The organism is Cruoricaptor ignavus (assembly GCF_900141665.1).
Classification (GTDB): domain Bacteria; phylum Bacteroidota; class Bacteroidia; order Flavobacteriales; family Weeksellaceae; genus Cruoricaptor; species Cruoricaptor ignavus.
The window spans coordinates 1-56,633 of the sequence record NZ_FQYI01000002.1 but is presented as its reverse complement, the minus strand read 5'-3'; the positions used below and the strand labels follow the sequence as shown (position 1 = coordinate 56,633).

Genomic DNA, 56,633 nt, shown 5'->3' with positions numbered 1-56,633 from the left:
GATAGGCAGAAATATATGCCTGCAGTACCTTGCCCGGGGTCTCAAACGGGTTTCCAAGTTCGTAGCCTAGTTTCGCATACTGCTCGTGGGCAAGCTGCTTCACTTTAGCATCATAGCTCATCTGATACGCAGAGCGGAAGGCGGATAGCGCTTCCTGCTTACGGCCGGTTTGCAGGTAGGCATTCCCCAGCTGATAGTAGGCATTCTGCGCCGATGCAGACTGCTCATTCAGCAGGCGGTTATAGTAATGTACCGCCTCTTCGTAGTTTTGCATTTTTGCTGCCAGGAAGCCCATTTCGTAAAGGTCGGACGAGGTAGGGTTCTGCTGCTGCTCCAGATAGTTTTTAAGGTAAGGGTAGGCATCAGAATATTTTCCCTGCCGGAAATAGCTTTCACCTATAATTTTCTGAACTTCAGATTTGTAAGTGGGAGAGAGATCACCGTCCAAAAGGTTCTTCCCTTCGGAAATTGCCCTGCTATAATCGCCCGTGTTGTAATACATCTGCACATAGTACGGCTTTACCATCCCGGCAAATTTCTCATCATCCTTTATTTCATCGAAATATTTGAAAGCCGCCTCGCTGTCTCCTCCCGAGTAGCTCAGGTGCCCCAGCATATAGGAAATCTCCTTTCTGGACTCGCCCTCCGCAGAGTTGTACGCCTCCTGCAATGCTTCCACAGCTCCCGCCTTATCTCCAGTCATAAATTTTGCATAGCCCAATTTCAAGACATATTGTGAATTCTCCTCACGAGAAAGCTGCAACTGGTTTACCTTCATGAGCATTTCCAGAGCCCTTTCATAGTCCTTTTTATTCAGATAATAATCTGCAAGGGGGAGGCTCGCTGCAGACAAAAATGCCGAATTGGGATTTTCTTCCAAGAAAGCCTGTAGACCGAGCTCTGCGCCGTCCTTCTGCAAAAGTGTGCCAATCAGATTATCGAAAAACCGTGCTGCCTCTTTTTGTGAATTGTTCAGGTCTCCGTAAAAATATTCACTTGCAAACTCGTACTGGGATGCATTGTAAACTTTACCCTGAAACAGATTTTCTGCCAGGCCAAAGTGATAATCTGAGGCTTGCGTAAAGTATTTCGTCTGCTGTGCGCCGCTCAGGCTGAAAAAAAGGACCGCGGCACCTATTGATAGCGTGCGATTTCGCATTTTAATAGCAAAAAAAGTTAGTAACAAATTATCAACGAAAATAGGCAAAACTTATTGCCCGAGCAAGTTTTCTGTTAATGTCAATTTGTGGATAATTTTAATATAAAACATTTTTTAGCTCCCACCGACCAATCATCATTTTTCAAACTAATGTTTACTTTTGCCGGATGAATCAAATTTTCAGAAAGAAAACTTATAGCGGCACCCCAGGCGGGTACGGCCTGCAGCGCGTGCTGGGCGTCTGGGACATTGTTTTTTTCGGCATAGCGGCGATCATCGGCGCAGGCAGTTTCAGCAGCCTTGGGGAGGCGGTGTACAAGGGCGGCCCGGGCGTTATACTTCTTTATCTGATTTGCGGCGTGGCTTGTACCTTCACCGCGCTTTGCTATGCAGAATTCGCCAGCCGTATTCCCGTAGCGGGCTCCGCCTACACCTATGCCTACGCCAGTTTTGGAGAGCTGGCAGCCTGGGTGATAGGCTGGGCGCTCATTATGGAATATTCTTTCGGGAATATTTATGTGGCATTTTCCTGGAGCGATTATTTCACAAGTATGCTGGATAGGATTGGAATTCACATCCCGGATTATTTCACCTGCAGCTACCCCGAAGCTAAAAAGGCTTTTTTGGGACATTCCAAAAACCAGCAGCTCGTCCGCGCGTGGGACACCGCGCCAGAGATCGGGGGGCTAAAGATTATTGCCGATCTGCCCGCACTCCTCATCAATGGCCTCATCACCGCGCTTTGCTACATCGGCGTGCGGGAGAGTAAAAATTTCAACAACCTTCTGGTCATCCTCAAGCTCGCCGTGATTTTGCTGATCATCATTGTCGGCAGCAGATTTATAGACACCTCTAACTGGACGCCTGTGAGCAAAATTACCGGTGAGCCGTCCTTCCTGCCCAACGGCATAGCCGGGGTAATGAGCGCGGTCTCGGGCGTGTTTTTCGCCTATATGGGCTTCGATGCGCTCAGCACGCTGTCGGAAGAAACAAAAGATCCCCAGCGCACACTCCCGAAGGGTATGCTGATCTCGCTGGCGCTGTGCACGCTCATCTACATCATCCTCACCCTGGTAGTCACCGGTATGGTAGATTACCGCAAGTTCGATGGCGTGGGAGATCCGCTGTCGTTCATTTTTCAGCCTGAAAATGTAGACCTTCCGTGGATGGAGTTCACGGTTTCCGCCATCGCTATCGTGGCGATCACCACGGTGCTCCTCGTTTTCCAGATGGGGCAGCCCAGAATCTGGTATGCGATGAGCCGAGACGGCCTGATGCCGGGTAGATTTCAGGAGGTGCACCCGAAATTCAAAACTCCCTCCTTCGCTACGATAATAACGGGGATTATCGTTGGAATTCCTATACTTTTTACAGACAAAACTTTCATCCTTGATTTTACCAGCATCGGGACTATTTTCGCCTTCGTGCTCGTGTGCGGCGGCGTGCTGATGCTGCCACCACGGGATAAAGCGGACGGCTTCCGCCTGCCGTACATCAGCGGCCAATGGATTTTCCCCCTATTGTTCCTCACCGGTCTTGGTCTCTTCTGCCTTTTCGATGCAGATTTTTTCCGGAATCTTTTTCAATTCGAAAGCGCGGTGGAACGGGAATTTAAAATCTCGGTAATGATCTACCTCATCATCCTGGCGGTGCTCAGCGTTTTCGCCTTCACCAGAAAACTTTCCCTTATCCCCCTGCTCGGGCTAGCCTCCTGCCTCTACCTACTCACAGGTATGAGCCACGAAAACTGGCTCTGGTTCGGGCTTTGGTTTGGCATAGGTCTCGTGGTTTATTTTTGGTACGGAAGGAAGCACTCAGCGCTGGCAGGCGGGGAGTAAATATTTTGGTTAAATTTTTGATGAAAATTAATTTAAATAAATTTTGCAAAGATGGAAAAGAAGGAAATTCAAGAAACCACAGTGGGGCAGGATACCACTACCAACAACCTTACCAACACCAGCACCACACAGCCGGAGCGCAGGAATATAACCACCGGCGACATCCCCGGTGAGCAGGAAAAAGATGCCTCCGACGCCATTACGGAAGCGGCAAAAGAGGGGGACAGCAATTTCCGTAGCGGGAATTAATAATTTTAGGGCGGGCAAGTTCCCGCTTTTTTTATTTCAGAAAACTATGACAGAAAAGCTACTTCACGCTGCGGGATTTTATGAAATAAAAAATCTCCGAAGAATCTCAGGAGGCGATATCAATGAGGCTTTTGCGTTTTTCTCCAAAGAGCAAGAATATTTTGTTAAAATAAATCAGCTTCAGGATTTTCCCGATTTATTTGAAAAAGAGGCATCCGGGCTGCAGCATCTTTCGGAATGGAAGAAAATTTCAGTTTTATAAAAGGGGGGTAATTTAGTTTTGATGTAATGTAACTTTTACTACTTAAATGCGGTGTTAATTCTGTACTGCAAACCGAAGTAAAAAACTCTTTGTTGATAGAAATTATAAAATCTTGAAGCATAGTTAGTATTATAGTATTGAGACATTTCATTTTTGTTGTTTAGAATGTTATTTATCGACAAAAAAGTTATAAGCGAATTAGAATTTCCAGTTCTGAAAACCTTGTTTACTGAAAAATCAATTTTATTATAATTATTAAGTTCAAATCCATTTATATTGTCAAATTCAGGTTGGAATACCTGCAGTGTGGGTACCCATATCGCATTACTTACAGAGGTAATAAAATTCCCAGGTCTTTTTATAAGGGATAATGAGACTGTTACATATTTGGGATTATTATATACAATCTGTGCCTTGATAAAATATTTAAGATTGTTTGAAGTATTGAATTTTGTGTTATTTGCGTATGCGTATTGATTCATATAGGTGTTTGCTAGGCTGAAAGATAAATTTTTGGAAAAGTCATAATTAGTTGATATTTCTATACCGAATGTGTTGATTTTACTATAGGAATCAGGGTTTTCAAATATGAAATCTCCGGAATCTTTTTTGTAATAGATTGCTGAAGAAATATTTAACTTTTTTTCCTGGTGATAATAATCCAACGCAATCTGTTGACTTTTTAGCAAAAAAATATTATGATTAAAGTAATTTGGGGTAGAATAACTATGATATTGCCCCATAGAGAAGATGAAACGGTTTTTAGGGCTAATATTATAATGTCCTGAAACCTGAGCACTCAGAAAATCTGAGGTTTGATTTTTAGGTAAGATATTCTTTCTAAACGCAACTGATATGTTCGATTTTTTAGAAGGAGCGTAGTCTGCATAAGTATATATTTCAGAATAATTAAAATCAATGTTATCAATTTGCTTATACTGAGGAAATTCTTTCTGGAGTGCAAAAAAATATAAGGGTTTTATTTCATTAAATGAATATGCAGTATTAAAAAAGTCGAATCCGTACTGAAGCGTAAACTTTTTAGAAAGCCTATATTTATGGCTAAATGAAAGCATAAATTGGACATTTGAGGATTTTGAATCTATACTTCCAAAATTAAAATTTTTATTACCCACATCAAAAACCGTCGATATTCTAAATTTAGATTTTGAATAAAGGTAATCTGCATTATTAATAGTGAAAAATCTTTCTTGAGCAGCTGCTGCCGAACCTGTATAGTTGTAAAGATTATTTATGGAGGCATATTTTTCATTAATAAAATAATTAAAAGAATTTACAGAGAAACGATCAGAAAAGTTATTCCTTATATTGAGTCCAAAATCGTTTGATGAAAATTCTTTGAGATTAGGAAGATTGCCACTATTTAAAAACAATAGCGCATCGGAAAACTGGTAATTCCCGTAAGTTTGTAGAAATGCTTTTTCTGATAGCCATTTGTTAATCATCATTCCGAAATTTGACAAGGCAGCGGAAACTAAAATATTTTCTTGACTTAAATTTTTATTGGTTTCTATTTCTATAATGCCAGCGCTCGAATTACTATATGATAGGGGTGGATTCGACGCATATACATATTGCTTGCCAATAATTTCAGTATTTAATAAAGAGAAATTACCAAGTCCATTGGTCTGCGAATTACGAACAGGATTTAAAACCGGGGCACCATTTATGAATACTCTAGTCCTGTCTGCTGTGCCCCCTCTAAGCACAGGATTTGCGGTTTCATCTGTATTGGTGGATGCTGGAAGTATGCTGATAGCGTGCAAAGGATCCCCCTTTGATACAGGATTAAAATAAATGTCCAGTTTTTCAATTTTTACAACTGAAAATTTTTCTGAAATTGGATTTTTTCCTACTAAAACTACTTCATTTATTTTATTAGAGTTTACGCTGTCGCTTCTTTTTTGAGTATAGAAAGGTGAGCATACTAAAAAGAAAAGTAGAAACAGCAATTTATTTTTTAACCAAGGCATAATATAGGAAAATCATTATAGGGAAAAGCATAAAAAGCCAAGAAATAATAATTGATATTATACTTAAAAAAAGTATATATTATATAAGGTGCCTTTTTAATATCTATCTAGAATAAAATATAGAAAGGAAATCGCTTAAGTCACTATAACTTAATGCTTCTTGTGAATATTTTCGGATGCTTTTCCTTCTATTATTAATGTTTTTAAGATGGATATAATCCTCTGATTTCATTTCAGGTAAACACAAAGGAAAAGTACGACATATTCTAGTTTCATATTGGGAATTAAAAATTTTTTTGTAAATATTTGGGTTCTGATTTACATAGGTGATTATTTCAAATTTTTCAGGAGATTCGATTTGATATTCTAAAAACTGAAAAAAGATTATTAACTGTTTCTGCATTCATTAGTCATAATTTAAAAGAATGATGGGAATTCTTTTTTCGCAAGATCTTTTATTTTTGTAGCGTCTTTCTCGCGACCTTCCGTTTCGTAAAATTTAATAAGCAGCCTATAGATATCTACTTTGCCCCAATATGGAGCGTAGTAATCTTCGCTAGAAGTCATAGGCAACGCAATTCCTTTAATGCAGTATTGTTCAACTTTAGTCATTCCTCCAAACATTTTCGGAGTATAAAAGTTATGCGATGCAAGTACATAATATGCTCTTACATTTTTAGGGTTTATTTCAAGGGATTTATCTGCATATTCCTGCGCTTCTGCAGAAATACTAGCTAGTTTTGTCATGTTAGCAAATTGAATTGAAAATGATTTGCAAGCAGCATATAAAGCATAATCCTCTGAAGTTTTTAAATTTTCCTGCAAAATGTTAAGAGCCTCGTCAATTGCTTTACTTGCCTTATCATTATCATTTACTGTTTTATATAGAATAGACTGTTTATAATATATGTATGCTTTCCAGTAATTTTTGAAGTTTTTAGGTATCTTATTATCAGTATTGATAGATTTTAAAAGATCGTTGAGAATAGTAGGAGTTTTGTTTCTATAGGCCACGTCAATCTTTTCGTCAACGATTTGTTCGTATCTGCCTCCAGTTGTTTGTTGAGCATTTTTGTCTTCGTTTTTTTTATCAATTGTAAGATGCGCATCTACAGTGTCTTTAGAAATAGTTTTTTTAGATGATAGGCTGTCGACAATATGAGATAGAGCCTTGTCATTATTGATGGTTTTAGTTTCAACTTTTTTATTTTGACATGAAGCGAAGCCGTTTAAAACAGCAAATAAGATTATTGTTTTCATAATGTTTTCCATTGATTTAAATTTTTAGAATTAGTGAGATGTTAAAAATATTGATAGGCATATGTGATTTGATTACATCAACATGACAAATATAATAATATCAGCCATTCAAAGATTAATATTAGCAAAAATTAATATTACTTGGAATAATTATAATGTTATATGCTTTATAGTTGTTTTTCTTCATTTTGCCAAATTTTTGGAATATTAGGATATATTCTAACTATAGGGAATTTGTGAGGTGATAGAGTTTTTAATAGGTCGTAGACGATTTTTAATATTTTAAGGTTTATTTTAGTGTGGAAGTCTTTTTTTTATCGCATTTGTTTATAGTAGTGTTATTTTTTTAATTGCCTGTTTTCTTATTATGATTAAAACATTAGAGTTTATTTTCTTACCTTTTAAAGAAATAGTTATTGTAAATTGTCAATGCGGATTAGGATGTTTTGCTTTGGTTTTATAGATACGAATGTACCATAATTAGATAATATCTCCATTACCCGATGGAAAGCGGGCTAGAGGAGCGCCTGCCGGTCTCGCAGCTGTACCACCTGATATTCCACGCGGTGCAGTTCGGCGGCGGATACATCCGCAGGGTGAAGGAAATTTTGACAAAGTTCTAAAAAACCCCTGCCTCGCGAAGGACCAGCTCTATGTTTCGGAAGGTCTTTCCAACTACCACATCTTGTATTTCCCCGCGCGTCATCCAGCGCACCTCAGTAATGCCCTCTTCGGTTTGCGGTTGTGGCAGATCCATTCCGCTGTATTTCATTTTAAACCAATGAGTTATTTTCAGTATCAACTTTCCATCACGCTCGCGGTAGGTATGATATGTGGTAGAGATAAATTTCTCCAGCCCTACGCCGGAGAGCGCCGTCTCCTCCGAAACTTCCCGAACGGCTGCGTCCGGCACGGTTTCGTTTTTTTCCAGCTTGCCTTTTGGCAGATCCCACTTGCCGAGCCGGTGGATGAAGAGAAATTTTCCCTCAGAATTTTCCACAAGCCCACCCGCAGCTTCTATATTTTTATAATGTTTTCGGAAATCGCTCCACATCCCTTCCACATCGTGGGACACTACGGCGAGGCTGCTGCGGGAAGTATTTTCCAGCTGGTCCACAGCAATATCAAAGGTGTGGGCGTCCTCAAAATGCAGAAACTTTTCATCAATATCCGCATTTTCTGCGAAAGACATCTGCTTCTCATTGACAAAAACTTTATACATTTGTAGGAATTTTATATCACAAATTTAGGAAAAATGAATTTACAGGGACGAAAAATCATCGTAAATAAATCCGCCGGAGAACTCGCTAGTATGCTTCGCGATCCGGAAAACTACCGCGCACTGATGCCGGATGACCTTCAGAAATTTGAGACTACGGCCGATGGATTCAGGTTTTCAATCAAAGGTATGCCGGAAGTTGCCCTTAAAATTGATGAAGTGACCGATCAGGACATTAGGCTTGTATCTGCCATGTCCGGACTGGATTTTAAACTGGACGGTAAGATGACGCCTGCTGGGGAAAACCAGACAGAAGCGCAGCTTTTGTTCGAAGGAAAATTTAACCCATTCATCAGGATGATGGCAGAAAAACCGCTGAAAAATTTCCTTGACAGCCTTACCGATAAGATTGAAAAACTTTGATGCCCAAAATTCCGCACCCTGCGGAATTTTTATTTCCCGGCACTGGGGATTTCCTTCGAGCTGAAGGTGCCGGAATTGTTGAAGAAAGTAAATTCAGAGAAATCATCCCGGGCGGTAAGGCCGTTGGCGCCCACGAGCGTGGAGCCGTCTTTATCCGTCACGAATACCGTATCCCGTGTGAACATTTTGTGATTTTTCTGATCCCAAAATATCCTCTGTGTCTCGAAGGTCTGGCCATCGTTTGTTATAATTTTAACATCGCCGGTGGCTGTGTAAAACTGCGCCAGCTCATTCATCCGGGCATATTTTGCCCAGATTCTGCCGGGGATTTCCGGCTTTTTTTTATCAAAATATTCCAGGTAGATACCTTTCTTGGCTTCTACATAGGGAGAATCTACCAACGAGTATTTCTCCAGAATCGGTGCCCGGAACCTCAGGTTTACATAGCCCGAATCATTCCGTATTATGTTGGCATTTAGTATGGTCTCGGTTGGGAAATTTTTATTATTTCTCCTGTCTTTTTTTTTCAATTCTTCCTCGCAGGAAACCAAAAAGGCGACAGAAACCATCGCCTGAAAAATATATTTAGCACAGCGGGGCATCAGTCGTACTGCCTTTTTTGGAACCATCTGTCTGCAAAATTAATTGCCACCCTGAAGTTGATGAAGGTTTCCTGGATCAGGCCGTTGCTGGTAGTTCCGCGCTTCCCAGCTTCCAGCGCAATATCCATACTGCTCTGGCGGTTGATGTTGGTATTGGCAAAGGGCAGCGTCATCCCGAGGGAAGCTCCAAAACTGTCCACACCTTTTGCAGGGGCATTATCCACCTGGAGTTTCAGGTTGCCTTTCTCATAGAAGCCCCCGAAGCGATAAGTAACGCGCGAGAAGTAATTTCTGAAATTATTATAATTGGGCAAATACCAGCCTCCAAGGGAAAATCTGTAACCATCTCGGTGCTGATAATTTAGCCCCGAAACCTCGATGTCCGGCATCTGGCGGAAATCTGCCTGCGTGGAGGCAAACCAGCGGCCATCTCTGCCGTATCCTATGCCCACGGAAAATTCGCTTGGGATTGCGGTTTTGCCTTTTACAGTTTTTTGCGAGATAAGCTGCTCGCCCGCTACATCGTTGCCTACATAATAATAGGTACTGTTGAGGATGGTGGTTTTAGAATCGCCCGATGGCTCCGTGGTGTAGCTCGCGCCCACTGTAAGCTTGTAATCCTCTGCCACAGTTTGCTGCCAGGTGGCACCGCCTGTGACGCTAAACGCAGAAACCTTATTCTTAGTTCTATATCCGTTGATTAATTCCGCCCCTGTGAAGGTAACTTCCTGCAGATCGTTCACGGTGCCGAAGTAATAGTTGCTACGGATACCCAGAGAAACCCCCTTCCCAATGGAGTATCCCAGCGCAGCCTGAGCGGTGTTTACCGAACCGTCTCCGCTGAATCGGTTTGCCTGCACCACATCATCGGCAAGCTTCCCTGTTTGCACAAGGCTATAATTCTTTGTGCTGTACGGCTGGAAACCGGCACCAAATTTTAATTTTGGGCTTAAGGGAAATGCCAGTGAAATGTTGGAAAAATAGGTGGAATGCTTTGTGACATCCTCAGCGCTTTCCGATTTGTACATAGTATTTTCATTGGCGACACCCATTGAAAAAGTAGCAAGCTCGAGGTTCTGGTTGGCGGCAGGATTTTGAAAGTTGAATTTATTATTAAAATCATTTACGAAAGCTGTAGAGATACCTCCCATCGCGTGATGGTCCAGCGTATTGTCGTACTTTACATCTCCTAGCCCGAAAGCGGCATAGGGCGAATTCCCGATAGTCTGCGCCTCCGCAAAATACCCTCCTGCCAGCAGTACCGCAAAACAGAATTTTTTCATCCTGAATTTTGTAAAATTAATTGGCAAATATCTTAAAATATTGTCAATTGGAAAAGTTAAAATAGGTTAAGATTAATAGGTTGAGAATGCACGCCTTACCAAACTTCAACCTTGACCTTAACAACCTCAATTCTAAAACCGCAAATCCTTATCTTTGGAAAATGGTTTGGGAAAACATCGTAGGGCAGGGTGCAGTAAAGAATGCCTTGCTGGAAAGCATTGCGCAGGATAGGGTAGGCCACGCACACTTGTTCATCGGGAAGGATGGCTACGGCAGCCTGCCTTTGGCGCTGGCTTTTGCGCGCGAAATTTTATCGCGGGAAAATCCCGATGCTGCAGAACGGGTGGATTCGCTGAACCATATCGATTTGCATCTGAGCTTCCCGACTTTCAACTCGGCGAAAACCGATGCCCTGAGCAAAAATTATCTGGAAACTTTTCGTGAGGCATTGACAGAAAATCCGTACCTCTCGCTGAACGACTGGATGACTTTCCTGGATGCCGAAAACAAGCAGCTGTTACTTTCTGTCAAAGAAATTTCTTCCTGGGTGGAAGATTTTGCGCTGAAAAGCTATGAAGGCGGCTCGAAAATTCTCATCGTGTGGAATGCCGATAAAATGCAGGCGAAATCTTCCAACAAACTTCTGAAATTTCTGGAAGAACCGCCGGAAAAAACGCTCATCATCTTGACGGCTGAAACGGAAGATAACTTCCTGCCAACGATTCTTTCACGAACGCAAATCACGAAAATCCCGAGGATTGAAGATGCTGCCATCGAGAATTATCTGGCGAAAAATTTTGATTTGCCTGATGAACAGCTGAAATCCATAGTTTTTCAATCTCAGGGCGATTTAAATTCGGCGCTGAAACTTGCAAATTCCGGAACGCAAACTTCCGAGTTTGAAACGCTCTTCGTTCAATGGGTGCGCGAAGCTTTTATGGTAAAAAACAAGCCGGAACTTTTGCGGAACATCATCAGCTGGGCAAGGGACATCGCATCCTGGAACCGCGAAAAGCAGAAACAATTTCTAGAATATTGCGCCAAAATGTTTCGGCTGGCATTGATGCAAAATTACGGACTTAACAATTTGGTTTACAGCAAAATAACGATGAGTAAATTCAATTGGGAAGCCTTCTCGAAGTTTGTTCACGGTGCCAATATCAGCAATATTCTCGAAGAACTTTCCGATGCCGATTTCCATTTGCAGCGCAATGCCAATCCGAAAATCGTGTGGACGGATGTTGGCATCAAACTTTCCCGATACATCCACATCAAGGCATAAAAAAAGCCGGCAAAATTGCCGACTTTCTCACAAACCTTAAAACCTTATTATTATGACTTATTCTGCCGTTGTTTCTGCGGTTTCTTCGGCATTTTCGGTTTTAGCTGGCGCCTCTTTTTTCGGCGCAGCTTCCACCGGTGCGTCAGAAATCACATCGAATTCATAGTTGTATTCCACATTTCTGTGAAGGCGCACCAAAGCGCTGTACTTCCCGGTTCTCTTGATGGTATTGCCCGGAATTTTGATGTATTTTCTGTCAATTTCAATGCCTTTCGCTGCCAAGGCTTCTGAAAGATCCGCATTGTTGATAGACCCGAAAAGTTTATCGCCTGCACCCACTTTCGCTTCGATGGTTACTGGCGTTTTCTTAAGCTGTTCCACCTTAGTTTGCGCGTCAGCAATCAGCTTTTCCTCTTCTTCTTTTCTCGCTTCTAGCGTTTCTTCCAGCTGCTTTCTGTTTTTCGGCGTTGCCAAAACAGCCAAGCCTTTTGGTATCAGGAAATTCCTCGCATAGCCCGGCTTTACGCTTACCGTATCGTATTCCAGGCCAAGGTTTTCCACATCTTGTTTTAGGATGATGTCCATTGTTGTTGTCCTTTTTTAGTTAGAATTATTGTTAATTCAGCAACAAAATATTGCCTTTTTTTAAATTTATTTCAAAAGGTCAGTCACATAAGGCATCAAGGCCAAATGTCTTGCTCTTTTGATGGCTGTAGATACTTTTCTCTGGTATTTCAGGGAAGTTCCGGTGTATCTTCTCGGAAGAATCTTGCCCTGCTCGTTTACGAACTGAAGAAGGAAATCCGGATCTTTGTAATCCACATACTTGATGCCGTATTTCTTAAAGCGGTCGTATTTTTTCTCAGTTTTAGTATTGATGTCCAGCGGCGTTAGGAATTTCACTTCGGATTCCCCACCTGCTGAAGCCTGCTTTGCCATTTCGTCAATTGCCATTGTCTTTCGTTTTTCGGGTTAGTTGGATTTTGCTTGTTTCAGTTTCGCTCTGCGTGTTTCAGCGTATTCCACCGCATACTTGTCAAGTTTCGTCGTCAGGTAGCGGATTACTCTTTCATCGCGCTTGAAGGCGGTTTCAAGGTCTGCTACTACATCGCCTGCACCTTTGAATTCGATGAGCGTGTAGAAGCCGTTCTTCTTCAGCTGAATAGGGTAGGCAAGCTTTTTCAGTCCCCAATTTTCTTTGGCAACAATTTCACAGTCTCTGGACTTCAGGAAGTCCACGAATTTCTGCACTGCTTCCTCCACCTGAGATTCAGACAGAACGGGAGTTAAAATGAAAACAGTTTCGTAGTTGTTCATAAAATTAAACTTTTGGTTAAAAATTCAAGGCGCAAAGATACACCATTTTTTCAAACCTGCAATGATTATCAGTGATTTATTTTGAAAAAAGTGACAAGCAACTCCCTGCTGCAGGTGCAACGCTGAAAAAGCGGAATTTTACGAACACTCAACAATAACTTTTTATTACAATGGTCTGCTGAAAAACCAAGTTGCGGAAGTTCTGAATATTTAAGGTATCCAGGGAACAATTTCTTCTCAGCGATTCTTATTAAAAAAGCGCCCTTTTCTCAGAATAGGTATGCATTAAATATTAATTATTGCAAAATGCTATGCGTGCATAACAATTTTTTTATCTATCTTTAGCGCAAATTTTAAGATAAGTATGAAAATTTTAGTGTGTATCAGTAGCGTTCCAGACACTACTTCGAAAATTAACTTTACAGCAGACAAGTCTGCGTTTGATAAAAACGGCATACAGTGGGTGATCAACCCTCACGATGAATTCGCCCTTACCAGAGCCGTTCAGCTGCAGGCATCCGGCGCATCGGTTACGGTGCTAAATGTGGGAGATGCAGGTACTGAGCCGGTTATCCGCAAGGCGCTGGCCATCGGTGCTAACGACGCCGTGCGTGTGAATATCGAGCCTAAAGACAGCTACCAGACCGCTCAGGAAATCGTTAATGTAGCTAAGGATGGGGGATACGACATCATCCTGATGGGTAAGGAATCCATTGATTATAATGGCGGTGCAGTGCCGGGTATGGTGGCGCAGCTTCTAGACATCCCTTTTGTAAATGCGGCTATCGGCCTGGAAGTAAACGGTGGAGAAGCTACCGCGCTCCGCGAAATAGAGGGAGGTAAAGAAAAAATCAGCGTGAAGTTGCCGGCAGTATTTGCTGGGCAGAAAGGTCTTGTGGACGAAAAGGAACTCATCATCCCAAATATGCGGGGCATTATGTCTGCTAGAACAAAACCTCTTCAGGTGGTGGAGCCGGCGTCTGGAGATGTGCGGGTAGAGCCGGCAGGATTTGAGAGCGTACCACCAAGAGCCGCAGTAAAGCTTGTGGAGCCAAGCAACCTAGACGAACTGGTAAGGCTGCTCCACGAAGAGGCAAAAGTAATTTAATCCAAACTTTAACAAAAAAATTCAATAAGAATATGGCAATCTTTGTATATGCAGAAAATATTAACGGCGTTTATAAAAAAGCAGCATTTGAAGCAGTGTCCTACGCGAAAGCCATCGCCGATCAGGCTGGCGACAGCGTGACAGCCGTTACCGTAAACCCGACGGATTCATCTGAGCAACTTTATAAATTCGGAGCTGAAAAGGTAGTGGTGATTAAAGATGAGGGACTTAAGAATTTCAGCGCACACGCTTATGCGAAAGCCGTGAACGAAGTTTTCGACGGGAAGATCATCGTTTTCCCACACACTGCCGATGCTTCTGCTGTGGCACCAATGCTGGCTGTGCTTAAAAATTATTCAATCATTACCAACGCACTGAAGGCTCCGGAAAGCGTGGCGCCGTTCCAGGTTACCCGCCGTTCATTTTCGGGGAAAGGCTACATGCACGCAAAATCTGACGCGGAGGGCGTAGTGGTAACAGTGCTGCAAAACGCTTTTGGCACTAAGGAAAACCCGGTGAGCGGAACGGAAGAAGTGAGGGAAGTTTCTGTAGCGAGTGACGATATTAAAGTAATTTCTCACGAACAAAGCTCTGGAAAGCTCGACCTGAAGGAAGCGGAAGTCGTGGTATCCGCTGGCCGCGGTATGAAGGGGCCTGAAAACTGGGGCATGATAGAAGAGCTCGCAGACTTGCTTGGCGCTGCTACTGCCTGCTCCAAACCGGTTTCCGATATCGGCTGGAGAACGCATAACGAGCATGTGGGGCAGACTGGTAAAGCCATCGCCCCTAACCTTTACATCGCGGTGGGTATCTCCGGCGCTATACAGCACCTCGCAGGCGTGAACGGTTCTAAAACCATCGTTGTAATCAATAATGATCCGGAGGCGCCGTTCTTCAAATCTGCAGACTATGGTGTGGTAGGAGATGCCTTCGAAGTAGTGCCTGCGCTTACTGAAAAAATCCGCGCTCTGAAAGGCTGATTTTAAAGCTTCCAAAATCTAAATTCAATTCCCGGCACTTTTCCGGGAATTTTTTTTTAGGATAAAACTGTACGCGTGAATCTCATTAATAATTATCACCGTAAATTTGCAGCATATGAGAAGAGATCAAAACTCACGAAGAGACAACAGGCAGAATCCCTCGTCGAAGAGAAGGGAACAAGGGGGCCGCAAAAACATAGGCGGTTCTGCATTTGATTCCAGAAATAAATATGAAAAAGGTGACCGCCAATTTTCCCGCGGAAATTCAGGAAATTTTGAGGACAGAGAGCGGCAGCAGAGAAATGAGCGTACTAAAAATTTCGTGCAAAAACGCCGCCTGGAGAAAATCGAGAGAGACATTCATAAAGATACCATCCGCCTGAACAGGTACATAGCCAATTCGGGAATCTGCAGCCGCCGAGAAGCTGATGAACTTATAAAGCAAGGACTGGTGGAGGTGAACGGAAAAGTAATAACCGAAATGGGCTACCAAGTACAGAAAACCGACAGGGTGGTCTTCGATGGGCAAAGCATCACACCGGAAAAACCGGTCTACATCCTGCTGAATAAACCAAAAGGCTACATTTCCACCACCAAGGACGAAAAGATGAGGAAGACTGTGCTGGATCTGGTAGCAAATGCCTCGCCGTACCGCGTGTTTCCAGTGGGGCGCCTCGACCGGAGCACTACAGGTGTTCTTCTTTTGACCAACGATGGGCATCTAACGAAAAAGCTGACGCACCCTTCTTTTAATGTGAAGAAAATTTACCATGTAACCCTCGACAGAAAAATTTCCCGCGAAGATCTGCAGCAGATTGCGGACGGGGTCCGTCTGGAAGAGGGCGTTGCAGAGGTTGATGCGATTTCCTACATCGAAGGAAAGCCGAAAAACGAGATAGGGATAGAGCTACACATCGGGTGGAATAGGGTGGTGCGCCGCATCTTCCAAAAGCTGGGCTACGAGGTGGAGGCTTTGGACAGGGTGATGTTCGCAGGCCTTACCAAAAAGAATGTAAAACGCGGCTATTGGAGAATCCTAAACGAACTCGAGGTGCAGAATCTGAAGAAACTGTGAGAATTATTAATGATTATTGATATGTCATTGATTAAAGCCTTAATCTCATCAAATGACTATCCCAGCACCGTCACGCTGTTCTCCAATAACTGATAAATGGTATCGCGGGCATTTTCTGGCTTTACATTTACCGCCCTGGTGCCGTTAAAATGGAGGCAGGTGATATAGCCGTTTCTCACCGCATCTAGGCAGGTGAATTTTACGCAATAGTCGAGTGCCAGGCCGGCAATTTCCACCAGCTGAATGTCGTGGTATTTCAGGAAGTCGTTCAGCCCCGTCTGCATAAAGTGATTATTGTCCTGGAAGGCGCTGTAGCTGTCAATCTCTGAATTTTTCCCTTTTTGGATGATGTGCGTAGCGCGGCTGGTGTTGAGAGTTGGATGAAATTCCGCCCCGGCGGTATCTTGTACGCAATGGTCCGGCCACATAAACTGCGGTATGCCGTTTAGAGAAATAGTTTCCCCAACCTTTCTGCCGTTGTTGCTTGCGAAACTTTTGTGATTTGCCGGGTGCCAGTCTTGCGTCAGCACTATTTGATCATAGGTTTCATCTTCCATCAAAAGGTTGATGTACGGGATGATTTCATTGGCACCGGGCACAGCCAATACACCGCCTTCGCAAAAATCATTCTGAACATCCACTACAATCAGCGCCTTTTTCATAAGTTAAAATTTGAAAATTAAGCGGTAAATTTACGACATTTACAAAAAATTAGCTATGGGTTTTTTCTCGAAATTATTAGGGGGCAGCGAAGATGAATCTGCAAATATTTGGCATTCAATAAATTCCGATGACGATATAAGACAGGCGATTGAGAATTCTTATCAAAATCCGGTGGCGATTTTCAAGCATTCCACGCGCTGCTTCATCAGTAAAACGGTGTTGCAGAATTTCGAAGCCGAAATAAAATCTTATCAGGGCGATGCCGAATTTTATCTTTTAGACTTGTTGAAATACCGCCAGATTTCCAATAAAATTGCGGAAGATTTCGGCGTTACGCACCAAAGTCCGCAGCTAATCGTGATTAAGGATGGCAAGGTTGTGAATCACGCTTCGCACAACAACATCAGCATCAGTTTGGTGCCATAAAAAAGGCTGCCAAATTGGCAGCCGAAAAATTATTTCCCGAGATAAGATTTCAGAATCTTGCTTCTCGTGTTGTGTTTCAGGCGCTTTATCGCCTTTTCCTTGATTTGCCGAACGCGTTCTCTCGTCAGGTCGAAAGTCTCGCCGATTTCTTCCAAAGTCATCGGATGCTTGCCGTTCAGCCCGAAGTATAGCCGCACCAAATCGGCTTCTCTCGGCGTAAGCGTTTGCAGCGCCCTCTCGATTTCAATCTGCAGGGATTCCAGCATCAGTTCCTTATCAGGGCTTGGCGATTCGCCGGAACGAAGCACATCGTAAAGGTTGGAATCTTCGCCTTCTACCAAAGGTGCATCCATCGAAAGGTGCCGCCCGGAATTCTTCATCGATTCCTTGATGTCGTCCTCACTCATATCCAAAACCTCCGCCAGCTCTTCCGGTGAAGGTGGCCGCTCGTTTTCCTGCTCAAGGTGGGCGTACGCCTTGTTGATTTTGTTGATGGAGCCAATCTTGTTCAGCGGCAGCCGCACAATTCTGGACTGCTCTGCCAATGCCTGCAAAATGGACTGGCGAATCCACCAAACGGCGTAGGAAATGAATTTAAAACCACGCGTTTCATCGTATCTTTTCGCCGCCTTCATCAGGCCAAGGTTGCCCTCGTTAATCAAATCTGGAAGGGAAAGCCCCTGATTCTGATACTGCTTCGCCACGGAAACCACGAAGCGTAGGTTCGCCTTTATCAGCTTTTCCAGCGCTGCACGGTCACCGGCACGGATTTTCTGCGCCAGCTCCACCTCTTCATCCGCAGTAATCAAATCCACCTTGCCGATTTCCTGCAAATACTTGTCGAGCGATGCTGTTTCACGGTTGGTAACCTGTTTTGTAATCTTTAACTGTCTCATTCTTTTTCACCAATTTTTACGGCTACAATTTTATATACGAAGAAAGTTCGGGAAAGGTTACAATTTTTATAATTTGCTAAGCGATAAGCGATGATTGATTAAATTTGTTTCAGAAAAAATTGAGCAATGAAAGATTTCAACTTTACCGAAAGGCATTATGAAAAGATGGTGGAGCTTGATGAGAAATTCAGAGAAATTCCGCAGGAAAAGCTGAAGGCGATGATTGCTGAAGGCGGAGAACTTGTCGCTAAAAACGGTGGCTTTGCCAATATTGATCCTTGCTCCACTTTTGATGAGATGCTGAACATCGGCGCATTTATCGAATTCAGAACTGCCAAAAAACTTCTCGGCGAATTCGTGAAGGAAATTGATCATTAAATGAAGGGGATAAAAAAGTTTCGCAAATCCCCAATTTCTTAATTTCCCAATTTCTAAATCCCCAAATCTCTAAATCTCCAAAGTCTCCAAATAAACCGTAAATTTGAAAGTTTTAATTTCAAGTATGAGCCAAAAGGCAGAACAGGAATTTATCGAAATCTACGGTGCAAGGGAGCACAACCTGAAAAACATCGATGTGAAAATCCCGCGGAATCAGCTGGTGGTGATTACCGGGCTTTCCGGCTCAGGAAAATCTTCCCTGGCTTTCGATACCATTTTTGCGGAAGGGCAGCGCCGCTACATCGAGACATTTTCCGCCTATGCAAGGCAGTTCCTCGGCGGTTTGGAAAGGCCGGATGTTGATAAAATCGAAGGGCTTTCACCGGTGATAGCCATCGAGCAGAAAACCACCAACAAAAATCCGCGTTCTACGGTAGGCACCATCACGGAACTTTACGACTTTCTGCGGCTGCTTTTTGCGCGCGCATCCGATGCCTACTCGCTTTCAAGCGGAAAAAAACTCGTAAGCTATAGCCCGGAGCAAATTCTGGAAACCATCAAGGAAAATTACAAGGGCGAAAAAATCTACCTGCTTTCGCCGGTTGTCCGTTCAAGAAAAGGGCATTACCGTGAACTTTTCGTGCAGATGTCGCGCAAAGGTTTCTCTCAGGCAAGAATCGATGGTGAACTGCGCGAAATAACGCCCGATATGAAACTAGACCGCTACAAAACGCACGATATCGACATCGTGATAGACCGCCTGATAATCGGCGAAGCGGCATCCGAAGCAAGGGTGGAGAAATCGCTGAAAACGGCGATGGATATGGGCGAAGGCATCATCGGAATTCAGAAGCTGAACGGCGATGAAATGGAATATTTTTCCAAAAACCTGATGGATACGGAGAGCGGACAATCGATGGCTTTGCCGGAGCCCAACACCTTTTCCTTCAATTCGCCGAAAGGCAGCTGCCCGAACTGCAAAGGCCTCGGCACGATAAAGAAAGTGAATACCGATTACTTCGTGGAAAACGAAAAACTTTCTATTGAGCAGGGCGCACTTTTACCATTGGATGACATTAAATCCAACCGTTGGATTTTATCACAAATTAAAAATATCCTTGAAATTTTTGATAAAAATTTAAAAACGCCTTTTGCCGAAATTCCGCAGGAAGCATTGGATTTAATCTATTATGGCGCGCAGAAAGAAGTGGGCAAAGAGCTGAAACACGCCGGAATTACGAAGAAAATCAAGGTAAATTTCGAAGGCCTTGTGCCGCTGATTGAAGAGCTGATAGAGAATAGGGATAATTACGATGCGGTGCTTCTGGAAAGGCATTTCACCACGGAAGAAACCTGCCCGGAATGTTCGGGAACACGCCTGCAAAAATCAAGTCTCGCCTTTAAAATTGACAATAAAAATATAGCGGAGGTCAGCAGTATGAGCCTTCTGGATTTTCAGGAATGGTTAAAAAATCTTCGCCCAAAATTCCCTAAAAACAAGCTCATCATAGCCGATGAAATTTTAAAGGAAATAGAAACAAGGCTGCAGTTTCTGCTGGATGTAGGCCTGGAATATTTAAGTTTAAACAGAAGTTCGCGAACGCTTTCCGGCGGAGAATCTCAGCGGATAAGGCTTGCCACGCAGATTGGTTCTCAGCTTGTGAATGTGCTCTACATCCTGGATGAACCTTCCATCGGGCTTCACCAAAGAGACAACGAGCGATTGATAAATTCGCTAAAAAACCTTCGGGATATTGGGAATTCCGTAATCGTGGTGGAGCACGATAAGGATATGATACTGGAAGCCGATGAACTGCTGGACATCGGGCCAAGAGCCGGAAGATTCGGCGGAGAAGTGCTTTGGCAGGGAAAGCCTTCCCAACTGAAAAGGGCGAAAACGATAACGGCGGACTACATCAGCGGAAAAAGAAAAATAGAAATCCCGGAAAATAGGAGGGAAGGCAGCGGCAAAAGCATCGTGCTGAAGGGTGCCACGGGAAATAACCTGAAAAATGTGACCCTGAAAATTCCGCTGGGAAAGCTGGTGGTGGTAACCGGTGTTTCCGGCAGCGGAAAATCTTCACTAATCAACGGCACGCTGTACCCGATTCTCAACCGACATTTTTATAGGGCAGTGCAGGAACCCTTGCCTTACAAAAAAATCGAAGGGCTGGAAAACATCGACAAAATTGTGGATGTGGATCAGACGCCGATTGGCAGAACGCCGCGCTCAAACCCTGCAACCTACACAGGAATGTTTACGGACATCCGCAATCTTTTCGCCGAACTTCCGGAATCGAAAATCCGCGGCTACAAACCGGGAAGGTTTTCCTTCAATGTGAAGGGCGGTAGGTGCGAAACCTGTCAGGGTGCAGGTTTGCGCGTCATCGAGATGAATTTCCTGCCGGATGTTTATGTGCATTGCGAAACCTGCAACGGTAAGCGCTTCAACCGTGAAACGCTGGAGGTGCGCTACAAGGGCAAATCGATTTCTGATGTGCTGGAAATGACGGTGGACGATGCGGTGGAATTCTTCCAGCCCATCCCGAAAATTTTTAACAAAGTAAAAACCCTGCAGGATGTGGGCTTAGGCTACATCACGCTCGGACAGCAGAGCACAACCTTGAGCGGCGGTGAAGCGCAGCGGATAAAACTGGCTACCGAACTCAGCAAGCGGCAAACCGGAAACACGCTGTACATCCTGGATGAACCAACTACCGGACTGCATTTTGAAGATGTGAAAATCCTGATGGATGCCATTAATCAACTGGTGGATCTGGGCAATTCGTTCATCATCATCGAACATAATATGGATGTGATAAAGCTGGCCGATCACATTATAGACATTGGGCCGGAAGGCGGAAAGAACGGCGGAACCATCGTGGCGGAAGGCACGCCGGAAGACATCATTAAATCCAGAAAATCCTTAACCGGAAAATTCCTGAAAAGGGAGATGGAGGAAAACGAACTTAGGCATTTTGATCATATATAGTTTTTCGCAACTGTATTATAAATCAATACTTTACATATATTTGCATAAGTAGACATAAGCCGATTTTATGTTTAAATATTAAAGTATTGGCACCTATGAATTTCAGCTTTAAACTTAAGGAGCCTAATTCTGACCACGAGACCCTGATATACTTCCGGTCATTTTTTGACCACGAGAAAAAGTCATTCATCTATTCAACAAGGCGAGAAGATTCACCTCAAGGAGTGGGATTTTAAGAATCGTGCCCGAATGATCTTAACGGAAGGACGAAGAGGGCAGAAAACCACAGAAGCATCAAAAAGCAACTCGACCGCTACAGCGGCCTGTTCACCGAGATAGTAAACCGCTATAAGAACATCAATGAAGAACTTACCACTAAAACTGTAAAGCAAAAATTAGACGCGGAATTCAAGAAATCAAAAGCCGCTTCCGATTTCTTCCGTATTTATGACGAATTTATATTGGATAAAGAGAGTGATTTTAGTGGTAATGCGATCTCGAAATCAACACTGACTCGCTATAAATGCAACAAGAAGCTTCTGGAGGATTTTCAAAATAGGACGAAGGTCAAACTGACATTGGAGAAATTTAACTAAAAAACCTACTCTCTTCTTGAAATATTGCGTGGAAGAACGGGAACATTCGGCGAACACGGTGCACAAAAACGCAGGTTTACTTAAGACTTTCCTTGCCTGGGCTTTCAACAAGCAATATACTTATAACAGCAGTTTCACAAAATTCAAAAAGCCCCCGAAGTTCCGAACGGACGAAATCGCGCTTAATATGCAGCAGGTGGAAGCCACCTACGATTACGATCTCTCGAACAATAAGAGGCTTGAGAAAGTGAGGGATCTTTTCGTTTTCGGCTGCACCACCGGTATGCGCTTCGGAAATTATCGAAGATTTCTAAAAACGACATCCCCATAAGAGGACCATCATACCGCTGAAAAGCCACCGGAGCTTCCGTTCAACGGGCTTTCATTTCTTGTCTTGCAGACAAAACGAAAGCTTAGTTATTGTAGGAAGTTTTTTATTGTAATTCAATAGGATTGTTATTTTTTCTCATTCTTTCTATAAATTCTCTTTCTTTAACTTTGTCAATATAATTCATTCTCCCATTGGATGCTTGAACGGGATTTTGATAATAATTTCTTTTTACTTTAATAAACTCCTCTCTATTTGTCAATATTTCCTGACTATACTTATAGATAATATTTTCAGGAAATTCCGTTTTTGAAATTCCAATTGCTTCTATATAGTATTGTTTTTTTGAATCTTCTATTCTTAAAATTAAACCTGGAAGACCACTAAATTTATAAGGGCCTTCTGATACTGGAATTTCATTTGTAAACCATGCATACCAAATTCTGCCTCCATATGTTAAAGATGCCCTTTTACAGTTATATCCCAATACTTTTAATTCTTGTAAATCTATTTTCCAATTATTTTTTAAATTGTTTTTTTCGAAGTAAATAAAATTTCCTACTCCTGCAATTTTCTCTTTAAAAATTATTGAATCATTAGCTTTTTCAATTGAAAAATTAAAATTAGATGTATATCTTGGTCGATTCAAAGAATTTGTTATGGTTGCGTTTTTGTTATTCTTTAATGAATAAAGTGTTGAGTCAGATTTATATTTGTTTAGTGATAAGAAGTATGATTTTTTAGAATTAAAAAAAAGATATGACAATTCATCGAATTTATAATTTTGTTCTGTGGAATCTTTTACAAAATTAATTTTGTAAGTAACTTTATAACTGTTAGATTGACTAAAAAAAAATTGTGATATAAAAACGATCACAAAGATTATGTATTTCATATAATAAATGTTTAATGCTAAAGAAGGGGTGTAATCACCCCCTCGAAATTTATGGGCAGTATTCAGCATCCATTGACCATATTTCCTCGATTATCTCAAATATTGAAAAATATTTGAAAAATGAAAAATAGTGGGATCCACCACAAGAATCATACCATGTAAATCCGTCCTCATTTAAGGCTTTTATGCTTCCTTTAAAGGTTGTTAGAAGTAAACTCTTTTGTTCGGATGTTATTTCTAACTTTTTGTTGCCAACAATGTTAATTTCCTTTGTTGAACTACTGGCAAATGTCATGCTACCAATTAATATAGCACTTAAAATAAAAACTTTTTTCATTTTTAAAAAAAATTAAATTAAACAATAATTTATCTATAACGGCTCTTTAAAACTTTCTATGCTATACTTTCAAGACGCAAAGTAAGAGCGGTTTTTGTAAAATTTCCTACAACGGAAAAAGTATTTGCGAAGGGCGGGCTAAATTTAACCGAAAGGTTCAATTTCGACCGAACGAAGCAAATTGCTTTTTCAGATTACTAAAATACAAAAAATTGTAATATGAAAAGCAATTTGCGACTAAATGCAACTGGTCTTTCTACTTGGTTTCAACCCCGCCTTTTGCAAATACTAAGTTGAACTAAACCTCCGGTAGTTTTTCCCATTCGCCGTTTTAGTAATTTTGTTTTTATTAACCTTTTAATAACTCATGAAATGGCTACAAAAAAAAATCTCCGGAGGATTTAAGGACCAACAAATTCCTGAACCGTGCCTCGAGCGAAGTTAACGGTTTTGCCGAACTTCTGCAACGCTTCGAAAGAAATATCTCCATCCTGGGCAGAAGCAGGCGTACCTTCGACAGTTATTCCCGTCACATTGCAGCCTTGGCGCTCTAAAAAAAGACATCCCCATAAGAGGACCATCATACAGCTGAAAAGCTACCGGAGCTTCCGTTCAACGGGCTTTCATCTTCTGTCCTGCGGACAAAACGAAAGCTTAGTTATTATTAGCTGTCGTTATTATTTTTCTGTTTCGTTTATCAATTCAAAACACAATAAGCTGAAAGATTTGATAGAATTATAACAGCTGTTTTGTTGGTTGCTCCTCAGCAGAGCCTAATTCCGTTTCGGTTGGCAGGTGCAAATTTCAATTGAAAAAACTATATTTACAAACTGTCAAAAAAGTAGACCACTTACCCTTTTCTTCGCCTTCCCTCAGGCAGGCTACCGTAGAAATAGCGATTAGTGCAAAAAATAACAATGTTAGAAGTTTTTTCATTTTTAATATTTTTATGGGGAGTTTGTTTTAAATGTTGTACAAAGGTCTCGGCTATGCGTAATGCGGGATTTCAAGGCACTTCACTTTCCGTTTAGCTGTTGGTTTATTTAATGTAATTACTTTCATATCAGCACTTTCGCCCGCATTACGTATAGCCAATGTTGGCAAATCGTTGTTTTTAATTTGTTCTCTTATTCAGATTTCATCATTATTAGAATCATTTTAAATGCTTCCGTTGCTTCCAATACATGTGGGATATTTGCTGGCATTACAATCATTTGTCCTTCAGTCAACATATTTTGCTTCCCTGCAATTGAAATCTCACATTTTCCATCAAGGATAATTACAATGGCGTCAAATGGTGCAGTATGTTCACTGAGATTTTGTCCCTTATCGAAAGAAAACAAAGTAGTTGAACCACACTTATTCTTAGCCACAATCTTGCTGACAGTTGCTCCTGGTGAATAAGCTATACTTTCTTTCAAATTAAGAACTTCTCAAATTTTAAATTTTGTTTCATATGTTCTTATTTTATTTCAACCAAAACCAACCATGACTTCCCGCTACTGCTCCGGCTGTCGTTATTAAACTGATTATTAACAATACCCAATGAAGTTTATGCATAATCCCAAATGTCTTTTCAGGATTTTTGCTAGCGTATTTCTTAAATACTTTGTGAAGTATGAATGGTTCAAGTACGTAAAGAATCAAAGAAAATATTATCCACACCAACGTCATAGCATGAATCCACCAAAAGCGATAATCTAAATATCTGTTCCACGCATTTAATTCGTATAGCATATAAAATCCCGAAAGTCCTGTCAAGAGAGTAGTAACTTTAGCTTGTAGGGCAAATTTCCCTTCAATAGTTTCAAAAGTCTTTATTTGTTCTTCCTTCGATTTCATTCTTTTTATTGCAGGTATTAATACAGTTGTCACCATTGACACCCCACCAATCCATAAAATGACCGCAATTACATGAATTACTCTCGCTAATGTGAAATATTCCATTTCTTATTTTTCAATGTTTGCCAACGGCCCGGCGGCTTTGCGAAGGCGGGGCTTTTACACCTAAAATTTCTATTAAAACTGCACCAAGCAAAAACCATTTTCGTTTTTTCAAAATTACAAAAAAATAAAAAACGAAATGGTTTTTTGCGACTAATAATGACGAAACTTTCAACGCAAGAGAAATTTATCCCCGCTTTTGCAAAACCGATGTTATGTGATGTGGCAATTTTGCGACATTTTTATTCGGTTAGATTCAGTTTCAGCAGTCTTTTTAGTCAGCAAAATTTTAAAAATTCAGCGTCAAATTTGTAAAAGTCAGGCACGAAAAATATTCAGAACGTTAAAATTCAAAAATTTTTTCGGAAAGGATTTGCGCGCGAATTTTTGTCAGCGTTTTTTAGTTTCAGGAAGTTATTTTTCAAGCGGAATTTTTTTATTCAACAGCGTAAATTTAAGGCGTTAAATTTTATTTCACGCAGAGATTCCGTTAGTGATGTGGTGTCAGAAATCAGTTTTTTAAGTCAAGTCCGTAATTTATTCAGTCAGTCAAGCAGAAAATGAATTCAGACCTTGTTTTCACGCACATTTCGGTCTGGATTCAGTTTCTATTTAATCACTCAAAATCGTGGAATTTATTTCGAAGCGTGATTTTTGATGCCATATCACATAACGGGAAAAGTATTTGCGAAGGGCGGGCTAAATTTAACCGAAAGGTTCAATTTCGACTAACCGAAGCGAATGCTTTTTTCGTGGAACTAAACTACAAAAAAAATTGTGGAACGAAAAAGCAGGCGCGACTAAATGCATCGGGTTTTTCTATTATATATTCAACCCCGCTAATAGAAATACCTTGTTGAACTAAACCTCCGGTAGCTTTTCCCATTCGCCGTTTTAGTAACTTTGTTTTTGTTAACCCTTAAAAACATATAAAATGGCTACAAAAAATCTCCGGAGGATTTAAGGACAAACAAATTCCTGAACCGTGCCTCGGGCGAAGTTAACGGTTTTGCCGAACTTCTGCAACGCTTCGAAAGAAATATCTCCATCCTGGGCAGAAGCAGGCGTACTTTCGACAGTTATTCCCGTCACGTTGCAGCCTTGGCGCTCTAAAAACGACAACTCCATAAAAGGACCATCATACGGCTGAAAAGCCACCGGAGCTTCCGTTCAACGGGCTTTCATCTTCTGTCCTGCGGACAAGACGAAAGCTTAGTTATTGTGCGTTTGTGCTTTTTATTTTGGTGTTACTTGCCAAGTTATAGTATCGAAGTTGAAATTGGTAAAAAGTTCATTTTGAGTTATTATCGTAACATCACCATGTCTTGTTTCTCTATTAAAATTGTAAACTCGATATATAAATGCAGAATCTCCATATTCCTCGAAAAAGTTCTTTTCATTTTTACTCATATAGAATGGTTGATTGAAACCTCCACTCGTTGTTTTCACTTCTATATAACGAGGTGAACCACAATCATTTATTGAGGAAATATCATAGCCTAAACCATCACCTTGCAATCGGCTCAAATGCTGAACATTTTGTATAGCACTTATCCTGTCTATTGAAAGCACTTCAATTAAACGGTCAATTTCAAACTCTAATATAAATTCTTCGCCCTGGTCGCCAATTTCATTATTTCTATCTCTTGCTTTTTCCCAATCAACTTTACGAGCAATGAAGCGTCTTGTTTTTTCCTTTATAGTTGTAATTTCCGCAGGTGGAATAACTGCTTGTGAAATAGGATTTAATAAAGAAAATTTTGCAGGACGTGAGCTCTTGTCAAGTACAAAACCCTCATCATATACTTTTCTTGTTTCCTGCTGATGAGCAACAATATTTCCTATTCGTTGAATAATAAGAACTTCGTTTCGTGTTGTTGAAGGTATATTGTCCTCTTCACTAAATTCTAAAACTGTATGCAGAAGTTTTTTTACTTCTGATGTGTTTAATTCGCCATAAACAGTTAATAATGGCTTTATTGCTCGTCTTATTTGAGCTTCTGTATGTGCTGCCATTAGTATTTTAATAATTTGTAATCAAAAGATGTTCTACATTTTTGTCATTCCTATTCATAAAGCTAACTAAATATGTTTTGTCGAACGATTGAATGTTCAATCCTTTTTTATCATATAACCCAAAAATAAAATCTGTATTCTTAATGATCATCATCCACTTGGCTTTGCATTTGTTTATTAAATAATTAGCCAATCTTTCTTGGTCTTTTCTTGTAAATTCATTCTTTGCATAAGTGCTAAACTCGCTGTCATAAGGTGGGTCGAGAAAAATGAAATCATTTTTTGATGGTATATGCTTTTCAAAAAACGCTTCGAAATCTTCATTTTCAATTATTGTATTGTCAAGCAAAGATTTTAGTTCTTCTGTTCTCAAATAATCAACTTTCTTTTGAAAGTTTTTTCTATTGTACGCAATTCCACCATATGGTACGTTAAATTCTCCTTTTGCGTTGTAGCGAAACATACCACTATATGCAAAGTTTCTTATAAATAGAAAAATTGCAGATTTGAAAGCATTGTTGATTTTATATTTTTTGGTGTTATTATAAATATGTCGGAAGTGCATATAAAATGCACTTTTTAATGCAGTTTCGATGTTATCCAAAATGTCGTTGTCAGGAAGAACGTTTTTAAGCTTTTCAAGTTCTTTCATTCGTTTGATTTTACGAATGAGGTTTATTTTAATTTCTTTGATAAAATTTTCAATATTGAAGTTGAAAATGGTTGAAAACATTCCATTGAATTGGTCAGAGTGTGTCAAAATAAATTCAAATAAAATGTCTTTGAGTTTATTGTCGTCTATTTTGTCAGTTGAGTATTTTTTATATGTTTGAATAAAAAACTTTTCGTTGTTTTGAATTACTGTTGTTAGTAAATCCCAATTATGAATTATTTCGTCAAGAGCTTTGAAAAATAATTGTCTGTCGCTGTTCGTGAAACTTCGATAAAGAGTTATTAACTCGTCTGATTTGTCATTTATGAAATATTTGTTTGCTTGAACTGCTGTATAAACTGCACCACCACCCACAAATGGTTCGTAATAATCGTTGAATTTTTCTTGTGGTAAATTGGGTAGTATGTATTTCAGCTCTTGTTCTTTTCCTCCTGCCCACTTTAAGATTGGGGAAAGTCTTCTTGTATGCACATAGTTAGTCAAACCAAGTCCAACTTGATTGTACGTTTCTACTGGTTCAGCTACAATAGTATTCATTTTGCTAATTTACTAAATATTTGCCATTTGAGGTTATCTGTCGAATTTTGCACTGTCGCTGTAGCATAACGGCTAACGGTTTGAATATTGCCGAAGGCGGGGATTTTTAGCACTAAAGTTCAATCGAAGGAAGAATGATAAAATTTGTACAAATCTCCAATCGAAGCCCTTTAACCCGCTTTTGCAAATACTATGTTGAACTAAACCTCCGGTAGCTTTTCCCATTCGCCGTTTTAGTAACTTTGTTTTTATTAACCTTTTAAAAAACATATAAAATGGCTACAAAAAAAAATCTCCGGAGGATTTAAGGACCAACAAATTCCTGTACCGTGCCTCGAGCGAAGTTAACGGTTTTGCCGAACTTCCGCAACGATTCGAAAGAAATATCTCCATCCTGGGCAGAAGCAGGCGTACCTTCGACAGTTATTCCCGTCACGATGCAGCCTTGGCGCTCTAAAAACGACATCCCCATAAGAAGACCATCATACTGCTGAAAAGCTACCGGAGCTTACGTTCAACGGGCTTTACTTCACTTGTCTATTATTTAATTAGGTGTTCAGTGATTTTCAATTCATCTTGTGTCCTGCGGACAAGACGAAAGCTTAGTTATTAGCAGAAGTTTTTTTTAGACTCCACCAGTTGCAGCAGCAGTCATCATCATCATGTATATATTTGCACCAAAAACTGAATAAATAGTTAGTTCATAAATTTTAATTTCATCATATTTATCTGTAATATTTTCAACTTCATAATTGTAGTTTAATTTACTCCAATTTACACTAGAATTTAAAATGCAAACTATTTCTCCTTCTTCATTTATTAATTCAAAGTACGATTTCCAAAATCCTTTTGATTTAAGTAAAAAATTCTCTTCAATATTTTCTTTATTTAGTATTCTAATAATTATATCTCCCTTCCAATTAAAGATAATATCACCTACATCCTTTTTATTTTTTATAATATCAAATTTACTTTGCCAGATATTTTTTGCTTTTATTTCAATATTTTCATTACCTAGTTTAGTCTTTGCGTTACTTGAAAACCAGTTTTTATATTTAACTTGTAAAATTTCATAGTTATCCCGTTGAATAATAAAATTTCCTCTACCAGCGACCGAAATAATTTTCATAATATAATATTTTGTTAAATGTTTGTTTTAAAATTCTGACTAACGTTAAACTTTACTATTGATAATCAAATTGTTTTGAATTCAATATCCTTATTAGTCAGTCCAAATTTAGTGATTTGTTTTTGTATTCTTTTGGCTGCTGCTATTTTTCTTTTCTCGTCCAGAAAAAGGTATTGTGAAGGCGGATTGTAACCTTGCCCCTTAACGAGCATATTCCATATAATGACGGCGAGCTTTCGGGCGAGTGCAGAAACAGCAGTTGCCCTTCCTTTTTTGTAGCTTAATCTTTTGAAGAACTCAGCGAGCCATCCCTCCTTTAGGTTGCCGATGGCATTGGCCGTGTTTCTGAATGCTATTTTCAGCCGCGAACTTCCCTTCGGAATGTGGTTGGATAATACTTTGCCACCACTTATTTTGTTGTTGGGGGCGAGCCTGAGCCATGCGGTGAATTGTTTTGCAGTGGGGAATTTTCTAATCCCATCTAATCCGACTTCTGCGATGAGAGCCATAATCAACCCTTCGCTTACCCCCTCAATCGCCATCAAGTCTATCCCTTCAAAATATTGGTAAGCAATTAAATTCATGTCGGTTTGGCTTACTGCGTTTTTATTTTTACGCTTGTGCTTTTTTTTTCAATGGTATGCTGTTTCTTATGGTCGTCCTTTTCGATGAATTCCTTCAGGAGCCGGTCGATCTGCAAATCCGTATCCATGATTTGTTGCTGGAGGTGTTTGTAGGAATCCCACTCTTGCTTCAAGGCAAAGAGATAATCTTTGCGCCCATTGCCGTTTTCGGGCAGCGCGGTCCGCCGCAGGACTTTCTTTTCGTTACCCAACCTTTCTCTGCGGAATAACCTTTGCGGGTAAGGGAAGCTGTGCCCTACAGACAAGTGAAACCCCGCAGAAACCACTTCCAAAGGCTACCCAACGCCACAAAAAAAAGCAGTCCTTCCTAAAAAACTGCTTTGTGTATCTAAATTCTAAAAACGACATCCCCATAAGAGGATCATCATACTGCTGAAAAGCCACCGGAGCTTCCGTTCAACGGGCTTTCACCTTGTGTCCTGCGGACAAGACGAAAGCTTAGTTATTGGCTGCCGTAACGATTTAATCGTAGTGGAATCTGCATTTTGCAATCTGAATTTCTCCTTCTTCATAACGATAAATCAACCTGTGCTCATCGTCAATTCTTCGTGACCAAAATCCGGAATATTTATGTTTCAATGGTTCTGGTTTTCCAATTCCTTCAAACGGATTTCGTGAAATATCTTTCAGCAGATCATTGATACGCTTCAGTTTCTTTTTGTCAGTTTTTTGCCAATACAAATAATCTTCCCAAGACTCATCTACAAAAACATATCTCATTATTCCTCGATTAGCGTTTTCTCAAACGAATTTTTGGATTTTAATTTGTCAATGGCGGAGTCCAAACGCAATTCGTTAGCACGAGTAGAAAGTTCGTGGTTTGTCGCCATTAAAGAATTGTATTCATTTAATGACATCACTACAATTCCTGAATCTTTTCCGCGGCTGATAATTAAAGTCTCGAAGTTTTTCGCAACCTTGTCTAAATAAGTTTTGATATCTTTTCTGAAATCTGAAACGCTGGCAATTAACATTTTTATAAATTTTATTGTACAAATATATGTACAAATATTGTTCCGTCAAATTCTTGACGCCATTTTCTTGTGTTATCATACGGCTGAAAAGCCACCGGAGCTTCCGTTCAACGGGCTTTCATCTTCTGTCCTGCGGACAAGACGAAAGCTTAGTTATTGTCTGCAGCCAAGTTTAGGTTTGTGACAAAAAGAGTAATATACTAAATGTATTAACTAAAGTATGTGTCAATACCGCTGGAAAAATACTATTAGATTTGTAAGTTAGCCATCCAAGAAACCAAGCAGATATAGCAATAGTAATCAGAATTGGAAAAAGTTTTAGTGAGATTGTTAGCAATAATAGATGCGGAATAAGAAAAACGATTGTTTGTAGTAGATTGCCTTTAGTGAAGTTGAATTTATTAAAAAGAAATCGACCTATCAAACCTCTGAAAAACAATTCTTCGCCAAAAGTTATAAAAACTAACTCTCTGAAGAAAATAAAAATAATAACTTTTAGAGATATATTTTCAAAAGAATAATTATTATATGTCGTTTTCTTTAAAATGGAAAAATCAAATGGGAATATCCAAAATAGCACCCAAGTAATTACAATAGAAAAAATTGCTATAAATAAGGCATAAAGATAATATTTACAATAAGGTAAGGAAATGCCATGACGACAAATTATAGAGCGTTTATCTTGACCTTTCCTTACCTTAAAAATAAAATAAATCAAAATTATAAGACTATATAAAATAATTTGCATCTGCATATTCTTTCGGACATAATTAAATTCTAGTTAACATTTCCTTTGGAATATCGTCATCATATGTAATAGTCATTTTTCTTTTCCCATCTTTTAAATATTTCACTATGCAAAAAAGAGTGGGTCTGTCGTCTGAGAAATAAGAGCGCTGAATAAACATACCTTCTGGAAGGAAAATTCCTCTTTTTTCTTGTTCATTTTTGTTTATTACAACATTTCTAACGAAGTCATATTTTGCATTTCTATCTGGAAGACTTTTTAATTCATTTACTAGATTTTTAAACTCTTCACTTTCTGTAAATTCGTCAATTTCTTCCAAAACTTCCAACATTTCAGTTTTGTCTAAAAGTGGTTTGTATGCTAAATCATTCATAATGTAATTATTTTATTCGGTATATCCGACTGTTACACATAAAACATAACCTAGTGAAGCACAAATTGTCCAGGATCCTACATCCGCAGGTGCATTTGAAAAAATTTTATCGTATGCGTCACTTGGTTCTTTACTGTCCTCAAATGTCCTTATGCAGATTCTAAACTGGTCATTTAAAGGAACTCCTCGCTTCTTTAATTCTGCAACAGTAGCAAACTTTTGTGCGTAAGGCAGCCTGTCTTTTTCAGGTTGTGCTTCAATCTCACGAACTAAACTCTCAAATTTTGGATGAGAAACTGTTTCTGTCAGTTCTTTCATCATTTCTTGTTTTGTCATAATACAAACATTTTAAAAGGTTAAACATATTTTGTCACTTTTCAAAGATAATTATATTATGCATTGAATAATTAAATTGTTGAAAATAAGTGGATAACTTTCTGATTTGGTTGCAGATAACGAGAGAGTATTTCTGGATGCGGGGCTTATGAAGACCGAAATTTTCAACTTAAACCGAGCCGAAACAAAAATTTTCTCCGCTGACTAAATTAATAAAAAATAGGAAGCGGAGAAATTTTTTGTGATTGAGGGATAACAAATGGTTCTACTGCTAAGATTCAACCCCGCATATTGAAATACAATGTTGAACTAAACCTCCGGTAGCTTCCCATTCGCCGTTTTAGTAACTTTGTTTTTATTAACCTTTTAAAAACTCATGAAATGGCTACAAAAAAATCTCCGGAGGATTTAAGGACGAACAAATTCCTGTACCGTGCCTCGGGCGAAGTTAACGGTTTTGCCGAACTGCTGCAACGCTTCGAAAGAAATATCTCCATCCTGGGCAGAAGCAGGCGTACCTTCGACAGTTATTCCCGTCATGTTGCAGCCTTGGCGCTCTAAAAACGACATCCCCATAAGAGGACCATCATACGGCTGAAAAGCTACCGGAGCTTCCGTTCAACGGACTTTCATCTTCCGTCCTGCGGACAAGACGAAAGCTTAGTTATTGGACAAAACGAAAGCTTAGTTATTACCTGCTGGCGTTCTTTCGGTTTCATTTCGCCAATTTCAATATTCTATATGCCCCTCTTGCCACTACTACAAATACAATAGCTCCGATAATCAAATCGGGATAACTCGAGTTTAACCAATTGACCAAAATTCCCGCAACGATAACTCCCGAATTGATTATAACATCGTTTGACGTGAAAATCATCGAAGCCTGCATATGGGCTTCTTTACTCTTGTTCTTTTGCAATAGGTAAAGACAAAATACGTTTGCTATCAATGCCAAAACAGAAACAATAATCATTGTTTTGAAATCGGGCATCGCTTCTATTCCGATAAAACGTCTGATAACTTCAACAAAACCGATAACGGCTAACAGGATTTGAAAGTAACCTGCAAATTTGGCGATATTGTTTTTTCTTGCAATCGTACCCCCAACAGCGAATAAAGCCAATGCGTAAACGATGCTATCGGCAAGCATATCCAAGCTATCCGCTACCAATCCCATTGAGTTGGAAAAAATACCGAACAACATTTCTAATCCAAAGAAAACGAAATTGATAATCAATACCGTCCCTAGTAGTTTCCGTTGGCTATTGCTTGTATTTGTTTCAACAACTGCGTTAGTTTCTTCGGTTGAAATCAGCGTTGTATTTAGGTTCAAGGTTTCCAAAGCTGAAAAAATCGGCTCTGGGTTTCCACTATGGTAAACATTTAGTTTTCTATTTGGAATATCAAATTCCAATGACTTTACCGTATCAAAGTTTTGCAGTTTCATACGGATTAATTGCTCCTCACTTGGGCAATCCATTTTTGTAATATTGAATATTGTTTTGTTCATCTTTTAAAGTTTAAATTTTATTCCTCCGTTAATTACAAATCCGTCCAACGGTGCATAAATATCTTTAAAAACAGGGTTGGTTATAGTACCTGTATAAATGTTGTCGAAACGTGTCTGTCTTGTATCAAGGAAGTTTTCAAAGTTGATATATAAAGAAAATCTTTCCCAAATCTTTTCAGCCATAAAGCCACATGTCCAATAATCGTTTCCTATTGTTCCGTCATTGAGCTTTTGCGGACTGAAATAATAGGCTTCTAAACCAATCTTCCATTTATCATCAATTTCATACATCAGTACAGAGTTAATACGGTGTTTTGGGGTTAATGGATTTTCGGTAGTTGTTCCGTTTTCAATCAATCGGGTATCGGTAAAGGTGTAGCCCAGAAACAGTTTCAAATCATCATATCCTATTTTTACGTTGGTTTCTGTTCCTTTAGTATGAATGTAGCCCGATGAATTGATGAACTGATAAAGATTAGCAGATGGATTTTGAAGCAACAAAGGATTATCCAGATAAGTATAAAAAAACAATTGGTTTATGCTGAATGTCCAATCATCGCCTATCTTAGTACGGTAGTTGATGTCTGCATTTGCTCCGTAGCTCCTTTCTAATTTATTGGTTTTATCGTTAATAGGCATTACGTTTTGATATTGTATGCGTTCGCTTTCTTCGGTAAAAATGGTTGGTGTTTTGTAGCCAAATCCGCCCCCGACACGTGAAGTCAATCCATTTGCAATCTTAAACAATGCCGATACTCTTGGCAAAAAAACAGCTCCATAATCAATCACATAATCCGTCCTTAAACCTGTTTCCAATTGAAGCCAATCGGTAGCCTTAAAAGAATTTTGAACGAAAGCCCCGAATGTGGTATGAGTATAATCCCTCAACGGAAATGCGGTCATCTGCTTTTCTTTAAAATTGTCCGTCCAAATATTAACGCCTGTTACCCATTCTGACTTTTCTTTGCTGTGGGTATAGCTTGCTTCCGTAAAAGTGGCTGTTTGCGTTCCCTCAAACTCGTAATTGGGAATAGCTGTATTGCGGTTAAAATAACTTACGCTGTTCTTTATCTGTACAAAACTGTTTTCGTTTACCGTATGGTCAAAAACAAATTGGGTAGAATAGCGTTGTGTTTTGTTTTCTTCAAAATATTGGTGTGTGTTATCGCCTTTGCCTTTGATGTAAAGCATATCGCCACCCAAACGGTTTTCAATGGTGGTGTTAATGCCGAAGTTCATTTTTGTTTTATCATTGAAGTAAACAAATAATTTAGGGTTCAGTACATACCTTTCAAATTGGGGAATGGCAGAAAGCTCGATTTGTGCAGGGTCGTAAGCTCCGTTGCGATTATGCGAAGCAAATATTGTCGTTCCGATTTTCTTAAACTTCTGTCCGTAAAAACCATTGATGTCTAAACCCCTGCCCGATGTTCCGTTTAAATGAAAACGCAAATCCCTTTCTTCCGTTGGTGTCTTGGAAATCAGATTTACCAAACCTGCTATTGCTCCACCACCGTACAGCGTAGATGTTGAACCTTTAATAACTTCAACCTGCTTTAAGTCAAGCGGTGGAATTTGCAACAAACCCAATCCGCTCGAAGCACCCGAATAAATAGGAAAACCGTCTTTTAAAATTTGCGTATATCGTCCGTCAAGCCCTTGAATACGAATACTTGCATTGGCACTTGTGGGCGATGTGGTTTGTACGTGAATACCTGTACTCTCACTCAAAAGCATACGAATATCCCCTGCTTTCATATTTCCTTTTTCGTCTAATTCTTCACTTCCTATAAATTCAATACGTGTAGGAATATTTTGGATAGTTCTTGTACTTCTTGTAGATGTGATTACAATACCGTCTAACTCCGTTGAACTTTCATAAAGTAAAATCTCAATCAGAGTTGTATCTTCTAAAGGAAAATTAAAGCTGTCGGTACGTTGAGTAAAACCAACATAACTAAATTGAATTTCCTTCAAACCGTTTGGAATACCTGTTAATATAATTTGTCCATTTTCATCGGAAGTTGTTGCGATTGTTGTGCCTGTTACCTGTGCGGTTACGCCCATTAAAGGCTCTTTTTTTTCGCTGTCTTTAATTACAGCTTTGAACGTATTTTGTGCATATACACAAAGGTTGAGTGTCATAAAAAATGACACAAAGAGTATTTTTTTCATTGTAAAAATGATACTTAATGTGAATAAATGAATGATAGCGGTGCGATACACCACTTACAATTAGCTTATGCTGATAGCACTACACATTAAGCAAGCTGTGGGGGATGCCAAACTGAAAAGGGAAAATCAGAAACAGGCGTTACTGTTATTATACCTAACTTTTTTTTAGGTTGTTTTATAGTATGTATAATTGAAAAATGGAATGTGGTTATTACAAAGCCTGTACAGGTATTGCAACTGAAAAAAGGCGAACAGCAACTGCAATCTTCGTCTTGTTCGTTTTGTCCTTGCTCGGTGGTATGTTCCTGCATACATTTATCCTCAATAAAAGACGGTACGGCTGATAACAGCAATACATAAACGGCTAATATTAAAGATATAAATTTCATTTTACAAAGTTAGGTAAAAATTGTTTCGTTATTTTTTGATTTTCCCGAAATGTCGTTTTTTAGCACGAACGTTGTTTTACGCTTGCAGATAACGGTCAAGTGTATGAGCAGTAGCGGATTTAAAAGTACAAACCTTTCAGTTTAGCACAAAGTTTATTAAAGGCAAAGACCTTCGATTTACCACTTCACCCGCTATTGCTTATACACAATGTTGTGCGTTCGCCCTTTATTTTTAGTCGGTTTAGTCAATTTTCAAAGGTAGGATTTTTTAGGGTAGGGAAGGCACTCTCTCTTGCAAGTTTTGGTCAAGAGTAGGCTGGTGCGACTTGCAAGAGTGTGTGCCTTTGTGTCGGATTAACTTGCACAGCAACTTAATTTCGATACGTCTTTTCCGAAAGTTATTGCTGCTAATTTGATGCCTTCTCCCAAAGTCAAATAAGGGTAAAAACTGTCTGCCAAGTCTTTTACAGTTATTCCGTATTTGATTGCCATACTTAATTGTTGGATAAGCTCTCCACCTTCGGGTGCGACTACTCTTGCACCTATCAATTTATCCGTTTCGGTGTTGCGAATAAGTTTGATAAATCCCCTTGTGTCATTTGCTGCAATGGCTCTCGGTACGTCTTTCAATTCCAATTTTGAAACTTCAAACGGAATGCCTTTGGATTCTGCCTGTGCTTCGTCCAAACCTGCACCTGCAATTTGTGGGTCAGTAAAAACCACCCAAGGTAAAGAAGAATAATCGGCTTTGTTTTCTGTTCCTGAGAAAGCATTTTCAACGGCAATTTTACCTTCAAAGGCTGCTGTATAAACAAATGCGGGGGTGTTAGCTACGTCTCCTGCTGCGTAAATGTTGGATAGATTGGTCTCCATCTTCTCATTTACTGCAATATGACCACTTTGGGTGAGTTTCAAACCAATGTTATCTAATCCCAATTGACTTGTATGGGGTTTTGTTCCTGTGGCAATTACTACCTTTCCTTTCTCTACAATTTGCGTAAATGAACCATCAGGGCATTTGCAATGAATTATCGTTTCGTTTCCGTTCTTCTCGAATTTCACGGCTCTGAAATTGGGTAATATTTCAATGCCTTCTTTTCGCATTTGGATTTCCAATGCTTCGCTGATGTCAGGTGTTTGTGTTCGCAATACACGGTCTGTAAATTCAATAATGCGGACTTTTACGCCTAAACGATTGTACGCCATTGCAATTTCCAAACCTATATAACCTGCTCCCATAATGGTCAGGCTTTTGGGTTTTTCTTCCAAGTCGAAAAGAGAAACATTGGTCAAGTAGTCAATTTTGTCCAATCCTTCAATAGTCGGAATATTGGTAGTAGCTCCCGTTACGATTAAAAATTTGATTGCTTTGTATTCCTTGCCGTCAACTTCAATGATTTTATTGTCTTTGAAAGTTGCCCAACCTTTTAGCATAGTCAAGTTTTCAAAATCGCTTACAACATCCATATATTTTTTTTCTTGAAGTGTGGCTACCAATTTTTTCTTATCCTTAATGATTTGCGCAAAATCAATGTCAGCGCCTTTTGGTTTGATGCCTTCAAAGTTGGAATGTGTAGCGTGATAAGCCGTTTCACCCGCACGAATAAGATTTTTAGAAGGTACACAACCCACATTGACGCAAGTCCCGCCAAAGTCCAACCCACCGTTTACCATTAAAGTCGATAGACCTAAACTTTCCGCTTTGATAGCTGCCGAAAATGCAGCCGAACCGCCACCGATAATAATTAAATCAAATTGATTATTTCCACTGTTTCCATTATCAGGGATTTCACCTTTTACACGATAATTTTTCGTACCGTTGATGGTGCTGATGATTTCTTCTTTGCTTGTTTTGGCAGGGTCAAAAGAACATTCACAAGTGGCTTTTGAATAGCTCACATTGGCTTCTTTTACGCCTTCTTTTTTGGTAAGCAGTTTTTCAATTCCTGTGGCACAATGGTCGCAGGTCATACCTGTGATGTCAAATTTTACGGTTTCTTTATTCATTTTGTAATTATTTAATTAAATACTTAAATACAAAAGGCAAAAAAATACTATTTCTTGCCAACCACTTTGTAACCTGTGCCGTTGATTGCTTCTTCAATTTGAGCTAAACTCACTTTGGTTTGGTCAAATTCTACTTTGGCAGTCGCTTCTTCATAAATCGCATCTACCTTAATAATACCTGGCAATTTGTTCACGTCATTTTCTACGTGTGAAGCACATCCATTGCAAGTCATTCCTTTTACATCAAAAGTTACCGCTTGAATGTCAGAGGCATTGACGATTACCACTTCCTTATTGTCGTTTGAAGGATAGAAAATGTGTGAGTATTTTGGAAATGCAAGCATCAAGGCTGCAAAAACGGTTACAATTCCCAAAAATGTTTTTGTCTGCATAAAAGGTTTCTTTTCGTCTTCTTCGCAATCACATTGGATTTCTTCGGCTGTTTGTGGTTTGAGTTTCTGATACCAAGCAAAGCCCAATACCAAAACGGTGATACCGATAAGATAAGGTCTTGCTGGTTCCATCCACGAAAAGGTAGATGCAAGACCGCTTGTCCCTGCAACAAGAGCCAATACAGGTGTGATGCAACAAAGTGAAGCAGCAATTGCTGTTAAAAGTCCTGCACCGATTAATTTTTTGTCTGTTTTCATATTGTTTCCAAAATTTTGTTTTCGTGAAGTATTTTGAAAAACGGTTTGAGCATTTTTTCATACTCTTTTGTCAATGAGTAGAAAATGGTTTGTGCTTGCCTTTCCGTTTCAATAAGTTTTCGGTCTTTGAGTTTTCGCAGATGTTGTGAAATTGCTGAAATAGTCATTCCGAGAATGTCACTCAGGTCGCAAACGCAGAGTTGTTTCTCTTCGTAAAGCAGGAACAGGATTTTCAGTCTAACATTGTTGCCCGCCAATTCAAGTCCGTTGGATAAATAGTCAAACGAACCGTTCAGTTCTGAAACACGGTCTTTGCAACGATTGATTTGCTTAATGTCCGCCTGTTGTCTTATACAAGAAATGTTGTCCATATTACAAAGATAGTCAATTTGTTTATTTAAGCAACTACTAAAATAAAAAATATCAAAAAGAACCCGATTTTGTCTGTCGGGTTGTGTCGTCATAGCCTTGCCACTAACGGAAAAAGTATTGGCGAAGGACGGGCTACTGCTAACACAAAATGTAAGTGAAAACCATCCTGAGCAAAAACTTTTTTCGTTTTGCTAAAATACTAAAAAAAGTAAAACGAAAAAGTTTTTTGCGAATTTTGTTAACTGAATTCTCAAAGACAAAATTCGACCCGTCTTTTGCCAATACCCTGTTGAACTAAACCTCCGGTAGCTTTTCCCATTCGCCGTTTTAGTAACTTTGTTTTTATTAAACCCTTAAAAAACATATAAAATGGCTACAAAAAAAAATCTCCGGAGGATTTAAGGACAAACAAATTCCTGAACCGTGCCTCGAGCGAAGTTAACGGTTTTGCCGAACTTCCGCAACGCTTCGAAAGAAATATCTCCATCCTGGGCAGAAGCAGGCGTACCTTCGACAGTTATTCCCGTCACGTTGCAGCCTTAGCGCTCTAAAAACGACATCCCCATAAGAGGACCATCATACTGCTGAAAAGCCACCGGAGCTTCCGTTCAACAGGCTTTCATCTCGTGTCCTGCGGCCAAGACGAAAGCTTAGTTATTATGCGAAGTTTTATTTATTTTATATATTGGATTCAATCCATTTGTTCAATCCGTTATTGGATTTAGAAGATCCCAAAATTTCATTATATAATAAATCATAATTACAATCATCTTTAGAAAGTTTTAAAGGTAAATTATGAAGCAAATTTGAAATTTCAAATATCTTTTTATTATTATCATTTGATTCAGCGCGAATTTCAATTAACGCCAAGTATAGAATTTTAAATAGTTTTTCTTTTGTAGTCATGTTTTGGTTTTTTAGAAGTCACAAACTGTTCCTGTATTTACTTCATCATAAGGAATTTGAAATGTTCCATATCCTCTTTTTTTGAGTATATAAATCCTAGTGTTTCCATCCCTTAGATTAAATGTTCCTGACTTTACTGTTACATAGTTGCCGTCAGTAGGATTAGTGCAGGCTTTTTTTAATTGGTCGTCAGTTAATTTATTTAGTGTTGTGTAAGAGGAACTATTTTAACATAAAGTTTGTAAAAAATTTCGCATAACACTCAAATATAAGTAATTCGTTTATAAAACCTTTAAAATAGGTTATTTTCTTACCCTATTACTTTATTAAGTTCAACATAAGTCCAACAAATCAAAAACGTTCTATAAAACTGTAAATACCTTTCTTTTGCTTTTGAGCTTCAAAACAAAGATATTGAAAATAAGGTAAACAAGTGCAATAATATGATTGACTTGCTTTAGCCCAGCCATTTTTTATTAAAAGCTCATTGAGGCATTCTCCCGAAGGTAGTATAACATAAGCTAAATCTCTTAGCCAAAAATCTGTCCTCCTTTTGGTTTCCGTTAAAAGCGTAATTCTTGTTCCGGGCGGACAAATACTTAACAAAAATTCTAAACTTTGCAAACCTAACTGTAAAAGCAATGATTCAGGAACACCTGTTTTAGCTTCATCTTCACGCATTTTTCTTGAAAGATGTATTTCGGGAGCATCTAAACCGTAAAGGCGAATTTCAGCTATTTTGCCCAAATTCTTGTTTAACTTTCAAACTGTCACCATCCAAAACTTCTTCCACAATGTAATAAGGTTGCACGATGATATTTTTTATAGTAAAATATCTTTGATAGATTTCTGAGGTTGTGCTGATGTTATTTTCTTCCATGATTAATGTATTTGCTTTGTATTTCGCTGAATTTCAGTATTTTAACTATTGTTTTTGTAAAGATAATAAATGAAATTTGTAAGTGTCTAGACAACAGTGTAAATCATGAATTTTCAATTTTAAAAACTTAAAACAAGGGCAAGACAAAAAGGTCTTATGAAATATGTTGGAACCATAAGCGATATCCGGCATTTTAAAATTAAAGGTCAGCAAGGTTTCTTTGCTGGAATGGTAGGCGGACCCACCGACAAACAAGTAAAAACAGCTCCGGAATTTGAACGAACCCGCGAAAACATGAATGAGTTTGGCGGTTGTGCCAAAGCCGGAAAATCTTTAAGAACTGCACTCTCCGCATTGATGGGAAGATTTACGGATCCACAGGTAACAGGTCGTTTAACTTCCATTATGAAGAAAATCAATTTAGAAGACGGCACAGAAGCCAGAGGTTATCGTAAGGTGGAGATTCCCACACAAAGAAAATACCTCGAAGGCTTTGAGTTTGATAAAAAAATTTCCATTAGCGGTGTTTTTAATGCTCCTTACGATGTTACCCATACCCCGGAAAGAACTTCTGCAGATTTGATTGTAGCACCATTTGAACCTACAGAATTAATTTCACCGCCCGCCGGAGCTACGCATTTTAGAATGATGAATGCATTAGCCGTTTTAGCAGATTTTTCCTATAATCCCACCACAGGCTCATACGATGCCGATGATAGCGTAAATAATGAGCTGAGTGTGATTGCTTATTCTGATTACATTCCGTTAAAAGGCGCATATCCAGGGGCAACCATCACAGCAGAATTTGCAGGAGCGCCAGCTCTTGGAGACAATGTTTCTGTGGTTCAGTGTATTGGGATTGAGTTTTCTCAAAAAGCCGGGGAACAATATTATGCGTTCAACAGCGGAAACTGTCTCAAAATAGAGGAAGTATTTTAGAATAAAATCTTCAAAGACCTTCCGGAAAACGGGAGGTCTTTTTCTTTTAAAATCAATTAAAAATTTTAAATCAACAACAATGAGAACAAGAATAATAAGAGTTGCTGAAGGAAAGAATTCAACACTTTCACATCTGTATATAGACGGAATTTTCCAATGCTTTTTGCTGGAGGATAAAATCCGGGCTGTAAAAATTTTGAAACAAACCGCCATACCAACAGGAACATTTGATCTCAAACAAAATACCTGGGGCGGAATGAATGAGAAATATCAAAAAAAGTTTCCGCAGATGCATCAGGGCATGATTGAAATTGCCAGGCTTCCTACCTTTCATTCCGTTTATATTCATATCGGGAACACCATAAAAGATACAGCAGGTTGTCCACTTTGCGGACTGTCTTACCTATTAAAAGACGGTGATTATCAAGTGTTACAATCAACGGATGCCTACAAAATGATTTATCCAAAACTATTAAGAATTTTGGGTTCAGGAGATACGGCGATCCAGATTGAAAATTGTTTTCAGTTTTAAAAAATCAGAATTATGGAAAATGAAATTACAATAAACGTTCTATTTGGAGGTATAAGCTCTATTCTTTTGGCAATAGTTGCCTATTTTGTAAAGCAGCTCCACACCGATTTTAAGAGTATGGAAAGGGATATTGCCGAAGTTAAGACGATGTCGCTCTTAATAAAAACCGAATTCAAGACCAGTTACGATCATCTTAATCAAAGAGTTGAGCATTTGGAAAAGCGTGTATTTACTATAGAAAACAAACTTTTAAAAATTTCAGAACATGAAAAAGCATAATTTAAATTTGATAACCAGGATAATGTCACCAACGCCAAAATGGTTTAGGATATTGCGGTCTGCAGGTTTAGTTCTGTCGGCTGTTGGAGGGACATTGGTAGCTGCACCAGTAGCATTACCGGCAAGCCTTGTAACCATTGGAGGATATTTGCTTTTGGGCGGTTCGCTCATAGGCGCGGTGAGTCAAACGGCGGTCAGTTCCGAGGAGTATGGAAAAAATTCCCGAAAATCGGACGGCAATTCTGCCGGCAATCAGGACTTGGAAGCAGGAAAATAGCGGTTATCCTCTCAGCAGGAAAAAATGAATCCGTCCGGAAGGGCGGATTTTCTTTTGCTTTCTCCCAAATGCGGTGTTTCTTATAAAGGGGCGAAATATAAGTGATTTATATATTAAGTGATGTGCTAATATGGATAAAATAACCATATTAAGATTGGACGAATTAAAATGTTTTCGGGTAAGAATAGATGGGAAAATTTTCAAAAGAAAACGAAGAAAAAAACCGAAAAAAAAAGAAAAAAAGAAAGCCTTTTGAGAGGGGGCGTGGCGTGGTGTCAAGGTTTTTTGGCAAAATACTACCCGAATGGGTGGAGATTTTGGCAAAAACACGAAGTGCGTGACCTTTATACCACAGAGCGGCTGGCAGAGGAAGCTTCCTAATTTTGCTTACTTTTTTTTATTTTTTGTAGGAAACGAATTTTTCTTAGAAGGTAAATCAGCCTTGGAAAAGTTGGTGGCTGAGAAGGAAGAAGTGGAAAAAGGCAGCGGTATGAAGGTGCGAGGTAACGAAGCAACCAAATACTGCTGCAAGCGGTGACGAAACCGGAAACACGGCTTGTCCGTGTTTTGGGTGAAGGAACTGGGAAAGTCAGGGAAAGGGGGTGGGAAATGCTACGGCATACCTCGACTACGCTCAGTATTTTACGGGTAAACAGAACCGCAGAAAAATGGTGCTTCTGGAAAGAGTAAAGAAGCAAGAGCCAAGATGAAAGACCGGACTTTGTTGAGCGGCTGGAAAGATTGCTGTATGGAGGCTTTGGTTGTTAGTTGTTGGTGAATAGTAATTGGCTTCCAACAACCAGACCGGAATACTGCAGTGCGCTGTGAGTGAAGTGAGCGGACTGCCACTAATCTTTCCTATGAAAAAGGCAGTATGCTGACTGCAACCACAGGGAGAAAGCCTAATTTTCTGCACCATTTTTTCTGCAACCTTATTCACGGGTGGGTGGGTAAAAAAGCGTTGGGAAGGAGGAGGCGCAAAAGGGCTATGCCCGTTGCAAGGGAAGCATTTTACATAATGCCACATTATAGGCACTTTGCTTTGGCTGATGGCGTAACCCCTTTGAGGATAAGGCTGGCTGGGTGGAGACAGCTCTCCGCTGGGTTGGCAGTGCGTATAATGTTCATTATGTAACTTGCTGAGGGGAAAAAGAGTGTTTTTACTATCCTATATTACCCTTTATAAGAAGAACTTTGCAGGCTAAAGGTATATTTTTCTTATACAACTTTTTACTTTTTATAAGATTTTATGGGTTTATATTCATAGGGTAAATTTTCTTTTAGCCATTTATTTAAAGCCTTTCTATCATTTTCCAATTCTCTTGGATATATAGTGTTATTTTCTAAAATAGATTCACCATATTGTTCTGTTGAACAAATAAACCTAGCAGGATTCCCTGCAAATACAGTATTGTCAGGCATGGAATGCGTTAAAACTGAATTAGAACCTAAAATACAGTTATCACCAATTATTACATTTTGCTGAATAATGCAATCAGATCCTATTGTGCAGTTTTTACCTATTCTTATTCTTCCAAACACTCTTGTATCTTCAAAACCTTTTAAACGACGAATTGTTTTAGTAGTTCCAGCATGATTTACGAATGTAGTTCCTGATGCAATTTGTGTTTTATCACCTATTTCAATTAAATAAGGTTCTGATCCAAAATTTACTTTACCAAATATCTTTACGTTTTCACCCATTTTCATACCTTGATTTTTACATACTTCAATATATGCTTTCATAAAAATTCTATTAGAAAAGGTATACATGGATAAAATAAATCTGTAGAATAAATATTTCATATTTTATTTTGTTTTTTTAAAGCGGTTGGAAAACGATAAAGCATCGGCAAAAATGATTTTGCTGGGCACTTTATATTTATCTAATTCCTGTCGGCAATAGGTTAAGATTTCTTTTTTCAAAACAGCTTCCTCGCTGTCTTTTGTTTTTACGATTTCAGCACAAACCATTTGTCCGGTTATAGCGTTATCTCTTGCAAAAACGGTGCTGTCCACAACTCCCGGAACTTTGTTGATGACATCTTCTACCTCTTTGGGCAATACTTTTTGTCCGCCAACATTGATTACTTTATTGAGTCTGCCGATAATTTTAATATAGCCATCCTCATCGGTTTCTATTAAATCTCCTGTGGCAAACCAACCGCCGCCAAGAAATTGCTGGCTGTCCTGATTGAGATAGCCGTTCACAACATTTTTAGATTTTAAATAGAGCTGTCCGTCTTCTATTCTGTAATCATAATCCGGGTCTATAATTTTAAAATATAGGCTGGTAGAAGATTTGCTTTCAGTTTTCAGAATACCGGTTTCGCTGGTGCCAAAGGTTTGCAACAGTTTTACTTTAGGCATTTTTTCTTTGACTTTCAGGAGCAAATTTTGAGGCATTCTTTCCGTTCCGTAGGTAATCATTTTTAGAGAAGATAAATCGTATTGATTGAAGTTCTCCGTCATCAGCATTAAATTCAGAAACGTGGGACTTGTGGGTAAAATCTGTATTTTCTTTTCTGAAATAAGCTGTAGAATGTATTCCGGATTCCGGTTGGAAGGAATAGTAATTGCAGCTCCACTGTTAAGGCAGTTAAGCAATGTGTTGATACCTCCAATATGATCAAAAAGAAGAAACAGCAAAAAATTGAGGTTTCTTGTTTTTTTAGGTGGCGCAAAAGAATCCATGAGCTGGGAAAGATTGTGCACCATTACTTTGGGGGTGCCGGTAGTTCCGCTGGAAAAAAGCACTAAGCCTGACTGGTTTTTATCGGTAATATTTTTATAATTATCGATTTCGGAATATTCAATACCGGTTTTTTCAAAATTCAGTATCCCGTTACTAATTGATAAGAGCCATTGGACAGAAGCGGCGTTTAGCTTGTTTTGAAGTTCTGCATCCGTTGTAGGAACAATGGGCACTGCAATAACTGGCATAGTAGATAATGCAAGAAACAATGCAATACTTTCAAATGAATAATCACTGAAAATGCCTACCACTTCTCCTTTATTAATCTGAGATAATTCTTCCTTATAAGCGAGAATTTTATCATACAATTGTTGATAACTGTAAACGGCATAATCTGTAATAATTGCCGTTCCCTCGTGTTGAGTCAATCGGGTAATCATAATCCTCCTAAATAAATAATTTGTCCGGTTATAAAATCGCTCTTTTCAGAGATGAAAAAGTCAATAACATTTTCTACATCCTGCATGGTGCCGAGACGTTTTATAGCCTGTTTATTAAGCAATTCTTCTATTTTATCTTTCGGAACCACTTTTATTAGATCAGTATAAACAGGTGATGGCGCAATGGCATTTACAGTAATATTAAAAGAAGCCAGTTCTTTCGCCATAATTTTAGTCATTTTCTCTATCGCAGCTTTGGAAGAAGCGTAAACCATCTCGCCGTCCAGATTCATAGGAACGGCTACGGTAGAGAAGTTAACGATTCTGCCACCATTATTCTTCATCACTTTTGCCATTTCGCGGGAGAAGAAGAAACTGCCGTAAAAATTGGTTTCAAAAACTTTTTTTACCGTGCTTCCTGGCGTAAGCAGCGAATGGTTGAGAGATGCCATACCGGCATTATTAATGAGAACATCTACACTGCCAAACTGTTTTTTTACTTGTCTTACAGTTTGTTTCACTTCATTTTCATTGGAAACATCACAAATAAAATGAGTATAGTTTGGATGCTTAAAATCGCTTTCCGAGCGGCTACATCCTGCTACATTAAAATCTTTGGAAAGATAATATTCGGTAAGATGGAGCCCGATACCTTTGCGGTTACCGGTGATAAATATCGTTTTACTCATCACTGTCGAGTTCGAGAATAAATTTGGTAAGCTCCTCCGGATTCATAAATGGACTGTGACTTCTGGACATTGCTCTCTCACTGGAAAGCATAAATGCCTTGTCAAACTTTTCTTCCAGAACTTCCTCTAAGTCAACTGTAAAATTTACCAGATCCATAGAATCGAAAATCCCACTTTTCCCAATAAGGCGTTGCTGTGGGTCTATAGGTTCTGATACTTCAATGCCATTGTTATCGCAGAAATCTTTTACTGTAGCTAAAACTATTTCCAAAACCTGATTTTTTTCCATCTTTTATTTTTTACAAAAATAACTATTTTTTTAAATCTTAAATTAAAACTTTATTAAAGTAACAAAAAGTAAATCACAAAAACGATTATAAAATTTAAAGAAAGTTAATGCAAACAAAAGAATATTTTGATTAATTTTGTCAGGATTGATTAATTAATCAATTTGACACAAATGATGAAAAAAAAACTACTTTTTATTTATTACCAAAATATTAAGCAAAATGGAGTTTCAAGGGTTCTGGCTAATTTAACTTGGGAACTCTGCGAAAGAGGTTATCAGGTAGAAGTGTTATTTCTAATGGCTCCACACGAAGATTTTTATGCCTTCCATCCAAACATAAAAAAACATTATATAGATTCTTTTGCACATAAATCTTCCAGATTGGGAGTGAAAATTTATAAGAAATATAAGAATATACCCAAATCCTATAATCTCTATTCCTATTTGTATGATTGGGGTTCGTATAATGTTTTAAGAGGTTGGTTGAAAGAAAATCATCACCAATGTGATAAAATAATTACTTGTTGGTATAAACTATCCTCCATGCTTTCTTTAGACAAAGAAATTTGTAAAAAAACGATTGCTTGGGAGCACATTAGCTACGAAACTGGCGGCTTAATTTGGTTTAAGTTTTTAAGGAAATATTACAAAAACTTAAATGGAATTATCCCTATTAACAAAGCCGGCTACGATTTTTATAAGCAAATTAACCCTAATACTTATTTAATATACAATATCATTGGTGAACCATTTGAAGAGACTGAATTCATTCCTCCTTCAGAGAAAAGTAATTTGATAACCTTTGCTGGAAGACTGGTATATGACAAAAATCCTTTAGAATTTTTAGAAATTATACAGAAAGCTAACTTACCTGCAGACTGGAAAGTTATAATTGCCGGTGATGGCACTGAAAGACATGAATTGGAGAGTTTTGTTTTAGAAAATAAAATAAGGAATATAGAATTTGTTGGGAGAAAAAGCTCAAATGAAATTTACGAACTCTTCAAGAAGAGTAAAATTTTCTGTTTAACTTCTCGAGTAGAAGGCTTACCTACAGTCCTTTTGGAAGCAATGTTCTGCTCCAATGCGCTTGTTTCTTATGATTGCAAATATGGCCCTGCAGATATTATCAATGAAAGAAACGGTTATCTAATTCCTCAATCAAATAAGAATATTTTTATTGAAAAACTGAGAGAACTCACCCAAAACCAAATGCTACTTGATAGTCTTATGAAAAGCTCTTATGAAGAAACCCGGTTCTGGAAAAAAGAAAATGTAATAAAACAATGGGAAAAGGTTTTGTAATGAGCAAAAAATCAAAAAGTTGAGAAAATAAATTGATAACCTAATATTATTTTATATAGCTAATGTAAAATAACATTCACAAAATAAAAATAAGATAGAACACTTTAACATATAACCTAAATCTAAAAATAATTATTATGAAAAGAAAGTTTATTTTTTCGTTTTTTCTGTTATCTTTAATGATAACAACATGGCAAAGCCTATATGCATACTGTGATGCTAGAATAGGTATTAAAAATAAATATATTACTAATGATTTGCCATATGAATATACGCTTGACCCTGGTTTCACTGTTTATCAGAAAATTAATGAAAAAGGGCTTGTAGTCGTCAGTGGAGCATTGATTAAACCTTTCACGACAGAAAATGTGAAACTTAGTATTAAATATCAGGATTCACAAGGCAATTGGATTGTTGGATGGTGCAAAACATTGTATTCTTATAATCAATATAATGAAAATTTGATTGCGAAATTTGAACTACCTGCAAATGCTAATAATTCTTATAATTTAAAAATAGATTTAAGTTCTAATTCTAATCTTACAAACTGGAATCAAATAACTTGGAGCAAAACAGTTAAGCATTATAAATTTGGAGATTATACTCCTACTAAATGTGAATTAGACGAAAATGAGTACACTATTCTTTTAACTCCTAAAAAAGAAGAAACGTTAATAACTGATTTGGCAGGAAAAGTAACTGGAGTGAGAGATCGAGTTACTTCTACGCATTCGTGGAATAAATTATCGAATGTATTAATGAATAACAAACTTGACAATGTCATTTTTAAACCCAAAGAACCTGCTCAGCTTATTACTGAAGGAAATGGAGCTAAATCTATTCGAATTGTTAATAATGGTGCTATAACAGATACTATTGCTTCCACACCACAATTTATTTATCAAGAAGGAAGCGGACATCCTCTACCTTATCTTTATAGCTATGATGATCCTATCTATATTTTTGCTGGAAAATTTTCTATTAACGGCTTTTTATTAAAATTTAGTCAATGGCCAAACGATAGTAATGGACCTGGTTATCATAATTTTAAAAATCCAAACTCTTTACAAAGTAGATATTTTAATACTTATAATACCATCTATGAGAAATTATCGGATATTATATCTGATCAAGAACCTGTAGTATTTGTATCTAGTTTAGCAACAGGGTTTAGAGTTTATAAACAAGATGGTTCATTTATTAATCTCACCGGATACAGTAATTATGGAGCTTTGTTTTTTGGATATGGAAATGACCAAGGAGGTGGAAGAAGAGGTCCTGGTTCTGAAAATTTTTTAATTAGTAATACCTCCGATATAACAATATATGGAATGGGAGCATTGAGAAATAATACCAAGACTGGAAGTTTTGAAGATGTTCATAGCAGGAGTATTGAAGATATTAATAAAGAAATAAATAAGTTTATAAATTATACTGGAATTTTTGGAGCTTCTACTGCTTATGAAGATAATACGGAATGTTCAGCAAATTGTTTTTCTATAAACTCTGGAGCTAATTCAGACTACGCTGTTGTTGATTGGACAAAAGCGCCAAATAGCTATATTTTTACTGGTAAAGATAAAAATGGTAATGAGGTTGATGGACTATATATACCTGTAAAAAAAGCATATGAAATGTGGAGAAAAGGAAAATACATTCAAGGTTCCGAAATTCCTTTAGGAACTGTAACGTCTGAAGTATTGTGGGAAGATAATATTGGATTAATAAAATCAGGTGAAAATTATAAATTAGAAATCATTGGTAGTGGAGAAAACTCTAAAATAAAAGTACCGATAAGTAAAGTAAAAAAAGGGAATGCAGTTGTCGCTTTTAAAGTGAATGGAGAAATATTTTGGTCATGGCACATTTGGGTTACTGATGATCCTACAAAGGGAGCACAATATAAAAGTTACGCCAATATTACGAGAGAACTTTCAGATGGGACAATCGAAAATATTCCTGATAATGAATGGGGTTGGATGGATAGAAATCTTGGAGCGATAGGTAATTCTATTACAGGTGATGGGTGGAATAAGAATGGGGGGCTCTTATATCAATGGGGGCGAAAAGACCCTATACCTCCATTGGTAACCAAAGGTGATGGCTTTTATGAAGTTAATGGGTCTTTGGGTAAAGTTTTACACCGCAATGCACATACTCAAACGACAGGATACGTAACAATAGATAGCTTTACAAAGTATGTAAACCAATCGAATGCAAATATTGTTGACAACTTGAAATTATCAATAAAAAACCCACTTAGCTTAATTTATGTCAATCAAGACGGCACTAATACACAAGCTTACTATAACAATTCAAATGGTGTATATAGCGATGTTAATTGGTTCGGAAATGTTGATGGCCTACAAACTTATGAACTAAGCAAAGTTAATTTGTGGTCTGATAATTCCATGGGCATTGTTGATAATAGTAATGTTCAAAACTATAATGATGAAACGAGTGCGAAACCATACAGAAATAAATCCTCCTATGATCCGTGCCCAAATGGGTGGAGAATTCCTTCTGTTCTAGTTGCTCATATTACAAATAACATTAGGATTGATTATTCTCCTTTTGGTATAAAAGAAAATATACCTTACTATCAAATTTTAGTATCAGGTTCAAATATAAAACCAGGTAATGGAAATATGCTTGCTTATCTGAAAGGAATTAAAGTGTATCCTCAATTTGGATTTGATATGACCAATGTAAATGGAAACAATATGGGGATTTTTCCAGGAACCGGCATGATCGACAGAAGAGACCACACTGGACAATATAGTGATTCCCACGAGACTTATTTATGGACAGCAACAATGACCATGTGGGACACAAGCAATTTACCTTGGGCGACATCAGCAAGAGCGTTAAGATTGATCCCTGATGCTACTCAAATAATTAACAATTATAAGCCCGATGCAACAAATTATCCCAATGTTTTCGGCCTATACAACTATTTACCTTTACAAAATTTTACAACTAATAGAGCTCTTGGATGTAGGTGTGTAAAAGATCCGTTATATATTAAAAATAATTATGATTTTCCCACCGAATTTTTTATAGATTCAGAGAAATATTTAGAAGGATTAGATAATCCCAACAGTTATATTATTACTAAATCTACAGAAACTCAAACCGTTAAAATCCCTATCAGTAAAGCTTTCTCTGTGCAAAGTAATTTCTTAGGAAATCCTCAGATATTAAATCCTTCTAATTTTAATGATTTAAAAGTAAATGTACTGTGGACCGATAACACTAATCTAATTTCTCTATTAAAAATAGATAACACTGCATCTAAAGAAGCAAATATAAGTGCGAAAATAAATCCTAACCAGTCTGGTAATGCCGTGGTTACCCTGCATAATGGTTCTATAAAAAATCCAATATATTGGAGTTGGCATGTTTGGGTAACAAATACACCTATTAATACCTTTACTTATATAAACGATACCCCAATCCCTACTGATAATTATACAAATTATACACAATATGGGAATATAATGAAAACTAAAATAATGGATAGAAATATTGGAGCAGTTGATGCATTTCCAACTCTATCAACACAAACGCCAAATACCCAAGAAAAAATAGAAATAAACAATTCCCAAGGATTACACTTTCAATGGGGCAGAAAAGATCCTTTGCCTGTTTTTTTGAATATTTATAATACAACCAGTTATAATATCTTTTTAGGAACTACAAGTGAAGATGGCAATACAACATATACAATATTAAATAGCAATAGTTATAATTCTTTATATCCTACTTCATATAATAATTATAAAAGCTCAATATTACCATCTGACAAAATTGATGATAGAATATCTAAAATTTTAAAATATTCTGTTGAAAATCCTTTAAGATTCCTGAAGCCTGACAATTCTTTTGCACCTTATCCGAATTCAACAAATCCTGTATATACGAATGGATCAGATTGGCTTTTTGATAATGAACATTCTAATTTATTTGCAGAAAGATGGGGTTGGGGGACTAAAAAATCTGTATTTGATCCGTGTCCAGATGGTTGGCGAATTCCAGAAACAATTACAGGGGCAGTAGATGCAAAAGTAGTCAAAAATTCGCCATGGAGTTTAAAGAATAATAAAGAACTAACTAATTCTACAATAAATAATACTGAAGCAGGATATTTTGGGGTTAGTATAAATGAAGGTTGGGGGGCAACAAGAGGATTTATTTTTAATAATTCCGCATATTATATAGGCAATTATCCAAAGGGATATATCAGAGGACAGAGAAGTGTTGTCTATCCTAATTTTCCCATCAATCACGATTTAAGTTTATATAATAGTAAATCATTATCAGGAATATGGTATGCAAATTTGACAACAGGCTTTTATGGGAGAGGTAATTATCTAGGTTTTGATAGATTTGGAAGAATGCAGATATCAAATAATGACATTGATCCCTACTCTGCAATGAATTGTAGATGTGTAAAACAAGAAGATAATAATAGTTCAAGAGGTCCTATCCCAACTTTACCTGTAACTTTTAATACAGGAATGCAGGCTAAAAGTGTTTTTTCTAAAGAGATGATTGTAGAAAAACAAAAAAATAATAAATTTATTTTTTATCCAAACCCTGTAAAGGACATTTTGTTTATAAATAACAACGATAAAAAAACATATTATTACCAAATATACAATATGCTTGGACAAAAAATTCATGAAGGGAAATTTGAAAACAATAAAACCGATATTTCATCATTAAGCACGGGAATTTATTTTATTAGGCTAAATGATTCTGAACAAATTATTAAAATTATCAAACACTAATTCACAAGTATGAACTATAAAAAACTTTTACAAGAAAGTGTTTTAAGAGGTTATGGAGTTTTACACTCCTTAACCAATCTTTTATATAAATTTAGACATGAAAATTATGGCAAATTTCCTGGCAGAAGAGAAAAAATGGAATTTGGCGAAGCCGCTACCGAGATCATCTACTGTTTTTGGACCGACGAGAATGAAATGTCCCAAAATAGAAAAAATAATCTTGGGGAAACTATCAAAAATGTAGGCGTTCCCGTTGTTTTGGTTACTCCCAACAATCTCAAAAATTATATAAAAGCCGGATTCCCACTTCATCCGGCTTACCCTTATCTATCGGCAGTTCATAAATCAGACTATTTGCGATGTTACTTTATGCACCATTGGGGAGGCGGCTATACTGACATAAAAATGCAAACTCAAAACTGGAGCAAATCTTTTAAAAATTTAAATTCCAGCCTAGACAAAATAGCAGTGAGCTACAAGGAAGTATATTGGGGAGCCAGCAAAATTGAAAACACAAGTAATGATAGTAAAATAGATGCTCTTAATAAAGATTTATATCATCATTATGGATATCTTTTAGGTATTTGTTCTTTTATATTCAAACCATATAGCAGTTTTACCAGAGACTGGATTACGGAAGTAAATAAAAGGTTAGATGATAACTTAGAAAAACTAAAACAAAATCCCGGGAATATTTGGGGCAACAATGAGGGATATCCTTTACCATGGACTTTTATATTGGGGCAAATTTACCACCCGTTATGCCTGAAATATCACAAGTTTTTGTTAAAAGACAATCGTTTGAAACCCTCTTTTACAGATTATCGATAAAATAATTATATAATGGTAACCTTATCTATTATAACTCCGGTTTACAATACACCATCCGCATATCTGCAGGAATATTTAAATAGCATATCAAAAGCAAAAATTAATTGCAGTTACGAAATATTATTGATAAACGATGGTTCCACTAGTAGTGATACGACAGCTTTCCTTAGTAATATTAAGGAGAAACATATCAAAATTATTTCTAAAGAAAATGAAGGTGTTTCTTCCGCCAGAAACTTAGGTATAACAGAAGCGAAAGGAGAATATATACTTTTTCTGGATTCGGATGATGTCTTATTGGAGCCCATTAATAATGCCATAGCTTTTTTAGAAAAAAATAAAGATTATGATTTAGTGTATTCTGATACCATATATTTTGGCGACCAAAAATTTTACTACAAAAAAGGACACTTTTCAAAATTTCGATTAGTTTATATTTCTAATTTTTTAAATATCTCTACACTTTTTACGAGAAAAATTGCAGAGAATTTTCATTTCGATGAAAACTTGTCTTATGCAGAAGATTATGACTTTTGGTGTAAAATTGCTTTAGCAAACTTTAAATTTAAATATCTGCCCTCACCTATATTTAAATACAGACGCATTTTAAATGGTCAGTCTTTGTCTCAAATAAATGAAAATAGAAAAAAAAAGATAGCATCAGATATTAGAAAAAAATATCAAAATAAGTATATACCGAATATTGAAGACATCAATGAATTTATAATAAACAATTTCAAAGATGATAAGAAACAGTTACTCAAATTATTGCTTATAGTTTTACTACCTAAATTTTATAAAATACTAGTAAATAAAAAAGATACTTTTGATTCAGTAATTTCATAAAAGATTAGTGATTAATAATGTTTAGTGATTTGCTTTTTTACAATATTTTTTATTAAAGAAATAAGCAAAATAAACAAGGTAAGAAGGGTAAGTAGTTTTTAGGAAAATAAAATTTTAATAATTGTTGATAACAAAAAACTATTTTATACGATAATTGGAAAATAAACAAAGGACATACATGTTTTGTTTGCTTTAGTTTTTACTTAAAAAAGTTGGACATTTTTATGAATAAAAAACGAAAAAGTTTTTGTAGAATAAATACTTACCCAACTTACCCTAAATTTTGGAAGCAAAAAAATGCTACCTATGGCTGCATTTTTTATTGGATAATTTTTAGTCTTCGTTTTGAAAGCGGAATTCCGGCTGTATGAATTTTTGAGAGCTGTTTTCTGAATTGATTAAAAGCCGGTTTTCGGTTTCTACTTCGTCGTAAGATTTTTCGTGAAGTGCGTACACATAAGAGCCGTTTTTCTTTACACGCAGAAAGTTGTGTTTTTTGAGTGCTCTGCCTAATTTGTGAACGGTGCCGTCTGTGATGTTGAGTTTGGCTTTTTCAGCTAATTTAACTGCAATCTGAGTGGTGTTGAACTAAACCTCCGGTAGCTTTTCCCATTCGCCGTTTTAGTAACTTTGTTTTTATTAACCTTTTAATAACTCATGAAATGGCTACAAAAAAAAATCTCCGGCGGTTTAGTTCAGCATTTGGATTTCGACAGGAAGATGCTGCATATCGTGCAGGGTAAAGGCGGCAAAGACCGCTATGTTCCCCTGTCCGAACATTTAATCCGGGGACTGAAGGTACATGGCTGCTTTTTTCAGACAGGTTAAAATTGGAGTATTAACTTTAACTTTGGAAAAAAAGCAATGAAAAAATCAAGATTTACGGAGCCTC

General features: G+C 38.1%; 62 protein-coding genes (1 of these 62 running past the window's edge). 24 read left to right on the top strand and 38 right to left on the bottom strand.

What is annotated here, in order from left to right:
• Window positions 1-1,159, bottom strand: the 5' portion of a protein-coding gene (locus BUB43_RS02730) for a tetratricopeptide repeat protein (protein WP_073178130.1). The gene continues 1,802 nt to the left of window position 1, outside the view; only the first 1,159 of its 2,961 coding nucleotides appear in the window; the start codon lies at window positions 1,157-1,159; the stop codon falls past the left edge of the window.
• 167 nt (window positions 1,160-1,326) lie between these two features.
• On the opposite strand from BUB43_RS02730, the gene BUB43_RS02725 reads away from it, so the two are divergent.
• From BUB43_RS02725 to BUB43_RS02715, 3 genes are read left to right on the top strand one after another with little or no spacing between them, the layout of a single operon-like run.
• Window positions 1,327-2,997 (top strand): APC family permease, encoded by a 1,671-nt coding sequence (locus BUB43_RS02725; RefSeq protein ID WP_073178128.1) that lies wholly within the window; start codon window positions 1,327-1,329, stop codon window positions 2,995-2,997.
• A 51-nt stretch (window positions 2,998-3,048) separates the two neighbouring features.
• The gene (locus BUB43_RS02720) at window positions 3,049-3,246 is read left to right on the top strand and encodes a hypothetical protein (protein ID WP_073178127.1); all 198 of its coding nucleotides are present in this window, start codon (window positions 3,049-3,051) and stop codon (window positions 3,244-3,246) included.
• Window positions 3,247-3,292: 46 nt separating this feature from the next.
• Window positions 3,293-3,508 carry a fructosamine kinase family protein gene (locus tag BUB43_RS02715; RefSeq protein WP_073178125.1) on the top strand — a complete coding sequence of 72 codons (216 nt, stop codon included), beginning with the start codon at window positions 3,293-3,295 and terminating at the stop codon, window positions 3,506-3,508.
• A 38-nt stretch (window positions 3,509-3,546) separates the two neighbouring features.
• Here the strand turns inward: BUB43_RS02715 and BUB43_RS02710 are convergent, their stop codons facing one another.
• Together BUB43_RS02710 and BUB43_RS02700 are read right to left on the bottom strand one after the other, a co-directional pair.
• On the bottom strand, window positions 3,547-5,502 hold the full coding sequence (locus tag BUB43_RS02710) for a TonB-dependent receptor plug domain-containing protein (RefSeq protein WP_073178123.1): 1,956 nt from the start codon (window positions 5,500-5,502) through the stop codon (window positions 3,547-3,549).
• A gap of 417 nt (window positions 5,503-5,919) precedes the next feature.
• Entirely contained in the window at window positions 5,920-6,774 is an 855-nt protein-coding gene (locus tag BUB43_RS02700) for a tetratricopeptide repeat protein (RefSeq protein ID WP_073178120.1), read from the bottom strand.
• A 491-nt stretch (window positions 6,775-7,265) separates the two neighbouring features.
• Between BUB43_RS02700 and BUB43_RS11065 the strand changes: the two genes are divergently transcribed.
• Window positions 7,266-7,385 (top strand): fructosamine kinase family protein, encoded by a 120-nt coding sequence (locus BUB43_RS11065; RefSeq protein WP_143154016.1) that lies wholly within the window; start codon window positions 7,266-7,268, stop codon window positions 7,383-7,385.
• On the opposite strand, the gene BUB43_RS02690 is transcribed toward BUB43_RS11065, so the two are convergent.
• On the bottom strand, window positions 7,382-7,984 hold the full coding sequence (locus BUB43_RS02690; protein ID WP_073178118.1) for an NUDIX hydrolase: 603 nt from the start codon (window positions 7,982-7,984) through the stop codon (window positions 7,382-7,384). The two genes, BUB43_RS11065 and BUB43_RS02690, sit on opposite strands and share 4 nt — an antisense overlap.
• A gap of 33 nt (window positions 7,985-8,017) precedes the next feature.
• Between BUB43_RS02690 and BUB43_RS02685 the strand changes: the two genes are divergently transcribed.
• Entirely contained in the window at window positions 8,018-8,404 is a 387-nt protein-coding gene (locus BUB43_RS02685) for an orotate phosphoribosyltransferase (RefSeq protein WP_073178116.1), read from the top strand.
• 29 nt (window positions 8,405-8,433) lie between these two features.
• Here BUB43_RS02685 and lptC read toward each other — a convergent pair whose 3' ends face one another.
• On the bottom strand, window positions 8,434-9,033 hold the full coding sequence (gene lptC, locus BUB43_RS02680) for an LPS export ABC transporter periplasmic protein LptC (protein WP_227411542.1): 600 nt from the start codon (window positions 9,031-9,033) through the stop codon (window positions 8,434-8,436).
• Window positions 9,006-10,289 (bottom strand): BamG family beta-barrel-assembly machinery protein, encoded by a 1,284-nt coding sequence (locus tag BUB43_RS02675; protein WP_073178112.1) that lies wholly within the window; start codon window positions 10,287-10,289, stop codon window positions 9,006-9,008. Before BUB43_RS02675 ends, lptC begins: the two co-directional genes overlap by 28 nt.
• A gap of 161 nt (window positions 10,290-10,450) precedes the next feature.
• Between BUB43_RS02675 and BUB43_RS02670 the strand changes: the two genes are divergently transcribed.
• Entirely contained in the window at window positions 10,451-11,572 is a 1,122-nt protein-coding gene (locus BUB43_RS02670; protein WP_073178110.1) for a DNA polymerase III subunit, read from the top strand.
• Between the two features lie 57 nt (window positions 11,573-11,629).
• On the opposite strand, the gene rplI is transcribed toward BUB43_RS02670, so the two are convergent.
• From rplI to rpsF, 3 genes are all read right to left on the bottom strand, one after another.
• Complete coding sequence (gene rplI / locus BUB43_RS02665; RefSeq protein WP_073178109.1) at window positions 11,630-12,157, bottom strand: 50S ribosomal protein L9; 528 nt, start codon at window positions 12,155-12,157, stop codon at window positions 11,630-11,632.
• A gap of 66 nt (window positions 12,158-12,223) precedes the next feature.
• A complete protein-coding gene (gene rpsR, locus BUB43_RS02660) occupies window positions 12,224-12,526 on the bottom strand; it encodes a 30S ribosomal protein S18 (RefSeq protein WP_073178107.1) in 303 nt (100 codons plus the stop codon).
• A gap of 18 nt (window positions 12,527-12,544) precedes the next feature.
• Entirely contained in the window at window positions 12,545-12,889 is a 345-nt protein-coding gene (gene rpsF, locus BUB43_RS02655) for a 30S ribosomal protein S6 (protein ID WP_073178104.1), read from the bottom strand.
• A 364-nt stretch (window positions 12,890-13,253) separates the two neighbouring features.
• Here rpsF and BUB43_RS02650 point away from each other — a divergent pair, with 364 nt between their 5' ends.
• From BUB43_RS02650 to BUB43_RS02640, 3 genes are all read left to right on the top strand, one after another.
• Window positions 13,254-13,997 carry an electron transfer flavoprotein subunit beta/FixA family protein gene (locus BUB43_RS02650; protein WP_073178103.1) on the top strand — a complete coding sequence of 248 codons (744 nt, stop codon included), beginning with the start codon at window positions 13,254-13,256 and terminating at the stop codon, window positions 13,995-13,997.
• A 32-nt stretch (window positions 13,998-14,029) separates the two neighbouring features.
• Window positions 14,030-14,977 (top strand): electron transfer flavoprotein subunit alpha/FixB family protein, encoded by a 948-nt coding sequence (locus tag BUB43_RS02645; RefSeq protein ID WP_073178101.1) that lies wholly within the window; start codon window positions 14,030-14,032, stop codon window positions 14,975-14,977.
• Window positions 14,978-15,092: 115 nt separating this feature from the next.
• Window positions 15,093-16,052, top strand: coding sequence for a pseudouridine synthase (locus tag BUB43_RS02640; protein ID WP_073178099.1), 960 nt, complete (start codon window positions 15,093-15,095; stop codon window positions 16,050-16,052).
• Between the two features lie 56 nt (window positions 16,053-16,108).
• Here the strand turns inward: BUB43_RS02640 and pncA are convergent, their stop codons facing one another.
• Window positions 16,109-16,714 (bottom strand): bifunctional nicotinamidase/pyrazinamidase, encoded by a 606-nt coding sequence (gene pncA / locus BUB43_RS02635; RefSeq protein WP_073178097.1) that lies wholly within the window; start codon window positions 16,712-16,714, stop codon window positions 16,109-16,111.
• Between the two features lie 55 nt (window positions 16,715-16,769).
• On the opposite strand from pncA, the gene ytxJ reads away from it, so the two are divergent.
• Window positions 16,770-17,141, top strand: coding sequence for a bacillithiol system redox-active protein YtxJ (gene ytxJ, locus BUB43_RS02630; protein ID WP_073178095.1), 372 nt, complete (start codon window positions 16,770-16,772; stop codon window positions 17,139-17,141).
• 29 nt (window positions 17,142-17,170) lie between these two features.
• On the opposite strand, the gene BUB43_RS02625 is transcribed toward ytxJ, so the two are convergent.
• Complete coding sequence (locus BUB43_RS02625) at window positions 17,171-18,037, bottom strand: sigma-70 family RNA polymerase sigma factor (RefSeq protein WP_073178093.1); 867 nt, start codon at window positions 18,035-18,037, stop codon at window positions 17,171-17,173.
• Window positions 18,038-18,163: 126 nt separating this feature from the next.
• On the opposite strand from BUB43_RS02625, the gene BUB43_RS02620 reads away from it, so the two are divergent.
• The 3 genes from BUB43_RS02620 to BUB43_RS02605 all read left to right on the top strand — a co-directional run bounded on the left by BUB43_RS02620 (window position 18,164) and on the right by BUB43_RS02605 (window position 22,334).
• Complete coding sequence (locus BUB43_RS02620; protein WP_073178091.1) at window positions 18,164-18,415, top strand: hypothetical protein; 252 nt, start codon at window positions 18,164-18,166, stop codon at window positions 18,413-18,415.
• A gap of 124 nt (window positions 18,416-18,539) precedes the next feature.
• Entirely contained in the window at window positions 18,540-21,407 is a 2,868-nt protein-coding gene (gene uvrA / locus BUB43_RS02615) for an excinuclease ABC subunit UvrA (protein WP_073178089.1), read from the top strand.
• Window positions 21,408-22,031: 624 nt separating this feature from the next.
• Window positions 22,032-22,334, top strand: a complete 303-nt coding sequence (locus tag BUB43_RS02605; RefSeq protein WP_159430222.1) for a site-specific integrase — start codon at window positions 22,032-22,034, stop codon at window positions 22,332-22,334.
• 103 nt (window positions 22,335-22,437) lie between these two features.
• On the opposite strand, the gene BUB43_RS02600 is transcribed toward BUB43_RS02605, so the two are convergent.
• From BUB43_RS02600 to BUB43_RS02525, 14 genes are all read right to left on the bottom strand, one after another.
• Complete coding sequence (locus tag BUB43_RS02600) at window positions 22,438-23,226, bottom strand: GLPGLI family protein (RefSeq protein ID WP_159430221.1); 789 nt, start codon at window positions 23,224-23,226, stop codon at window positions 22,438-22,440.
• 49 nt (window positions 23,227-23,275) lie between these two features.
• On the bottom strand, window positions 23,276-23,563 hold the full coding sequence (locus tag BUB43_RS02595; RefSeq protein ID WP_073178084.1) for a hypothetical protein: 288 nt from the start codon (window positions 23,561-23,563) through the stop codon (window positions 23,276-23,278).
• 1,127 nt (window positions 23,564-24,690) lie between these two features.
• Window positions 24,691-24,984, bottom strand: coding sequence for a cupin domain-containing protein (locus BUB43_RS02585; protein WP_073178080.1), 294 nt, complete (start codon window positions 24,982-24,984; stop codon window positions 24,691-24,693).
• A 46-nt stretch (window positions 24,985-25,030) separates the two neighbouring features.
• The gene (locus tag BUB43_RS02580) at window positions 25,031-25,510 is read right to left on the bottom strand and encodes a hypothetical protein (RefSeq protein WP_073178078.1); all 480 of its coding nucleotides are present in this window, start codon (window positions 25,508-25,510) and stop codon (window positions 25,031-25,033) included.
• 1,233 nt (window positions 25,511-26,743) lie between these two features.
• A complete protein-coding gene (locus BUB43_RS02570; RefSeq protein WP_073178075.1) occupies window positions 26,744-27,523 on the bottom strand; it encodes a protein NO VEIN domain-containing protein in 780 nt (259 codons plus the stop codon).
• Between the two features lie 7 nt (window positions 27,524-27,530).
• Window positions 27,531-28,733, bottom strand: a complete 1,203-nt coding sequence (locus tag BUB43_RS02565; protein ID WP_073178073.1) for a DNA adenine methylase — start codon at window positions 28,731-28,733, stop codon at window positions 27,531-27,533.
• Between the two features lie 625 nt (window positions 28,734-29,358).
• Window positions 29,359-29,862, bottom strand: a complete 504-nt coding sequence (locus BUB43_RS02560) for a hypothetical protein (RefSeq protein WP_073178071.1) — start codon at window positions 29,860-29,862, stop codon at window positions 29,359-29,361.
• A 65-nt stretch (window positions 29,863-29,927) separates the two neighbouring features.
• Window positions 29,928-30,446 carry a transposase gene (locus BUB43_RS02555; RefSeq protein WP_083541125.1) on the bottom strand — a complete coding sequence of 173 codons (519 nt, stop codon included), beginning with the start codon at window positions 30,444-30,446 and terminating at the stop codon, window positions 29,928-29,930.
• An 11-nt stretch (window positions 30,447-30,457) separates the two neighbouring features.
• Window positions 30,458-30,778 (bottom strand): hypothetical protein, encoded by a 321-nt coding sequence (locus BUB43_RS11240; RefSeq protein ID WP_073178067.1) that lies wholly within the window; start codon window positions 30,776-30,778, stop codon window positions 30,458-30,460.
• 190 nt (window positions 30,779-30,968) lie between these two features.
• Window positions 30,969-31,226, bottom strand: coding sequence for a Txe/YoeB family addiction module toxin (locus BUB43_RS02545; RefSeq protein WP_073178066.1), 258 nt, complete (start codon window positions 31,224-31,226; stop codon window positions 30,969-30,971).
• Window positions 31,226-31,480 (bottom strand): type II toxin-antitoxin system Phd/YefM family antitoxin, encoded by a 255-nt coding sequence (locus BUB43_RS02540; protein WP_073178064.1) that lies wholly within the window; start codon window positions 31,478-31,480, stop codon window positions 31,226-31,228. Before BUB43_RS02540 ends, BUB43_RS02545 begins: the two co-directional genes overlap by 1 nt.
• 172 nt (window positions 31,481-31,652) lie before the next feature.
• Window positions 31,653-32,228 (bottom strand): CPBP family intramembrane glutamic endopeptidase, encoded by a 576-nt coding sequence (locus tag BUB43_RS02535; protein WP_159430220.1) that lies wholly within the window; start codon window positions 32,226-32,228, stop codon window positions 31,653-31,655.
• Window positions 32,229-32,250: 22 nt separating this feature from the next.
• Window positions 32,251-32,601, bottom strand: coding sequence for a hypothetical protein (locus BUB43_RS02530; RefSeq protein ID WP_143154015.1), 351 nt, complete (start codon window positions 32,599-32,601; stop codon window positions 32,251-32,253).
• Window positions 32,602-32,613: 12 nt separating this feature from the next.
• Window positions 32,614-32,937, bottom strand: a complete 324-nt coding sequence (locus BUB43_RS02525) for a hypothetical protein (protein WP_073178058.1) — start codon at window positions 32,935-32,937, stop codon at window positions 32,614-32,616.
• A 381-nt stretch (window positions 32,938-33,318) separates the two neighbouring features.
• Here BUB43_RS02525 and BUB43_RS02520 point away from each other — a divergent pair, with 381 nt between their 5' ends.
• Window positions 33,319-33,498 (top strand): hypothetical protein, encoded by a 180-nt coding sequence (locus BUB43_RS02520; RefSeq protein WP_073178056.1) that lies wholly within the window; start codon window positions 33,319-33,321, stop codon window positions 33,496-33,498.
• Window positions 33,499-33,652: 154 nt separating this feature from the next.
• On the opposite strand, the gene BUB43_RS02515 is transcribed toward BUB43_RS02520, so the two are convergent.
• From BUB43_RS02515 to BUB43_RS02480, 8 genes are all read right to left on the bottom strand, one after another.
• Entirely contained in the window at window positions 33,653-34,447 is a 795-nt protein-coding gene (locus BUB43_RS02515; protein ID WP_073178055.1) for a cation efflux transmembrane domain-containing protein, read from the bottom strand.
• 3 nt (window positions 34,448-34,450) lie between these two features.
• Window positions 34,451-36,622: a TonB-dependent receptor gene (locus BUB43_RS02510; RefSeq protein ID WP_073178053.1), complete on the bottom strand. Its 2,172-nt coding sequence runs from the start codon at window positions 36,620-36,622 to the stop codon at window positions 34,451-34,453.
• Window positions 36,623-36,708: 86 nt separating this feature from the next.
• Window positions 36,709-37,011 (bottom strand): hypothetical protein, encoded by a 303-nt coding sequence (locus BUB43_RS02505; protein ID WP_002688884.1) that lies wholly within the window; start codon window positions 37,009-37,011, stop codon window positions 36,709-36,711.
• A gap of 354 nt (window positions 37,012-37,365) precedes the next feature.
• Window positions 37,366-39,018 carry a mercury(II) reductase gene (merA, locus tag BUB43_RS02500; protein ID WP_073178051.1) on the bottom strand — a complete coding sequence of 551 codons (1,653 nt, stop codon included), beginning with the start codon at window positions 39,016-39,018 and terminating at the stop codon, window positions 37,366-37,368.
• 47 nt (window positions 39,019-39,065) lie between these two features.
• Window positions 39,066-39,668, bottom strand: coding sequence for a mercuric transport protein MerTP (gene merTP / locus BUB43_RS02495; RefSeq protein ID WP_073178049.1), 603 nt, complete (start codon window positions 39,666-39,668; stop codon window positions 39,066-39,068).
• The gene (locus BUB43_RS02490; RefSeq protein WP_073178575.1) at window positions 39,665-40,039 is read right to left on the bottom strand and encodes an ArsR/SmtB family transcription factor; all 375 of its coding nucleotides are present in this window, start codon (window positions 40,037-40,039) and stop codon (window positions 39,665-39,667) included. The genes merTP and BUB43_RS02490 overlap by 4 nt, the downstream gene beginning before the upstream one ends.
• A gap of 679 nt (window positions 40,040-40,718) precedes the next feature.
• Window positions 40,719-40,946: a hypothetical protein gene (locus BUB43_RS02485; RefSeq protein WP_073178047.1), complete on the bottom strand. Its 228-nt coding sequence runs from the start codon at window positions 40,944-40,946 to the stop codon at window positions 40,719-40,721.
• A gap of 351 nt (window positions 40,947-41,297) precedes the next feature.
• A complete protein-coding gene (locus tag BUB43_RS02480) occupies window positions 41,298-41,693 on the bottom strand; it encodes a thermonuclease family protein (RefSeq protein WP_073178045.1) in 396 nt (131 codons plus the stop codon).
• 289 nt (window positions 41,694-41,982) lie between these two features.
• Here BUB43_RS02480 and BUB43_RS02475 point away from each other — a divergent pair, with 289 nt between their 5' ends.
• The 5 genes from BUB43_RS02475 to BUB43_RS02455 all read left to right on the top strand — a co-directional run bounded on the left by BUB43_RS02475 (window position 41,983) and on the right by BUB43_RS02455 (window position 44,391).
• Window positions 41,983-42,765 carry a hypothetical protein gene (locus BUB43_RS02475; RefSeq protein ID WP_073178043.1) on the top strand — a complete coding sequence of 261 codons (783 nt, stop codon included), beginning with the start codon at window positions 41,983-41,985 and terminating at the stop codon, window positions 42,763-42,765.
• Window positions 42,766-42,844: 79 nt separating this feature from the next.
• Window positions 42,845-43,297: a DUF5675 family protein gene (locus BUB43_RS02470; RefSeq protein WP_073178041.1), complete on the top strand. Its 453-nt coding sequence runs from the start codon at window positions 42,845-42,847 to the stop codon at window positions 43,295-43,297.
• A 12-nt stretch (window positions 43,298-43,309) separates the two neighbouring features.
• Complete coding sequence (locus BUB43_RS02465) at window positions 43,310-43,576, top strand: hypothetical protein (RefSeq protein ID WP_073178039.1); 267 nt, start codon at window positions 43,310-43,312, stop codon at window positions 43,574-43,576.
• Window positions 43,563-43,853, top strand: a complete 291-nt coding sequence (locus tag BUB43_RS02460) for a hypothetical protein (protein WP_073178037.1) — start codon at window positions 43,563-43,565, stop codon at window positions 43,851-43,853. The genes BUB43_RS02465 and BUB43_RS02460 overlap by 14 nt, the downstream gene beginning before the upstream one ends.
• Before the next feature lie 304 nt (window positions 43,854-44,157).
• A complete protein-coding gene (locus tag BUB43_RS02455) occupies window positions 44,158-44,391 on the top strand; it encodes a hypothetical protein (protein ID WP_073178035.1) in 234 nt (77 codons plus the stop codon).
• 692 nt (window positions 44,392-45,083) lie between these two features.
• On the opposite strand, the gene BUB43_RS02445 is transcribed toward BUB43_RS02455, so the two are convergent.
• From BUB43_RS02445 to BUB43_RS02430, 4 genes are all read right to left on the bottom strand, one after another.
• Window positions 45,084-45,599, bottom strand: coding sequence for a DapH/DapD/GlmU-related protein (locus BUB43_RS02445; protein ID WP_260200450.1), 516 nt, complete (start codon window positions 45,597-45,599; stop codon window positions 45,084-45,086).
• Between the two features lie 63 nt (window positions 45,600-45,662).
• Window positions 45,663-46,988, bottom strand: coding sequence for an ANL family adenylate-forming protein (locus BUB43_RS02440; RefSeq protein ID WP_073178029.1), 1,326 nt, complete (start codon window positions 46,986-46,988; stop codon window positions 45,663-45,665).
• Window positions 46,985-47,677, bottom strand: coding sequence for an SDR family NAD(P)-dependent oxidoreductase (locus BUB43_RS02435; protein ID WP_073178028.1), 693 nt, complete (start codon window positions 47,675-47,677; stop codon window positions 46,985-46,987). The genes BUB43_RS02440 and BUB43_RS02435 overlap by 4 nt, the downstream gene beginning before the upstream one ends.
• Window positions 47,670-47,966, bottom strand: a complete 297-nt coding sequence (locus tag BUB43_RS02430; RefSeq protein ID WP_073178026.1) for a hypothetical protein — start codon at window positions 47,964-47,966, stop codon at window positions 47,670-47,672. Before BUB43_RS02430 ends, BUB43_RS02435 begins: the two co-directional genes overlap by 8 nt.
• A 171-nt stretch (window positions 47,967-48,137) precedes the next feature.
• Between BUB43_RS02430 and BUB43_RS02425 the strand changes: the two genes are divergently transcribed.
• From BUB43_RS02425 to BUB43_RS02410, 4 genes are all read left to right on the top strand, one after another.
• Window positions 48,138-49,271: a glycosyltransferase gene (locus BUB43_RS02425; RefSeq protein WP_073178024.1), complete on the top strand. Its 1,134-nt coding sequence runs from the start codon at window positions 48,138-48,140 to the stop codon at window positions 49,269-49,271.
• Window positions 49,272-49,408: 137 nt separating this feature from the next.
• Window positions 49,409-54,064: a T9SS type A sorting domain-containing protein gene (locus tag BUB43_RS02420; RefSeq protein WP_083541124.1), complete on the top strand. Its 4,656-nt coding sequence runs from the start codon at window positions 49,409-49,411 to the stop codon at window positions 54,062-54,064.
• 9 nt (window positions 54,065-54,073) lie between these two features.
• Window positions 54,074-54,895: a glycosyltransferase family 32 protein gene (locus tag BUB43_RS02415; protein WP_073178022.1), complete on the top strand. Its 822-nt coding sequence runs from the start codon at window positions 54,074-54,076 to the stop codon at window positions 54,893-54,895.
• Between the two features lie 12 nt (window positions 54,896-54,907).
• Window positions 54,908-55,741: a glycosyltransferase family 2 protein gene (locus BUB43_RS02410; protein WP_073178020.1), complete on the top strand. Its 834-nt coding sequence runs from the start codon at window positions 54,908-54,910 to the stop codon at window positions 55,739-55,741.
• A gap of 333 nt (window positions 55,742-56,074) precedes the next feature.
• Here BUB43_RS02410 and BUB43_RS11425 read toward each other — a convergent pair whose 3' ends face one another.
• Window positions 56,075-56,197, bottom strand: coding sequence for a hypothetical protein (locus tag BUB43_RS11425; RefSeq protein WP_260200449.1), 123 nt, complete (start codon window positions 56,195-56,197; stop codon window positions 56,075-56,077).
• 201 nt (window positions 56,198-56,398) lie between these two features.
• Between BUB43_RS11425 and BUB43_RS11520 the strand changes: the two genes are divergently transcribed.
• Window positions 56,399-56,569 (top strand): site-specific integrase, encoded by a 171-nt coding sequence (locus BUB43_RS11520; protein ID WP_159430218.1) that lies wholly within the window; start codon window positions 56,399-56,401, stop codon window positions 56,567-56,569.
• The last annotated feature ends 64 nt before the right edge of the window (window positions 56,570-56,633 follow it).

Bases quoted from the DNA above. Each gene is read 5' to 3' on its own strand.
- BUB43_RS02420 (WP_083541124.1), top strand. From the start codon at position 49,409: ATGAAAAGAAAGTTTATTTTTTCGTTTTTTCTGTTATCTTTAATGATA.
- BUB43_RS02565 (WP_073178073.1), bottom strand. From the start codon at position 28,733: ATGAATACTATTGTAGCTGAACCAGTAGAAACGTACAATCAAGTTGGA.
- uvrA (WP_073178089.1), top strand. From the start codon at position 18,540: ATGAGCCAAAAGGCAGAACAGGAATTTATCGAAATCTACGGTGCAAGG.
- BUB43_RS02570 (WP_073178075.1), bottom strand. From the start codon at position 27,523: ATGGCAGCACATACAGAAGCTCAAATAAGACGAGCAATAAAGCCATTA.
- BUB43_RS02700 (WP_073178120.1), bottom strand. From the start codon at position 6,774: ATGGAAAACATTATGAAAACAATAATCTTATTTGCTGTTTTAAACGGC.
- BUB43_RS02620 (WP_073178091.1), top strand. From the start codon at position 18,164: ATGAAAGATTTCAACTTTACCGAAAGGCATTATGAAAAGATGGTGGAG.
- BUB43_RS02640 (WP_073178099.1), top strand. From the start codon at position 15,093: ATGAGAAGAGATCAAAACTCACGAAGAGACAACAGGCAGAATCCCTCG.
- BUB43_RS02595 (WP_073178084.1), bottom strand. From the start codon at position 23,563: ATGAAAAAAGTTTTTATTTTAAGTGCTATATTAATTGGTAGCATGACA.
- BUB43_RS02580 (WP_073178078.1), bottom strand. From the start codon at position 25,510: ATGGAATATTTCACATTAGCGAGAGTAATTCATGTAATTGCGGTCATT.
- merA (WP_073178051.1), bottom strand. From the start codon at position 39,018: ATGAATAAAGAAACCGTAAAATTTGACATCACAGGTATGACCTGCGAC.
- rpsR (WP_073178107.1), bottom strand. From the start codon at position 12,526: ATGGCAATTGACGAAATGGCAAAGCAGGCTTCAGCAGGTGGGGAATCC.
- BUB43_RS02725 (WP_073178128.1), top strand. From the start codon at position 1,327: ATGAATCAAATTTTCAGAAAGAAAACTTATAGCGGCACCCCAGGCGGG.
- BUB43_RS11065 (WP_143154016.1), top strand. From the start codon at position 7,266: ATGGAAAGCGGGCTAGAGGAGCGCCTGCCGGTCTCGCAGCTGTACCAC.
- BUB43_RS02465 (WP_073178039.1), top strand. From the start codon at position 43,310: ATGGAAAATGAAATTACAATAAACGTTCTATTTGGAGGTATAAGCTCT.
- BUB43_RS02470 (WP_073178041.1), top strand. From the start codon at position 42,845: ATGAGAACAAGAATAATAAGAGTTGCTGAAGGAAAGAATTCAACACTT.
- BUB43_RS02685 (WP_073178116.1), top strand. From the start codon at position 8,018: ATGAATTTACAGGGACGAAAAATCATCGTAAATAAATCCGCCGGAGAA.
- BUB43_RS02430 (WP_073178026.1), bottom strand. From the start codon at position 47,966: ATGGAAAAAAATCAGGTTTTGGAAATAGTTTTAGCTACAGTAAAAGAT.
- BUB43_RS02530 (WP_143154015.1), bottom strand. From the start codon at position 32,601: ATGAATGATTTAGCATACAAACCACTTTTAGACAAAACTGAAATGTTG.
- merTP (WP_073178049.1), bottom strand. From the start codon at position 39,668: ATGAAAACAGACAAAAAATTAATCGGTGCAGGACTTTTAACAGCAATT.
- BUB43_RS02600 (WP_159430221.1), bottom strand. From the start codon at position 23,226: ATGAAATACATAATCTTTGTGATCGTTTTTATATCACAATTTTTTTTT.
- BUB43_RS11520 (WP_159430218.1), top strand. From the start codon at position 56,399: ATGAAATGGCTACAAAAAAAAATCTCCGGCGGTTTAGTTCAGCATTTG.
- BUB43_RS02410 (WP_073178020.1), top strand. From the start codon at position 54,908: ATGGTAACCTTATCTATTATAACTCCGGTTTACAATACACCATCCGCA.
- lptC (WP_227411542.1), bottom strand. From the start codon at position 9,033: ATGGTTCCAAAAAAGGCAGTACGACTGATGCCCCGCTGTGCTAAATAT.
- BUB43_RS02555 (WP_083541125.1), bottom strand. From the start codon at position 30,446: ATGAATTTAATTGCTTACCAATATTTTGAAGGGATAGACTTGATGGCG.
- BUB43_RS02690 (WP_073178118.1), bottom strand. From the start codon at position 7,984: ATGTATAAAGTTTTTGTCAATGAGAAGCAGATGTCTTTCGCAGAAAAT.
- BUB43_RS02455 (WP_073178035.1), top strand. From the start codon at position 44,158: ATGGGTGGAGATTTTGGCAAAAACACGAAGTGCGTGACCTTTATACCA.
- BUB43_RS02460 (WP_073178037.1), top strand. From the start codon at position 43,563: ATGAAAAAGCATAATTTAAATTTGATAACCAGGATAATGTCACCAACG.
- BUB43_RS02520 (WP_073178056.1), top strand. From the start codon at position 33,319: ATGGCTACAAAAAAATCTCCGGAGGATTTAAGGACGAACAAATTCCTG.
- BUB43_RS02545 (WP_073178066.1), bottom strand. From the start codon at position 31,226: ATGAGATATGTTTTTGTAGATGAGTCTTGGGAAGATTATTTGTATTGG.
- BUB43_RS02525 (WP_073178058.1), bottom strand. From the start codon at position 32,937: ATGACAAAACAAGAAATGATGAAAGAACTGACAGAAACAGTTTCTCAT.
- BUB43_RS02415 (WP_073178022.1), top strand. From the start codon at position 54,074: ATGAACTATAAAAAACTTTTACAAGAAAGTGTTTTAAGAGGTTATGGA.
- BUB43_RS02650 (WP_073178103.1), top strand. From the start codon at position 13,254: ATGAAAATTTTAGTGTGTATCAGTAGCGTTCCAGACACTACTTCGAAA.
- rpsF (WP_073178104.1), bottom strand. From the start codon at position 12,889: ATGAACAACTACGAAACTGTTTTCATTTTAACTCCCGTTCTGTCTGAA.
- BUB43_RS02540 (WP_073178064.1), bottom strand. From the start codon at position 31,480: ATGTTAATTGCCAGCGTTTCAGATTTCAGAAAAGATATCAAAACTTAT.
- BUB43_RS02505 (WP_002688884.1), bottom strand. From the start codon at position 37,011: ATGAAATTTATATCTTTAATATTAGCCGTTTATGTATTGCTGTTATCA.
- rplI (WP_073178109.1), bottom strand. From the start codon at position 12,157: ATGGACATCATCCTAAAACAAGATGTGGAAAACCTTGGCCTGGAATAC.
- BUB43_RS02645 (WP_073178101.1), top strand. From the start codon at position 14,030: ATGGCAATCTTTGTATATGCAGAAAATATTAACGGCGTTTATAAAAAA.
- BUB43_RS02535 (WP_159430220.1), bottom strand. From the start codon at position 32,228: ATGCAAATTATTTTATATAGTCTTATAATTTTGATTTATTTTATTTTT.
- BUB43_RS02710 (WP_073178123.1), bottom strand. From the start codon at position 5,502: ATGCCTTGGTTAAAAAATAAATTGCTGTTTCTACTTTTCTTTTTAGTA.
- BUB43_RS02435 (WP_073178028.1), bottom strand. From the start codon at position 47,677: ATGAGTAAAACGATATTTATCACCGGTAACCGCAAAGGTATCGGGCTC.
- BUB43_RS02485 (WP_073178047.1), bottom strand. From the start codon at position 40,946: ATGACTACAAAAGAAAAACTATTTAAAATTCTATACTTGGCGTTAATT.
- BUB43_RS02445 (WP_260200450.1), bottom strand. From the start codon at position 45,599: ATGAAAGCATATATTGAAGTATGTAAAAATCAAGGTATGAAAATGGGT.
- BUB43_RS02475 (WP_073178043.1), top strand. From the start codon at position 41,983: ATGAAATATGTTGGAACCATAAGCGATATCCGGCATTTTAAAATTAAA.
- BUB43_RS02510 (WP_073178053.1), bottom strand. From the start codon at position 36,622: ATGAAAAAAATACTCTTTGTGTCATTTTTTATGACACTCAACCTTTGT.
- pncA (WP_073178097.1), bottom strand. From the start codon at position 16,714: ATGAAAAAGGCGCTGATTGTAGTGGATGTTCAGAATGATTTTTGCGAA.
- BUB43_RS02425 (WP_073178024.1), top strand. From the start codon at position 48,138: ATGATGAAAAAAAAACTACTTTTTATTTATTACCAAAATATTAAGCAA.
- BUB43_RS02490 (WP_073178575.1), bottom strand. From the start codon at position 40,039: ATGGACAACATTTCTTGTATAAGACAACAGGCGGACATTAAGCAAATC.
- BUB43_RS02675 (WP_073178112.1), bottom strand. From the start codon at position 10,289: ATGAAAAAATTCTGTTTTGCGGTACTGCTGGCAGGAGGGTATTTTGCG.
- BUB43_RS02715 (WP_073178125.1), top strand. From the start codon at position 3,293: ATGACAGAAAAGCTACTTCACGCTGCGGGATTTTATGAAATAAAAAAT.
- BUB43_RS02515 (WP_073178055.1), bottom strand. From the start codon at position 34,447: ATGAACAAAACAATATTCAATATTACAAAAATGGATTGCCCAAGTGAG.
- ytxJ (WP_073178095.1), top strand. From the start codon at position 16,770: ATGGGTTTTTTCTCGAAATTATTAGGGGGCAGCGAAGATGAATCTGCA.
- BUB43_RS02625 (WP_073178093.1), bottom strand. From the start codon at position 18,037: ATGAGACAGTTAAAGATTACAAAACAGGTTACCAACCGTGAAACAGCA.
- BUB43_RS02440 (WP_073178029.1), bottom strand. From the start codon at position 46,988: ATGATTACCCGATTGACTCAACACGAGGGAACGGCAATTATTACAGAT.
- BUB43_RS02560 (WP_073178071.1), bottom strand. From the start codon at position 29,862: ATGAAAATTATTTCGGTCGCTGGTAGAGGAAATTTTATTATTCAACGG.
- BUB43_RS02720 (WP_073178127.1), top strand. From the start codon at position 3,049: ATGGAAAAGAAGGAAATTCAAGAAACCACAGTGGGGCAGGATACCACT.
- BUB43_RS02670 (WP_073178110.1), top strand. From the start codon at position 10,451: ATGGTTTGGGAAAACATCGTAGGGCAGGGTGCAGTAAAGAATGCCTTG.